We start from the raw sequence: 57,671 nt of genomic DNA, 5'->3' as shown, positions 1-57,671 counted from the left end.
TATGGTTTCAGGTGGGCTCTTACAGACAACAGATGCAAGTAAAGTCACGACTCCTGAAGTCTTTCAGTTAATTGCTGATTCGTCTCCTTTACAGAAGGTTACTGCTCCAGAAGATGTCGCAGAAGTGGTAGGATTCTTAGGAACCGAAGCAGCACGCGCGATTACTGGACAGAACATAACCGTTGATGGTGGACTGACGATGAATTGAGAGCGAAAACTTTATCGTCTGAATGGGTTCTTGGAGTTAAGATGAAATAATAAAGCTCACTTCTCGTTCAATATCGACTTAAAGATCTTTTTAAGATAAGTAGAAGAAACTCAGATTTCGTTAATCTGGGTTTTTTTCTTTACATTGATGTTTTGTTATATTCTAACTAGCAAAATATTCCAAATAATGTAAAATAATATTAGGTATTTATTATGAAACCATTTCCAAGAGTCTGAAAAGTCCGACAATGAATATCAAACTCTTTATTTTTAAAAAAAGAAATAGATGAGGAGAGTAACTATGGTGTCAAAGTATCAGATGATAAAAGAAGATATTATCAAAGAGATTAATGAGGGTGTTTTTTTACCAGGAGATAAAATTTATTCAGAAGCAGATTTAAAAAAGAAATACAATGTTAGTAATACCACTGTAGTCAAGGCGTTGAATAACTTAGTAAGCGAGGGTTATTTAATTCGTCGTCAAGGATATGGAACTTTTGTCCGTAGAAACTTAATAAACCGTAAAGTGCTATTTAGCGAAACTTCGCCTGTATCTTCCATGAAAGGGAAAGTGGTTGAACGTACCGAAACACATATCAGTGAATCATTTAAAGATAAGGAGATTGCAAAAAAACTCGGAGATTTACAAGGAGAAGAGAATATCATTAAAATCATTCAAGTTGCCTATGTCAACGACATACCATGGAAGATTCAAAATCGTTATTTATTAGAAAGGAAAATACCTGAAACAGGAATTGAAAATATTAAACATGGTGCGAGCGTGACGAAAGAAATATCTGGGAATTATAATATTCATGCCGAGATGTCGGTTAATATCGTGCGTTTCGAGCCGACATCCAAAGAACTGAAAATTGTAGAGAATTATTTGAAGGAGCAAACAAGAGAAGAGGAAGACCTTGTTTTTTTTGATATTCAAAAAATTACGACTAGTTTAAATGGAGAAATATTAGAATATACTAGGAGCTTCATTGATCCCCATTACTATTCCATTCAAATAACTACAGAGTAGAAAATACTATTTTTTTAACGAAACTTAACGTTATAACCCTTTAAGTAAATTCTTCCAAAAATGTAAGGAGTGATTTTATTGTGGATATTTTACAGATTATTCATTATAAAAAATGTTTTTTTAGTAAAGATTGGATAAGGAATTCTTATCGATCCAACTTAAAAGAGATTGAGAACATAAAGGAAAGAGTTGATTATTTAATGAATGATCAAATTATTTTTTCAGATGCTCTCGATATGGAAGCTTGTAATATTCCCTATTCAATCTCAAAATATAAATGGAATGATTATCCAGAAGATGATGTGGAATGGACTTATATGTTGAACCGCCAAGGGTTTATGGTAGATTTAGCCATTACGTATGCTTTAACTCAAAAATCAATATACTTTAAAAAATGGAAACAATTACTATCCTTATTTATCAAAGAAAATGGAGTTCCGAATGCATCAAATAATAATTCATGGAGACCGATTGATTCAGGTATTCGATTAATGAATTGGTTGAAAAGTCTCACGTATTTACCTATAGAAAAACTAACAAATGAAGAGTTGGAATTAATTGATGAATCAATGATGATTCATATTCAATTTTTAAAGAACTCCTATATTGATAAGTATCGTTTAAGCAACTGGGGTGTCTTGGCATTGAGCGGAATTGCAGTATACGACTTATTCTTCCCTGAGAAGATAAAAAGCAGTCTCATGGATTGGGTATGGGTGCAGTTAGAAAATCAAATTGATCTTCAATTTTATTCGGATGGCGTTCACTGGGAACAAAGTCCACTATATCATCATGAAGTGATTTCAAGCCTTGCTTATATTCTACAAGTTTCTGAATGTTTAAAGAGAACTTTACCAATTAATCTTCGAGCTAAATTGGAACAACCGATGAAATCTTCTTACTATATGGCTAGTTCGGATGATTATTTGAGCCCTTTACATGATAGTGATTATGTAGATTTTACCTATATATATAATATTTATCGGGAAATGGGATTTCTTCCGCAAAATGGCAGCAGTTCTTCTGCATTATTTTTGGGAGCTTTGTACACGGATCATAAGAGAAGCCAAATTGAACTGCCCGCTTTGTTTCGTGGGGAAAAAAGCGGCTTTAGTGCTCTTAAAAAAGAAAGTGTTTATTTCACACTATTTAATGGTTTGCATGGCAGTTCGCATGGCCATGCTTCTGCTGGGAGTTTTACACTGAATTACCAGAATGAAGAAATTATCTCTGATGGAGGAAGGTATACTTATACAGAAAGTTCTATACGAAAAGATTTAAAAGGAATAGCAGCTCATAATACGTTTTTTGATGAGGAAGATTTATCAACTGTGATTACAGAGTCGTGGGGGTACGATCATCTTCCTTTGCCTATCTTTCAAAATACTAGTGAAATAGAAGGTATATCGGGAGGGTATTTATTTTCCAATGCTTGGATATCCCATCCCTCCGAATCGCATCTTTTAAGTTATTATTCAAGAGATTTTCTTATTCTGGAAGAGCAGTCTTTGGTTATCATCTATGACTCTTATCGTGGCAACGGAACATCATTAACGACTACTTACAACTTCAATGAAATTTGTCAGGTGATTCCTAGAGATGAAAATAGGATTGAATTTAAGGCACAATTATCTACCGGAGAATTATTTGTTCGAAACGGACTCTTAAAAATTGAAAATCAAAAACGCTCAAGTATATATAACGAACTTATTCAACATCAACGAGTGATAAATAAAAACAAAGTGGAGAATGGACAAGTAAACGAAATTTCAGTTATTACATTGAATCAATCGATTCAGTGCCAACCATTATCGGTATATCAAAATGGGAAGACAGATAAGTATCCAGATGCTTCAGGAGTAAGAATCTTGTTGGATAATCATGAATTTTTGGATATTTATTTCCTTTTTAATGATGTAATCAAAGGAGATAAACTTTTTAAAACAGAAGCAAATCAATATTTTTACGGAAAAATAACGGCATTCAATAAAGATAATCAAATGATAAAAATAAAATAATGAGTAGAAAAGCCTTTTATTACAAGGGCTTTTTAGCTGTCTTCTTTTAAGAAAACAGCATTTTTTATTTTTTTTAAAAGAATACGTTTACAAATGAGAAAATCTTTTGTATTATAGATATAGGGTTAACACGTTAAGGGAGGAACTATAAAAATGAGTAAAGTAAATTTAGAACCGCTTGTTTCGAGTGATGCATATATAGCGAGTGGTTTGTTAACAGAAAAAAAGATTGATGAGGCAATCGCTCAGGCGATTAAAAAAATCGATTACAATATTGTAAAGCTCGGTAATCTTTTTCCAGGACCAGCTACTAAAAATAATGCCTATCAACCGATGAAGAATATTGAATGGACGAACGGTTTTTGGACCGGTATTCTTTGGTTAGCTTACGAAGCAACAGGTGATGATAAGTATAGAAAGTTAGCTGAAAAACATGTGGATGATTTTTATAACCGTGTTGTAAATGATGTCGAATTGGACCATCATGACCTAGGATTTCTTTACATTCCATCATGTGTAAGCGCATATAAACTAACTGGTAATGAAAAAGCAAAAGAAGCCGCAATGCTTGCAGCTGATAAATTAATGACACGTTATCAAGAAAAAGGGGAGTTTATTCAAGCTTGGGGAGAATTAGGAGCAAAAGATAATTACCGATTAATAGTAGATTGCTTGTTAAATATACCTTTACTATACTGGGCAACGGATGTGACAGAAGATGGTTCTTACCGAGAGGTAGCAGAAAAACACTATCGTTCTACTATTGAAAATGCGATACGTGAAGACGCATCTGCTTTTCACACCTACTACTTTGATCCAGAAACAGGGGAACCAATAGAAGGTAAAACGCGTCAAGGTTATTCTGATGATTCTAGCTGGGCTCGCGGTCAAAGCTGGTTAATTTATGGAATCGCTTTAAACCATTATTATAATGAAGATCCAGAGAATATTGAGTTGTTTGAGTCTGTAACAAATTATTATTTAAATCGTCTACCAGAAGATTTTATCAGTTATTGGGATTTGATTTTTTCAGATGGCTCTGACCAATCGCGTGATACCTCAGCAGCAGCGATTGCTGTATGTGGTTTGAACTTAATGGATAAATTTATACCTGAGACAAACAAATATAAACTCGTCTACAAATATTCACAACATGCCATGTTAGAAAGTTTAATCGATAACTACACCGATCAAAAAACGGAGGGAGTAACAGCACTGATAAATTCTGGTGTTTATTCATGGCATTCAGGAAAAGGAGTAGATGAAGGTAATATTTGGGGTGATTATTTCTACTTGGAATCATTAGTTAGATTTAAAAAGAATTGGAAAATGTATTGGTAAAACTTAGGAGGAAAAATTATGATACAACCAGATTTAAAATTAGTTAGAATTGATGAACGTCTCATACACGGGCAAGGCCAATTATGGATTCGATCACTTGGGGTGAATTTATGTGTTGTTGCCAATGATGATACTGCTAGTGATCCACTTCAACAAACGCTTATGAAATCTGTTGCCAAAAATGTTGGGATGCGATTTTTTACAATTGATAAGACAATAGAAATTATTCATCGTGCTGCACCAACGCAACATATCTTTTTAGTAGTTAAAAATCCGCAAGATGCTTTGTGGTTAGTCAAAGGCGGTGTTCCAATAACGAATATAAATGTTGGGAATATTCATAGTGCAGAAGGGAAACATAAAATATCAAATTATATTTATTTAGGGGAAGAAGATAAACAAGCTTTAAAAGAATTGCATGAAAAATATAATGTAACCTTTGATACACGAACTTCTCCTATGGCACCAGATGTAGATTCTTTAAACAAGTTAATGGATTATATTACAAAATAGAAATATGAGGTGAAAACAATGGAAATTACTTTACTCCAAGCATTATTATTAGCTTTGGTATCAGGATTGTGTTTTGCTGGTGTTTTATTAGGTCTTTTTACTAACCGTGTAATCGTGCTTTCATTTTTTGTTGGACTTATTTTAGGAGATGTAAAGACTGGGTTAATGATGGGAGCAATTGGTGAACTTGCGTTTATGGGATTTGGGGTTGGAGCAGGTGGGACTGTGCCTCCAAATCCATTGGGACCGGGGATTGTAGGTACGATTATGGCAATCACTTTGAAGAATCAAGGAATTACTCCTGAAAGTGCTTTAGCATTATCTTATCCCTTTGCTGTCTTATTCCAGTTAATGCAGACATTTATTTATACATTGTTTGCTGCTTCACCAGAAGCTGCCAGACGTGCGATTGACAAAGGAAATTATAAATTGTTTAAATTCCATGCAAATGTAACCGTTCTTGGTTTCTTTATAGCAGGATTTATTATCGCTTTGATATCAGCATTGGCTATGGAACCTTTACGTACATTCGTTGAACTTATTCCTCAGTCATTAATCGCTGGTTTGACAGTAGCGGGAGGGTTACTGCCTGCAATCGGATTTGCGATGATCTTATCTGTAATGATAAGTCGAGATGTTATTCCTTACATCCTTTTAGGTTATATCGCTATTGCATATTTAGAGCTTCCAGTAATGGCTATCGCACTGTTAGGAGCAGTATTTGCTTTAATTGATTATTTCCAACAAGAGAAAAATGAAGAGTTGGCTATGACGCAAACAAATAGCTTCAGTGAGGAGGATCAATATGGAATCTAATAAAGGAAATTTAACAAAAAAAGACTATGTTATTTCAACGTTTCGTTCTTATTTTTTACAAAATGGTTTTAACTATACAAACTATCAAGGAACCGGTTATGCGAATATTCTGTTTCCAGGATTGAAAAAAATTTATAAAGACGACCCAGAGGGGCTGAAGAAAGCTACTAAAGATAATATTGAATTTTATAATGTTAACCCACAAACGGTACCGTTTGTTTCTAGTTTACAGTTAGCTATGTTAGATTATGGAGAAGATGTAGATAAGATTCGAAGTATCAAAATGGCATTAATGGGTCCTTTAGCGGGGATTGGAGATGCGATTTCTCAGTTTGGTATAGCACCTTTGTTCTCTACTATTTTTGCAAGTATGGCTATGGCCGGAGTAACAGGCGCTCCAATAATGTTTTTAGTAACGATGATTGGTGTGAACTTGGCTATTAAACTAGGTTTGGGTTGGTTTGGATACAAGATGGGAACTAGCGCCATTGAAACTTTAAGCAAGAAAATCAATCAGGTGTCTCGAGCAGCAAACATTATAGGGGTTACTGTTATTTCTGGCCTGGCTGTAAACTTTGTTAAAGCGAATGTGGGTTTGCAATATGCAACAACAATTGACGGTCAGGAACAAATCGTTTCACTGCAAACGGTACTTGATCAAATTTTGCCAAAATTGCTTCCTGCTGTTATTACAATCTTAGTTTATTACTTGATTAAGAAACGTAATTGGAATGTTTATAAATTATTAGCATTGCTTATTGTGCTTGGAATTACTTTATCTTATGTAGGCGTTTTAATATAAATGATAGTACGGATAAAGGGTTCCCTGTAATCGATTGTGGGGAGCCTTTTCAATTTATATTAACTATTAATATTTACAGGAGGCTATAAAATGATTGGTATTTTGATAACAGGACATGGTGAGTTTTCCCTTGGAATCAATGATGCATTAGAAATGATTGCAGGGAAACAAGAGGGAGTTAAATTCGTTCCTTTTTTTAAAAATGAGTCGACTGATATGTTTGAATCTAAATTAAAAGATACAGTACTGGCAATGAAAAAAGAATATAAATCTGTTATTGTTCTCGCTGATTTAGTGGGAGGTACTCCTTTCAAAACAGCTGTTACTATTCTTGAAAAAGAAGTGGATTTTCGAGTGATAGGTGGAATAAACTTACCATTAGTGATTGAGTTGTCAATGCTGCGATCGACGACAAATGACATTGAAGAATTGCTGGAACAACTTTTGATAACAAGTCAAGAAGCAATTAGTGAATTCAAACAGGTAAATGAAAAAGAAGAATTTGAAACTGAACTGCTTGAAGGAATTTAACTTTATTAGAAGTCCTACAACAATAAAAAGCTGAAACTCTTGTTTTCCAAAGAGTCTCAGCTTTTTAATTTTTTTATTGGAATACGTATTCCAATACTTGCACAGCTTGTTCAATCGTATTCACGGTTACATTCGCTTTATTAGATAATTCCTTTAGCGGATGAATTAATGATTCAGGCCGCACTATAATGAGTGGTTTATTCAAATGAATGGCGGAAGTTGCATCCATTGCGGTATTCCACTGGCGATAATCTTCGCCAAATAGGGCAATCACAATATCTGCTTTTTGCATAAGCACTTGTGTTCTGAAATTATTGATATTACTTGCCGCATCATCTTTGAAAAACTTAGTCGGTTGTTCGCCTAAAATCTCCTCACCAATGGCATCGGATAAGCTGTGATTGGTTTGGGGTGCTACAAATTGATAAGGCAAATTCTTTTCCTTTACTGTTTGCTCTAATTTTTTGCGCCAGTTATCATGAATTTGACCTGCTAAATATACTGTTAGTTGCATATTATCGCTCCTCATGTTTTATTGTCTTGCCTTAATCATATAATACCTAGAGAAAAATTGCAGAGAACATGCTGTATCTTCAAGAAGTACTACTTTTTAGATATGAATGAGATGATATTTTTTAAATGTTTATTAGTGACAAAGTGTCATTTTTGGTGTATTCTAATCTCTAGTGACATTTTGTCACTAAGGAAAATCTGTTCAAATAAAGATGTAGGAGGGTTCATATATATGTTTTTAGCAATAAAGGAAATGCGCTATTCAAAGTTGCGTTATGGTTTAATTATTGGAATTATGTTATTAATCGCTTATGTTGTCTTTATGCTTTCAGGTTTAGCAAGAGGGCTTGCAGAAGAATTTAAAAAAGCGATTGATGACTGGGATGCACAAGAAATTATTCTATCAGAAGATGCTAATAAAACGTTTGCTGCTTCTCAGCTGACGAGAAATGACATCTTTCGTATAGATAATTCAGAAACCGCGCCGATTGGTTTATACAGTGGAGCCATTGACGATGAAGAAAATAAAATAAATATTTCTGTATTCGGTACAAATGAAGATGCGTTTATATTGCCGAAAGTAACAGAAGGAACGTCTTTTCGGAGAATGAATGATATTATTATTTCTCAAAATCTAGCAGAAAAAGGTTATAAGATTGGAGACGAAGTTAAAATAGGTAATTCAGATGAAGTACTAACAATTGTAGGTATTTTCCCTGAGACTTTTTATACCGTTACACCGGTCATTTATACTTCGTTGGATACGTGGAGCATTTTAAAATTCGGTGATCAACCCTTTACCTCAGAGGAAGAGCAACCGATTAATATTATCGCTGTAAAAACAAATCAAGGAACAATCAATAATGACGGAAAGACAAAATTAGAAAAGCTTTCCAAAGATGACTTTATTGAAAGCATACCTGGTTATTCTGCACAAAATCTTACATTAGATGCAATGGTTTATTTTCTGTTTTTTGTAGTTGCAGCGGTTGTCGGCATTTTTATGTATGTCATTACCTTACAAAAAACGAATATCTTTGGTGTGATGAAAGCTCAAGGAATTAGTAATACTTTTATAGCGAAATCAATTGTCGGTCAATCGCTCATGGTCGGATTAATAGGAGTAGCTGCTGCTTTTGTACTTGCTTATTTAACAAGTTTCATTTTGCCCGAAGCAATGCCTTTTGCTATCATGTTCGACCAATGGTTTATCTATAGTGGCATACTAATTTTAGTAGCAGTTTTGGGTGGTTTGTTCTCTGTACACACTGTAACAAAAGTTGATCCAATAACAGCGATAGGAGGGTAAGGTATGAAAGACGTATTAGTAATGAAAAATATTGTAAAAAAATTTGGTGAAGGTCGTACAGGAGTGACGGCTTTAAAAGGAATTGACTTTAAAGTAAGGCAAGGGGAATTTATTAGTATCATTGGCCCATCAGGATCAGGGAAGAGTACCTTTCTGACGATTTCTGGTGGACTACAAAATCCATCTTCCGGCCAGATTATTATTAACGATATTAATTTTTCTAATTTGTCAGAAAAGAAACGATCGAAGCTTCGTTTTAAGGAAATTGGTTTTATTCTTCAAAGTTCCAATTTAATTCCTTTTTTAAAAGTAAAGGAACAGTTTTATTTAGTTGATAAAGTAGAAAAAAAGAAAAATGAAGATGACCGTATCAATCACATTTTGAGCTCTTTAGATATTTTTGATTTGAAGGATAAGTATCCTCGTGATTTATCTGGTGGAGAACGTCAACGGGTAGCGATCGGAAGAGCCTTATTTAATGATCCTAGTTTAATCTTAGCAGATGAACCGACAGCTAGTTTAGATACAGATCATGCTTATGAAGTGGTAAAGTTATTAGTAAAAGAAGCTCATGAGAAACAAAAGGCAACGATCATGGTAACGCATGATTCTCGCATGATTGAATGGAGTGACCGTGTTTATCGGATGGAAGATGGACAATTAATTGAAGAAAAGGCAAAATAATATCTAAAAAGGAGAAAAGTATGCCTAACGAAACATTTTTAAACTTATCAGATGAAAAGAAAGTAAAATTAGAAATGATTCTGCTTGAAAAGTTTTATAATCGTCATGCCAGTCAAGTGAAGGTATCGGAAATTGTTGAAGCGATGCATATGTCGAGAGGCGCATTTTATAAATACTTCCGAGATTTAGAGGATGCTTATACATATATGACCAGAAAATATTCAACGATTATCCATGTCGATATTTTAAAGTTTATTGATGAGAACAAAAATGACTTTTTTGGGGGAATTGAAAAATATTTATTTTGGTGTAGCAATCTAGATCATAATAGTGATTATTGGAGAGGAATCCAGTTTCTTACACAAGAAACGGATTTAGTGACTTATCGCCGAAAGGACTTCCCCGCTGAATCGTTTATGATGAAACAATGGATGGACCTACTTGAATTGAACAAATTTAAGATGGAGAGTTATGAAGAGGCAGTTAGCTTTTTATATTTCGTAATGTCTGTTGTTATGGGATCATTAAAGGATTATATAGCGAATGATTGGAGCAAAGAAGAGCTGGTAAAAGATTTTCGTTTCAAAAGTCACTGGTTGACGAAAGGAATAAAGTAATACTTGATTATGAATGGAAATAATATTTTGGAGGAACTTTTAAATGAATAGATTAGTACGCACAAGTATGTTTTACATGATTTTTGGATTAGTTTCTGGTCTTTTTTATCGAGAATTCACTAAGTTTAATAACTTTACAGGAAAAACACAATTGAGTGTATTGCACACGCATACTTTAATTCTGGGTATGTTTTTCTTCTTATTTGTATTATTATTGGAAAAGAACTTTAAAATTAGTCAACAAAAAAACTATCGGAAATTTTATCTTTTTTATAATATCGGTTTAGGTATTACGATACTAATGATGCTCATTCGCGGTAGCTTGACCGTTTTAGATTATGGAGCGCTACCAGCGCTTGCTGGAATTGCTGGTGTAGGCCATATTATCATTACAATTGGATTGTTTTTCTTTTTCTTTACATTGCTTGGTGCAGTAAGTAGCGATAGTAAGTAGTATATAAAGCAATGACGACATCACTTATTTGTATGAACTGAATGTTCTGAGTAATTGATGTCGCTTAACGTATTCATTTGTTGTAATCGCTTTCTGTTTTTGTTACATTAGTGATAGAAAAACAAATCCAAAAAGAAGGAGTGATGGTATGGTGCAAACAGTTTATACCAATTATTGGCAAAGTCGGTTTGGAAGAGTTAGAAAAGAACACGGTAGCTATAAGAGCGAAGAAGAAGCAATCGAAGGGATTAAAGCTTGGTGGGAATTGCATAAGGAAAATCATTCGAACGTACAATATATTCGGACGAATACCGGTGCTTTAGAAATCATTTATGGTGATGAAAGGTATGTATATCGAATCGAAAAAAGAACCATTGATGGAACTCTACCAACTAGGAGCTATCGATTGAAAAAATCTGGGGAAATTAATTCCCTGCGCTCTAAATATCTTTTGGATGAAGACTCTTTCTTGTTTGATGAACTAGCTGAACCATTTCGCGATCGGTTAATATTAGCAATGGCAGATAGCAAAAAAGCTAGAAGCTTCATCTACGATCGTGATGGCCGACCAATTCATGAACTTGGTTTAACTGTAAAAATAAATTCTTCAAGAGCGTTAAGTTATTAGCAGCTGTGAGTTTAAGTAAAAAATATAAAGCATAATAAAGTCAGAGACTTCAAAGACGAATACGTTTTTGAAGTCTTTATTTTTGCCGTTTTTAAGAGTTGTTAATAATCCATTAAATATTTCGAAATGAAGATTATTTGACGATAAGCGAAATAATCATTAGTATGGATGTCGGAACGCTAATGACCATATTCTTATCTATTGTCAACTTTATAAATATTCAACTTACATTGACTCTGTCCGATGATTTAATATTTTCCGTATCGATACGGAAAATATATCTATTAACAATGCGAGCGTTTTACATTATGCTTACAATGTAATAAATCTTATAGAGATATAAAGCAAATTAATGGAGGGATTTAGTGTGAAAAAAGGTTTGATTATTTGTGCTGGAGGAATGAGTTCGTCTTTATTAGCGAAAAAAGTATCCGAGTATTTTGCTTCAAAAGGAGAAGAAATTATTGTAGAGGCAACTGGTATTGGAGAAGGGGCACAAGCAATAGAGGATGATAAGTATGATGTATATCTTGTTAGTCCACAAACAAAGATGCATTATGAAAGATTGGCGAAATCAGCAAAAAATCATGATAAATCTATTGTGAATATTCCGCCTCAAGCTTATGTACCCATTCCAACTGGCATTCAAAAATTAGCAACGGTTGTGGAGGAAAACATTTAATTAAGGTTGATGTCATTTGAACAAAAAACAAATTACAATTCTTAGACTGTTATATCAAAATAGAAATCATTTTATAACCGCTCAAGAAATTGCTTATGAAACAGATATTTCAGATCGAACAGCTCGAAAGTATGTCAAAAACGTTGACGAGATAATAAAAGAGAATGGAGCTGCTATTGAAGCAAAACGAGGTCAAGGTTATCGCCTTCTCGTTCATGATTCAAATACATTCAATATTTTTTATCAAAATGTCTATAACCCGCTGCAAGCGGAAAAGAGACCCATACCGATACAAGATGTTGGGGAACGCCAATATTATATTTTAAAACAGCTCTTATTGGAAGGAAATCAAGCTCTGGTTGAGAACTTAGCGGATGAACTATTTGTTTCACGCTCTACTGTATCGAACGAATTAGTTGAAATAAAAAAAATACTGAAGCCATATGATTTGTTCTTGGAAAGCAAGCCGAACCGAGGTTTATATATTTTTGGAAAAGAGCAGTCAAAGCGGCACTTTATTATGGAATATTTCTTTATGAATAAACTAAGTGACAATATGCATGCCTTTTCTTTGTATACAAGTTTGCTGGAAGAGGTTAATATTGCTGAGATTTTGATGATTGTTTTGGATGAGTGTCGTGAAGCACAATTACAGTTATCTGATTTTGTGATTTATAATATTGTCCTTCATATTGGACTTGCGATTAAACGAATCCATTCTGGCTTTGAAATGGATGCAATTGAAATATATGGAGACAAGAATTCGATTCAATATCAAACAGCGATTCGGATCATCAATCGTGTAACGAAAAGTTTAGGGATTGAATTTCCAGATGAAGAGGCAAATTATATTGCTCTACATTTAACAAATAAAGTAACGACTGAATCAGTCTATCAAAAGACAATATTCAATGAGCAAGAAATTAAACAGCAGCTCACTCAAGCGTTAATAAATATGGATAAAAAAACAGGTGTTGATATGGTGCATGACCACATACTAGTGGATGGCCTAATGACTCATTTTACGCCGATGTTTGTTCGTCTCCAAAATAATACAGAACATGTAAACCCATTGCTTTCAGAAGTGAAACAGAAGCATCATCAAGTTTTCAACTGGGTGTTGGAATTCATTGCTGAGATGCCTATCTTCAAACAATACAATGTATCTGAATCTGAGTGGGCTTATGTTGCGATTCACATATTGGCAGCGATTGAAAGATTTATGAACAAACAAAAAGTTCATGTTTTGGTTATTTGTGCAACAGGTTTAGGCAGTTCACAAATGTTGAAAATGAGACTGGAAAATGAGTTTGGTTCAAAACTCGCAATCGATGAAGTAATCAGTTATTACGAAATAACAGATGAGAAATTGGAAGGAATTGATTTAATTATCTCTTCAATAAACTTATCCAATGTTATCTTTAACATACCAGTCGTACAAGTAAGTGTATTTCTTGGAGAAGAAGATATTAAAAAAATCAATGGAAATATCTCCCAACACAAGGGACTTGAGACGCTTAAAAATACACCTCAACTTCAATCCTATCAAATGAAGGATGTCTTTCATACTTTCTTCAAACGGGAATTATTCCTACTTGTAGATCGTCCAACAGATAAAAAAGAGGTAATCAATCAGTTGATTTCACTTATCGAAAAAGTCGAGAAACGTCCGATATACAATGAACTGAGTACCCAGTTGAAATTAAGGGAATCATTTAGTTCCGTGGCCTTTTCAAAATATTTAGCAGTTCCTCATCCGATTGATGGGGTAACGAATTCCCAATACGTTGCTGTAGCCATTGTTCCATCAAAAGTGGAATGGGATGAAGCTAATAAAGATATTCAGTTAGTTTTTATGCTGGTTCCTGATCGCTTTCAGAGTGCAGGCCTCGAAGTTATTAGTCAATCATTGACTGCGGTAGTTGAGGATGATTCGCTTCGCAAGGAATTGGTGAAATGTACGACTTTTGAAGAGTTTACTAACGCATTTATTAAAGTTTTATCTTATGACAATTGAAAACACAAAGGGGAAGGAGAAATTATGGATAAAGAACAAATACAAGCAGTGGCTTTTGAGATTATTTTACATAGTGGAGATGCGAGAACAGTGGTTCACGAAGCATTTAAATTGATGCGTGAAGGAAATGAAAAAACTGCGATTGAAAAATTAGAGGATGCCAACAATAAACTAACTCAAGCTCATAAAGCACAAACACAGTTGCTGCAATCATATGCAGGCGGAGAAGAAGTAAATGTGGACATTATTATGGTTCACGCTCAAGATCACCTGATGACAACGATGACATTAAGAGAAGTTGCTTTAGAAATGTTAGAGTTGTATAAACGAATCAATTAAAAAGAGGAGAAGAATATGCCGAAAAAAATACAGACTGTTTATAAGAATAATCGAGACCAAGCAGTTCTGAAAAATATGCATTATAATCGATTTTTGTTGTTTCGATATTCACTGGCATTGTTTTTTTTCGCTAATCTGTATTGGTTGATTAGTTTTTTTGTTACTGCAAGTAATTTTTGGATTGTTCCATTAGCAGTCATGGTATTATCTGTACCAGCCATATATGAACAAGTAAAATTGAATGGCACCACACCTAAAGACATGATTCATTTAAAGAGTACCAATCGATACTTTTTTGTGCAATTAGGGGTCAATCTTGCTTTGATTCTGACCAGTTTAACTTCATGGGGGATGGAGAGGTTGTTTGAATTTATTGCAAATACGACTAAAGGATGGCTATTTCTGTTTGTTATTTTATTGGTGGGAGCCATTATTAGTCTCTTGGATGTAAGAAGAGTAGAACAAATAAAGAACAATTCAGATAAAACGTTGCAAGCAATAGTAGATTTTGAAAAAACATCTGGAAAGGAAAGAAAGAAAAATTATGGAACAAGAAAATAAATTCTTTTCATGGCTTGAAAACAATCTAATGGGTCCGTTAAGTAAAATGGCTCAATTCAAAATAGTAAGAGCAATTATGGGAGCAGGGGTTGCAGCGATTCCATTTACAATCGTTGGATCTATGTTCTTAGTATTAAATGTACTTCCAACTGCCATTCCAGCACTTCAAGGAATTTTTGACACATCATTAGGAAAAATAAGTCCGTTATATATGCTCGCTAATACAGCAACAATGGGAATTTTAGCTCTTTATTTCAACTTAGTATTAGGGTATGAATATACCAAAATATACGCAGAGGAAGACGACTTGGATTTAAACCCATTGAACGGTGCACTATTATCCATGTTCGCATTCTTCATGTCAATTCCTGTCTTAGTGTTTGCAGACAGTTCAATTGTTCGTGTGACAGAAATCACCGATGCATCAACAATTGTAAATGGTTGGATTATGGGTGGTGATGGGGTTGCGCGTTTAGGTACTGCAGGTATCTTTACGGGAATTATCATGGCAATCATCGCTGTTCAACTATATCGTTTGTGTGTAGCGAAACAATGGGTTATCAAAATGCCAGAAGGTGTTCCTGATGGCGTAACACGTTCGTTTACTGCTCTAGTTCCAGCATTTGTTATTGCTTTTGTAGTTATTATTATTAACGGAATCTTGGTAGCGCTTGGAACAGATATCTTTACAATGATTGAAGTACCATTTGGTTTCGTAACCAATATTGCGAATTCATGGCTTGGAGTAGTAGTTATTTTCTTCTTCATTCACTTATTGTGGCTTGTGGGAATCCATGGAACGAATACAATCATTCCAATGCTACAACCAATCTTATTGGGGAATTTGGCGTTGAATGCGCAAGAAGGGCAAATTGTTCCTTTTGCAGGGGCTTTTGCTAAAACATTTGTTGAAATTGGTGGTTCTGGAGCAACGTTGGGTGCGGTTATCATTATTACCTTCTTTGCTAAGTCTCAACAGTTGAAATCACTTGGAAAAGCTGCGATTATCCCATCTATCTTTAATATTAATGAGCCGGTAATTTTTGGTCTTCCAATTATTTATAACCCATACTTAGCAATACCGTTTATTGTAGCACCAATGATAAATGTTTCACTTAGCTATTGGGCAATCAAACTAGGCTTTATCAGTCCAATTATCGCTCAGGCACCATGGCCAACACCCGTAGGAATCAGTGCATTTATTGGTACAGGTGGAGACTGGCGTAGTGTTGTGCTGGCACTCCTATTATTGGGACTTTCAACAGTGATTTATTATCCCTTTATTCGAGCATACGATCAAAAACTACTGCAACAAGAAATGGAAATTTCAGAAGCATAAAAATTATAACAACTTCAAAAGAGGAGGAACTTTTCGTGCTAACAATTGAAAAAGGAAGCTTCCCGAAAGATTTCTTATGGGGAAGTGCCTCGGCTGCCTATCAAATCGAAGGGGCTTGGGATGAAGATGGAAAGAGTCCATCTGTTTGGGATAAATTCGTCAGAATTCCTGGTAAGACATTTAAAGGAACAACTGGAGATGTAGCAGTAGACCATTACCACCGGTACAAAGAAGACATTGCTCTAATGGCAGAAATGGGGATGAAAACATATCGTTTCTCCATTGCATGGACAAGGATTTATCCAAATTCGATGGATGAAGTTAATCAAAAAGGACTTGATTTTTATCAGGATATTATTGATGTATGTTTAGAAAACGGGATCCAACCAATGATTACTTTATACCACTGGGATTTACCGCAATATCTACAAGACGCATACCGAGGATGGGAAAGCCGTCAAATCATAGAAGACTTTGAAAAATATGCTGTGACATTATTTAAAGAATACGGTAATAAAGTGAAATATTGGATTACGATGAACGAACAGAATATTTTTACTCGATTGGGTTGGCAATCAGCTCAACACCCACCAGGCTTATCAGATGAAGACAAATTACATTACCAGGTAAATCATCATGCCTTTTTAGCTCATGCGAAAGCAGTTGAAAAGTTTCATGAGATAGTAGCTGATGGAATGGTGGGAGCAAGTTTTGCTTTTCATCCTAGTTATGCACTGGATACTAAACCAAAAAATGTTTTAGCGAAGCATGACTTCGATGACTTAAAAAATTATTGGTGGATGGACGTATATGCATACGGTCGTTATCCCAGAGCAGCGATGAAGTATCTCGAATCTAAAAACATTGCTCCAAAAATTCAAGAAGGAGATTTTGAGTTGCTAAAATCTGCTTCTGAAAAAGTAGATTTCATGGGTGTTAACTATTATCGTAGTGACGTGGTTGAGCACAATCCTGAAGATGGTGTTGATAATTCAGGTATTGTGAATGTATCTGGAAAAAAGGGAACATCCACAGAAACAGGTATGGCTGGAATCTACAAGAGTCCTTTAAATCCTCATTTACCTACTACTGACTGGGATTGGACGATTGATCCGATGGGACTGCGTATTGGCTGTCGAGAAATTACAAGCAGATACGATTTACCAATCATCATTTCCGAAAATGGCTTAGGCGCTTTTGATAAGTTGGAAGAGGATAAATCTGTGCATGATCCTTATCGTATCAAGTATATTCAAGAACATTTAAAACAAATTAAAATGGCCATCGATGAAGGTAGTGACATCATCGCATATTGTACCTGGTCGTTTACCGACTTATTAAGTTGGCTAAATGGCTATCAAAAACGCTACGGTTTTGTCTATGTTGATCAATCAGAATACGAGAGCAATCCAAGCTTGAATCGCTATAAAAAAGATAGCTACTATTGGTACAAAAACATAATTGAAACAGATGGCGAAGCTATTTGGGAATAATCAAAACAGAAGAATAGAATCAAAAAGAGCTGAGGTACTTGAACTCAGCTCTCTTTTTCGAAGAAAATTATTCAACTCTCAAAAAAATCAGAAAAAATGTCTAACTACGTAAATAAGGTGTCACTTAGTATTTACCAAAATCTTATGACGAATAGATGTCTAAATGGCAATAGAGTATTGTGATAAAATAAAAAGTGGGGTGATTACAAATGCGCGTTAGGAAAGCAGTTTTGACAGACGCAAAAGGGATGGCAAAGGTGAACGTTGATTCATGGAGAACAACATACCAAGGTATTGTTTCATCTTCTTTTCTTGAGGATATGAGCTATGAAGTGAGAGAAGAAGCATTTAAAAGAACACTCGAGAATAGTCAAAACATTGTTTTTGTTGCGGAAAATGACAGTATTATCGGATATATTGTAGGTGGTGAAAATCGCTATCAAGAACGATTTCCAAATTACCAAGGTGAATTATTTGCGATTTATCTCTTGGAAGATTACCATAAAAAAGGAATAGGTAAGTTATTGGTAAGGGAATTCAGACGGGATTTAAGGAAAAATGGAATTGAGAATATGATGGTTCAAGTATTAAAAGATAATCCGTCAAGGAGTTTTTATGAAAAATTAGGAGCAACTTATATCGGCGAAGCAATAATAGAGATTGATAATCAAGAATTAATAGAAGTAGTACTAGCTTGGAGTAATTTGTCTTTTGTTATGTGATTAGATAAATCTTAGGTAGGAAAAACAGGAAGAGGGTGTTAACTTGGCAATTAGTTATAGATTAATAATTATATTACTTGCCATTCTTATTTTCCCGTTCATTTTATCATTTTTGTATAGGAATAAAGAAAAGAGAGATAAGGGATTTGGATTTGTTTATTACGGATTGAGTTATCGGCGCAGAATGATACGTACCTTATGGCTTACGCCATTAATAGTTTTTTTCATTATAATAATTTACTTCGGTTTAGTTCGAAGTTCGGAATTAAAATTGCTTGCTTCAATTTTTATTTTGTCCGTCTTTGCTATCCAACTCTATTACAATTATTGGAAATGGAATAAGTATGAAAGAAATAATGAAAATCCCAAATAAAAAAGTTGAAGCCTGTGATAAACAGTCGCTTCAACTTTTTTTATGTCTATATGATCTAGTTGGATTGTACAGCCAGTTTAGTGACAAATTAAGGGAGTAAAATTATCATATTAAAATAAATAGGAAGGGGGTATTCGATTACGCCAGAAAATTTGATCAGTGAGTTATTCCATTGAAATAATGCTATCCATTGCTTCGATTGGTGTCGAAACCGTACTTACTTCGTAAACACGATTATCTACGTTCCATAGAACATGGACTTCAGGATCTCTGTCCTTTTCAGGGTAGTCAATATACATCGTTCCCCTTTGTGATGGGGCAGGTAAATAATTTTCTTCTAAATACTCAACCATCCTTGTAGCGATTCCATGAACATCCCAATCATCTTGCAAATGAGAATGAATCGTAAAGGTCCAGTTTCCTTCTTCCCACCCGAAATAAAAGTTTCCAGCTCCAGCTTCTCCGTAGCCAGTAATTCCGTAGCCTAAGTCATAAGCGCTTTCTTCATTTTCGGGAACTGCAACGGAACCATTAATTACTTCTTCAATATTTTGAAGTGCTCCATCTTGTGAATCGTAAATTCTACTCAAAACTTCTATTTGTTGATTACCATCCTCGTTCCGATACACGACATCATAAATGTCAGGATTATTACTGATTATATCAACCCCAGTGGGTGTTGTAAAACCAGGGAAATAGCGTGGTAATAACACATATTCATCCTCCATCTCAAATTGAGATCGGATGTCATCGGTTGAATTTTGGCTCTCGCTTTCTATTTCTTCAGATTCCAGTTCTTCCGAAACACTGCTTTCTTCTGAACCAATACTCTCTTCATTGCTAGTTTCTTGGCTCTGTATTTCTTCGGATATTGAATCTGATTCTGCAGAATTCTCAGGAACTTCAGTTGAACAGCTTGCCAACAATAGACCAGAAAATCCTAATGCAATAAGCTGCTTATATGATGCAAGCGTCATAATCGTTTCCTCCTTTTTCTACTTTAACGATAAAACGAACCAAGTAGAATGTAAAGCAAAACGAATAGCGATACATCCGCCCTATATCTCCTTCATGTTCTACCAAACTCATAGTAATCGCCTTGACTTTATTCTACTAGAAAAAATAGTTTACTTTTAGTAAATTTTTTGTTTACTAATAAGAGGCGAATTCGTATAATAGTTTTCGTACTGAAAATAGATATCAAAATGAAAGATATGTGAGGAATGCAAAGTGAAGAAATTAAATATATTTTTTGGAGGAATAATTGCGGCGATTATTGTAATCTTTGGCCTACGTGCATTTATTTCTTCGCAATCCAATGACTCTAGCAGTGGCAATACAGTAACTATATTTAATTGGGGAGACTATATCGATCGAGATTTAATAACGAAGTTTGAAGAAGAAACAGGTTATCATGTTGTTTACGATACCTTTGATTCAAATGAAGCAATGGAAACGAAAATTTCGCAAGGCGGAACAAATTATGATTTGGTGTTCCCCAGTGGATCTATTATTCCTAAAATGATTGAAAAAGATTTACTTGTACCACTAGACCATAATAAAATCGTTGGTATGGAATATAATTCTGAGTTTTTGATGGATCAGCCCTATGATCCGAACAACCAGTACACGATTCCCTATTTTTGGGGAACAGTAGGAATCATGGTTAATACAAAAGAACTGCCTGATCATAATATTCGGACATGGGCAGATTTATGGAATCCTGTTTTTAAAAACGAAGTATTACTACTTGATGGTGCTAGAGAATCCATGGGAATTGCATTGCAGGCAATGGAATTATCTTTGAATGAAATTAATTACGATAGTTTACAGGAAGCAGCTAAATATTTGGCTGAATTAACACCTAATATTCATGCGATTTTGAATAATGAAATTCGTTCTTTAATGATTAACGGTGATGCTTTTATTGGAATAGGCTATTCAGGAGATGCTGCTTGGGTCGCTTCTCAAAATCCTGACGTTGAATATATTTTGCCAGAGAATGGCGGGGTCGTTTGGACGGATAATTTTGCTATCCCAAAAACTGTAAAGAATAAAGAAGGAGCCTATGCCTTCATCAACTTTATGCTTCGGCCAGAAAATGCGAAACAAAATACGGAGTATGTGGAATATGCAACGCCAAATGAAGCAGCAAAGGAACTTTTACCTGGTGAAGTGACAGCCAACAAACTTCTTTATCCAGATCCAGAAGATATCCAAGACTTGGAACACTACGAGTATTTAGGACAAGAAGTGATGAATTACTACAATGAATTATTCTTAAATATGAAAATGGGGTTATAACAGTGCTGATTACATCAAATTATATTTTCGATACAAGGACAAAGTCCACATTCGCTGGCTTTGTTCAAATTGAGGGAAAAAGAATTACGCGTGTCGGTTTGATGGAAGAAATTCCAGAAGACAAGAAGAGGATTGACTATGGAGACAACATGATTATACCGGGCTTTATTGACGCTCATGTCCACCTTTATCTCTCTGTTTTATTGTTTAACAAAAATCTAAGCTATGTTAGCGGTTTGTCAGAAAAGGAAGTTGCGGACCAAGTACCCCGACTAGATGTGGTAAACGGATGGAAAATTGGGATTGGCTGGTACAGTAGTGAATTTGGACAAAATGTTTATCCTACCAGAAAATCAATTGATCATATTTGTCCAGATATTCCAGTTTTACTGATTTCTGGTGATGCACATACGATTTGGATGAACTCGAAAGCTTTGGAAGTCATGAATATAAAAATGGAAACTGTCCCAAAAGATGTGAGTGGAGAAGCTTTAGCAGATACCGAAGGATTGACAGGCGTTTTTTTGGAAGCTGTCGCGATTCATTATTTAGCCCAAATTTTAGAGCCTTTTCAAGAAAATTTTACGAAAGAATTTCACTCTTACTGTCAGCATCTCAATAAAATGGGAATTACTGCAGTTGGCGACGTAGCCTTAACGGGAGAAGCAAAGGATGATTTAGTATATCCAGCTTTGTATGAAACTGCTCAAGAAGATACAAGCTTACGAATTAATTTCTTTCCAGCCATGCGCGAAGAGACTTTACAAATTGAACAAACTGCGAAGAAATATCATTCTGAACTACTAAATTTTGGTGGAGTGAAGCAATTTTTTGACGGTGTAACGAGCACACATACAGCCTTTATGAAAGAAGAATATGCGCATCCATACTTTAGTGGAGATGCCGGAGCTCCTTTAATTGCAGTCGAAAAAATGCGCTGTTTGATTTTAAAAGCAAATAAAAAAGGGTGGCCGATTCGTATCCATACTATTGGAGATCAAGCGATTCGTTTAGGTTTGGAGTATTACCAGGAAAGTCAGATGCTTTATCCGCTTCCGGAAGGAAAATACAATACGCTAGAACACTTGGAAGTAATGGATTGGAATGATATGCACTTGGTACAACAAGATCAGCTTGTAATTTCTGTTCAGCCCAGTCATTTATTGGTAGGTTGGGAAGCGTTGGATGCGGAAGTAGGGGCGGTACGAGCGAAGCAGATGTTTCCTTTTCATGGATTTTTAAAGGAAGGAGCGACATTGGGGTTCGGTACCGATTCACCGGTTGTAGTAGATGTAACGCCTCTTGACTCCATTTACTATGCTGTGGCGAGGAAAGATATCGGAGGCAACCCTTCACATGGTTTGATGAAAGACCAACGTATCCCAATTTTGGAAGCATTATATGCCCACACAAAGGGAGCAGCGATGGCCGTAAGTAGAAACGATATTGGATCGTTGGAAGCGGGTATGTTGGCAGATATTTGTGTATTGGATCATAATATTTTAGAGGATACCATTGATCAACTGCTGCAAACGAAAGTAATAGCAACCTATTTCAATGGTATTCTTTTAGATTTTAAATAATAGACATCCTCTTCGTATCTGTCGGTCGAAGAGGTTTTTTGCTATGTTTTTTTAGAAAAAAACCTTTTTTATATTTAAAAATACGTAAAAAACGAATATTAGAATCTATATTAGACTTTTTTGTTCATATTTATTAGAAGATTCCAATAATTTTCCGCTGGTATATAAATTGTTTATTTGCTATTCTTAAATTATTGAAAAATTATTTTTAATTTAAGACATCATAAAATATTGGAGGCTGTCCTATGATAGAAGTTATCGATTTAAAGAAAGTATTCGATAATGGATTTGAAGCTTTAAAATCAGTGGATTTTACAATAGAAAAAGGTGATTTGGTCTGTTTGCTTGGGCCGAGTGGTTGTGGGAAATCAACCATCCTTAACCTGATCGCAGGTTTATTAAGTCCTTCTGCCGGAGATATCCGCTTTGCTGGTAGCTCGGTGGTAAAGACCGAACCAAAAGACCGCAATATCGGATTCGTTTTTCAGAATTATGCATTATACCCGCATATGACGGTATTAGAAAATATCATGTTTCCTCTGACAGTCGGTCAGAAAAAGATTCCGAAAGAAGAAGCAAAGATAACGGCTGAAAAATTTATGAAATTGACCAATATTGAAGAACTCTATGATAAAAAACCCGGTACATTGTCTGGTGGACAACAGCAGCGGGTGGCTATTACACGGGCATTGGTTCAAAATCCAGAAGTATTACTACTGGATGAACCGTTGAGTAACTTGGATGCACGTCTTCGCTTAAGAATTCGAGAAGAAATCCGTCGTTTAGTCAAAGAAGTAGGGATTACGACTATTTTTGTTACACATGATCAAGAAGAAGCTCTATCGATCAGTGATAAAATTATCTTACTAAATGAAGGGGTTATTCAACAAAATGATGATCCACAAAACTTATATTTGGAACCTGCCAACCTTTTTGTGGCGAAATTCATAGGAAATCCAATTATTAATACATTATCGGTAACCGTTCAAGATGGGCTGATGAAAAATGATGTTTTCCAAATTCCAGTGTCACGATTTACTTCAGCTCGTTTCAAAGATTCTATGCCTGATGGGGAGTATGTATTGGGGATTCGCCCAGAAGATTTTTCGCCAACAGGAAATGAAGGAATCTTCAGTGCTGAATTGACGAACGTAGAATTAATAGGTCGCGAAAGAATTTTGAATTTCCAGATTGGTTTGGATCGAATGAAATCCATTGTCAGTATTGAAGATGAAATAGAAGAGGGAACTTCAGTGACTTTTGATTTAAATTATTCGAAAGCATTTATCTTTAAGAAAACGGGAGAGCGAATCTACTAATGTTTAAAAGAAGTTACAATCCCGAAAATCAACTAAAGGCTTGGTTCTTCCTTCTTCCAGCTTTAGTGATCATTATTTTATTCAGCATTTATCCTTTATATCGTTCCTTTTTTATGAGTTTTCAAAAAGGTACGCTGATTAATCCTCAATACGCAGGAATAGAAAACTATCAACGGGTGCTTACTGATCCTGTTTTTTACAAAGCAATGGGGAATACCGGACTTTTCGCCTTTACAGTCGTTCCGATTGGATTAATTATATCGCTTGCCATAGCATGGATTATTTTTGAAAAAGTGAAGCATAAGACATTTTTTGAAACGATTTTTTTCCTGCCTTATGTAACGAGTACCATTGCGATTGGTATTGTGTTCCGTTATTTCTTTAACGGCTCCTACGGAATTGTAAATTATGTTCTAGGTTTCTTTGGTATTCCAGGGTTGAATTGGCTGGATGATGTAGATTTAAGTATGCCGACTCTGATTATTTTCGGGATATGGACGAGTTTGGCTTTCAATATTATTATCCTTTTGGCAGGACTGCGAAACATTGATGAAGAACATTATAAAATTGCCAAAATGTTTGGTGCAGACAGTTGGGAAATATTCCGCCGAATTACATTCCCGCAATTGATACCAACCATTACGTTTTTGCTTACTGTGAATCTGATTTCTGCCTTTAAAGTATATACGCAAGTCTATGCTTTGTTTAATGGACAACCGGGAATTGCAAAAAGCGCAACGACTGCAGTGTTTTATATTTATGATAAATTCCATGTTGCCGGAAGACCGGGGATTGCCATGGCAGCGACGGTAATCTTATTCATTGTTATTTTATTGATTACCTTCATCCAAAATAAAATCTTGAAGAGAGTGGGGAGATAGATATGAAACACTTTGTAACAGTTATTTCTTTGACTTTCTTGGGGATAATGGCAATCGTGACCCTCTTTCCTTTTATTTATATGATGCTCGCTGGTTTAATGACTTATAGTGAAGCAACCAGTATTCCGCCAACACTTATTCCGGAAACTTTTCAATGGTCGAATTATACGGAAGTATTTGAAAAGGCTCCTTTTTTACGTTATTTCCTTAACACAGTTTTTGTATCTTCCGTTACAACCATTGCAACAGTTTTTACAGCAATTCTGGCTGCTTTTGCATTGACTAGCTTAGAGTTCAAATTCAAAAAAGTAGTAATGGGTATCATGGTCTCTTTATTAATGGTTCCTTATGAGTCAATTATTTTCACGAACTACAACACGATTTCACGTATGGGGTTATTGAATTCCTATTCTGCGTTGATTATTCCATTTTTAACAAGTATTTTCTATATTTACTATTTATATGGATACTTACAAAGTATCTCTAGTACGTTTTATAAAGCGGCAAAAATTGATGGAGCTTCCGATATAGAATATATACGTAAAATATTGGTGCCGATGTCGAAGCCAGCGCTTGTAACAGTAGGCATTTTAACGTTCATTTCCAGCTGGAATTCGTTTTTATGGCCGCTTTTAGTTACCAATGAAAAAAAATATCGATTATTGAATAATGGTTTGTCTGCATTCACAACAGAAAGTGGCAGTGCTGTACATTTGCAAATGGCAGCAGCAACATTAACGGTCATTCCAATTTTAATTATTTATTTAATCTTTAGAAAAGAAATTATGCAGGGAGTGGCAAAAAATGGAATCAAAGGCTAAAACAACCGTGTCGTTTCATAGTGGGATTCTAACAATCGGTGGAACGATTATCGAGGTTGCTTATAAAGATGCACACATCTTTTTCGATTTTGGTACGGAATACCGCCCAGAATTGAATTTGACCGATGAAAAGTTAACTACTTTATTAACCAATCGTTTAATACCTGAATTAAAAGGATTATATGATGAAAGATTGGGATACAGCTACCAAGGAAATGATGGTGAAGAATACCAACATACAGCTGTTTTTTTATCTCATGCACATTTAGATCATTCTAAAATGATTAACTATTTGGATCCTGAAATTCCGCTGTATACGATGAAAGAGACGAAAACAATTCTTCGTTCCTTAAATCGAAATGGCGATTTCCTCATACCTTCACCTTTTGAAGAGAAAAACTTTACCCGAGACTTGATTGGACTTGAAGCGCATGATGTCATCCAAATAGGTGAAATTAGTGTGGAAATTGTTCCAGTCGATCACGATGCATACGGGGCAGCAGCGTTACTTATCCGCACGCCGGATCAATTCCTTGTTTATACGGGCGATTTACGTTTGCATGGTTACGACCGTGAGAAAACAGAAGCTTTTTGTAAACAAGCGAGACATACTGATTTGTTGATGATGGAAGGCGTGAGTATTAGTTTTCCAGAAAGAGAAGCCGATGCTGATCAGATTAGTGTTTTGTCTGAGGAGGAATTGGTACAGGAGTTTGTTCGTTTGATGGAAGAGAATCCAGAACGACAAATTACTTTTAATGGTTATCCAGCAAATGTCCTTCGTTTCATAAAATTAATTGAATTTTCACCGCGTACAGTTGTATTGGAAGCGAATATGGCTGCCTTACTTCAGGAAGTACGTAATCTAAAAGTCCGTTACTATTATGCGGAAGAAAATAGCAGGATTCAAGCATTAGATCCAGAGCTTGAAGTGCCATACGAAGTTTTAATCAACGATCAAACCACATATTTATGGCAGGTCGTTAATAAATTTGAAAACTTACAAGGAGGAGGCCTATACGTTCATAGTGATGCACAGCCATTGGGTGATTTCGATCCTCAATATGCAATTTTCTTGAATTTATTGGAAGAATTACAAGTAAGCTTTGTAAGACTTTCCCTTTCAGGACATGCATTTGAAGAGGATTTGAATGAAATTATTCGAATGATTGAACCGAAACTCTTGGTTCCCATCCATACATTAAAACCAGAAAAGCTGGAAAATCCGTATGGAAAAAGAATACTGCCGAATCGCGGCGATAAAATTATTTTATAATAGATAAGGGGAGAGTAACAAAATGAAGATCAATAAATTGGCAACAAAAATGTTTGTGGCAACAGCAGCACTTGTACTAGGAGCTTGTGGAAGTGGAAATGAAGAAGGAACTGCAAACAATGATGAAATTCTAACTGAGTTGCCAGAGGAGACAACCATTACATTTTGGCATGCAATGAACAGTGCCCAAGAAGAAGCGTTGGTAAAATTAACCGATGATTTTATGGCTGAAAATGAAAACATTAAAGTAGAACTACAAAATCAATCGTCTTATCCAGACCTACAAGCAAAAATTAATTCTACTTTGCCATCTCCTAACGATCTACCAACAATTACTCAAGCATACCCAGGTTGGCTTTGGAATGCAGCACAAGACGAAATGCTTGTTGATTTGCAACCATACATCGATGACGAAACAATTGGCTGGGGAGATCAAGAAGAAATTATCAATTCACTTTTAGCGGGTGCAAAAATCAATGATACGCAATACGGCGTTCCATTTAACAAGTCTACAGAAATGTTGTTTTATAATGCAGATATGTTGGCGGAATATAATGTTGAAGTTCCAACAACATTGGAAGAATTAAAAGAAGCATCTCAATCGATTTATGAACAATCAAATGGAGAAGTAGTAGGAGTAGGATTTGACTCATTAAACAACTATTATGCAATTGGAATGGAAAACAAAGGGATTTCCATTAACAAAGATTTAGATCTTACTAGTGAAGAATCAAAAGAAGTAATCAATTATTATGCAGATGGTGTACGTGACGGCTACTTCCGTATTGCTGGCTCAGACGGTTACTTATCTGGTCCATTTGCAAATGAACAAGTTGCAATGTTTGTAGGCTCCATTGCTGGTGAAGGATATGTAAAACAAGATACTGAAGGAAAATTTGAGTATGGCGTAGCAGCTCGTCCAGAACCAATCAACTTGCAACAAGGTACCGATATCTACATGTTTAACAGTGCAGCAGCTGAAGAACGTACTGCAGCATTCTTATTCATGAAATTCTTGTCAGAACCTGAAAACCAATTATATTGGGCTACTGCGACTGGTTATATGCCGATCGTTGAATCAGTTGTGAACAGTGACGAGTATAAAAACTCTACGGAAACAAAAGTTCCCGCACACTTGAATGAAGCAACAAAAGAATTGTTCTCCATTCCAGTTGAAGAAAATGCTGATCCTGCATATAACGAGATTCGTTCAATCATGGAAAACATTTTAGTTAATACGGACAAAGATATTGACGAATTAATTGAGAACTCAGTTCCACAGCTAGAGGATGTTTGGAATCAATAATTTTAAAAGCTGAATAAAACGAACACCCCTCGACATTAAGTCGAGGGGTGTTTCCCTACCAAAATCAGATCAGCACATGGTCATTAATTAGTAAAAAATAATTGATACTGTTGTAATTCATTAGCAGTCATTGAATCATTATGATTTTCTGCCAAACCTCTATGTGTGTACATGTAAGCCAGTACTCGCTTCGTGCTCGCCTCTGATTACCCACCCATTTTTTTATAATTCAACAAGCCAATTGGTTTGTTGAATTTGTCCATCTAATTCTCGTAGTTTCTTTGATACATCATTCATTTTTTTGCTTAATTCTTTTGTATCAATTGTTCGAATCATTCGAATTTCATTGCGTCCAAGCCTTCTATAATCGTTCGTTGATTCAATTGTATTTGAAAGCAGACTATGGATCCTTCTTAAAGATTCTCTTTCCTCCAAAGCTTCGATAATCAACTTTTGGCCATTTTGTAGATAGCTAGAAGCGTTTCGCTTATTAATTTTCACTACAAGTTCTGAGAACTCCTTGTTTATTTTTTCATAGTCTTGAATCAATTCTTCAATCTCTGTATCCAATGAATCACCTTCTTGAATCAAAGAATTAGCTTGTATTTCTTGTTTTAAAGCAGATAATTTAGATTCAAAATCTCGTCTAAGTAATAATGCTTCTGCAAGTTTCATAAAAAACTTCCTTTCATGATGTAATATTATATAAAACAAAAGACGAACTTATAAAAATCGCTTAAGTAAATTGTATCAGTATTGCCTATAGAAAAGGTAGTAAAATGATTTTGAAAAATTCTAAGTCGTTCTAAATTGATATTGTTACCGGTTCTTACTAATTATTGGTAAAGTTAGAATAGAAATTACTGATTGGCTAAAATAGAAATAAAGGAGTTAATAAACATGAATTATAAAAGGATACTTCTATTATCTAGTACTTTTATTTTACTTGGAGCTTGTAATTCAGCGCAACTTACAGATCCTTCCAGTTCATCAGAAAGTGCAATTTCTGTATTGGAGTCAGAGGAATCAATTGTGGAGCAGACGAGTAGTAGTCAGGAATCGGAATCGAGTGTAGTGACCGAAACTCCAGAAAATACAGATACGACCGATCATCTGTTTGACGGTTTAATTACTGATACAACTTTTTCTAACACGACCGGTTATCAAGCTTGGCTAGATTATGTACGTGTAACAGGAGAATACACGTTAGGAGATATTGAAGCGGTAGAGAGCAGCAAGGGTTCTTCGAGTGCGGAAATTGATGCCCTCTTTGATGAAACGATTGAAAGAGCAGAAACAGAAATTACTGAAAATGAAAAAATGGTCTTTTATCGTTATCCTGATGAAGAAGGAGGAGTATTCAGTGAAATCTCTTCCTTTCTCGCAGAAATAACATTTTATTTTGTTGATGACCATCTTGTCTTTTCTTCGGTCACACCAGGTTTTTATAATGTCGAACTTAATAATGCAGAAGAATTCGAAGTTTTAGGAAATTTGTTTACTGTAGAGGAGATTGAAGAGCTTCAACCACAAGTTTTTACGGTGTCAGAAGTAATTTATAATGGCAAACTTTTGAATCAAATCATGGTACCCGCTCAACCAGTGGAAAACCAAGAAAATGTGGTGCTGAATGCATTTTATTTCTTTGTAACAGGAGAAGAAATCATTCAATTTGCCTATCTTCCTTTTGAAGAAGTCGCCCAAGACTTCCCGACTAGTTCTGTATTGATTTACAATAGCTATTTTAACCAGCAAGCGAATCAATAGAAGAGAATAGAATGATCGAAATAAGTATTGTAAAAGACTCAGTAGGATAAAATAAACCATAAGAATTATGTCATCGTGGATGACAAATATCGAAAATATTAAGATTTACTTAGCTGTTCCAAAAGTATTCAATAGCTATTTTTGGTATACTGGAAAAGAAGTTTTTTGAATTTTGACAGAAAAGGGGATGAATAAATGAAAAGCTTGACAAAAATTGGCTTTATATTTGGTTTAGCGCTTTTATTAAACTTGACCTTTAGTGAATCAGCTTTTGCGGAAAACCGTTTAACGGACATGAAGATTGAAGTAGAGCTGCAAGAAGACGGCTCCGGGATTATAACGGAACACCGTAGAATGAACATGGATGAGGGAACAGAGCTTTTTATCGTAATGGATGAATTGCAAGATTCTGAATTACTTGATTTTTCTGTTACTGGCTTTGAAGAAGTTGAAGATTGGGATTCTGGTGAATCTCTAGAAGAAAAGGCTGGAAAATATGGAATTTTAGAGACAAGTGATGGGCTTGAACTTGTTTGGGGAATTGGCACATACGGAGAAAACACCTATGAAGTGACGTACACACTTTCAAATTTAGTTCGAGAACTGGAAGATGGACAGGCTTTACTTTGGAATTTTGATACATTCTCAGATATTCCGGCAGAGAATTTAATTGTCGAAATATCAGGAGCGCAAGCCTTCACAGAGGAAAATACAAAACTTTGGGGATTTGGCTTTGATGGCGATATCCAACTAGTTAACGGTCAGGTTGTTTGGGAAGCCTTTGAAGAGGTTGACAATCGAAACGATGTCACTGTTCTGCTTCAGTTTCCAGCAGGTTTTTTCAATACACAAGTGAGTGTGGATATGAACTTGGAAGAACAACGCGAGATGGCGATGGAGGGTTCTTCCTATAATAATGAAGCTGGCTCAGATAGCATTCCAATTATTATAGTTTCTTCCTTCGTTCTTCTTGGTGCGGGGGGAGCTGCTCTAGGCATTAATTACGCTTCTAAAATAAAAAAAGCGAAAGAAGAAGCTGGTCAAATGCGGACAGGTTCAAAAAGAATTGTTGATAATAGAGGAATTGTTTATGATAAGATTCCATTCCAAGGTGATGATTATGCAGGAATCGCTTATTTACTGCATCAAATGACGTATGGTTATTTTGAAGATTATTTCTCCGCATATTTATTAAAATGGATTATGGAAGAACGAATTCAAATGAACACATCTGAAAAAAACACTATGTTTAGCGAAACGTATGAAACAGAAATAGAAATATTTAACTATGAGGAAGAGTGCAAACTTCATAATCGTCCCTTTGCGCAATATGTAGAAGATTTGCAACGAGATGAAAACGAATTGTATGAGACAGGATTATGGATTATGTTATTGGACGCTGCAGATAATCGAGGTTTTGTTAATGACGATCGTATCAAAAGATGGGCAAAAGAGCACGCGAAAGAAGTGGAAGAATATTCAGAGTTTTTAGTTGATTACTCCAAAGATTATTTACAAAGAAATGATTTGATTCGCTTTGAAGAAATAACGGTATGGGGATCTAACAAAGAGGTGGCGGTTGCTAGTACAGAAGGGGACGAACTCTTTGACCGATTAGTCCAATTTGATAATTATTTAAAAGAAATGGAATTAAAAGGTCTGGATGATTCATCAATCCAGCTCTCTTTGGAAGAATATCTTTTATGGAAAGTACTATACTTTAAGGGAGCAGAGTTAACAAAAGAATTCAAAGAATTTATACCGAATCCAGATGATTATTATGAAGATAATAATTATGTTTATTATTACTGGTATTGGCATGGTACAACAGGATTTAACCAAAATTGGTCTACTGGATTAGCAAGCGGTGGTTTCAGTTCTAGCCTTACTTCCAGTGCATCTGCTGGTGGAGGCGGGACAACCTCTATTGGCGGCGGAGGCGGTGCTGGTGGAGGCGGCGGTGGAGGAGCTCGTTAGATCGGGTTCTTCTATTAATCGATTGAAAGAGGAAGCATCTATGTATTCAAAATTATTAGCAGAACATGGGTTGGTTAGTTTTATTGCGGGTTCAGATTATAATTTTCGTTACCAAAACGTTGGTGAAAAAATAATTGATGAAGTTGAGAGGGCCTTCAATGAAATGAAAATCTCTCCTAAAGTTATCTATTCAGGCAAACAAACTCATGGAAAAAAAACAGTATATTGTGATGGACAGAATGGAGATGCATTTGTTGTTGGTCGTGTATTTTCCGATACAGATGGACTCATAACAGATAAAAATGAAATAGCTTTGTTAATTAAATTTGCTGACTGTACTCCAATTGTGTTATTTGACCCTGTTAAAGGTGTCCATGCCAGCGTCCATTCCGGATGGAGAGGTACCCTTCAACGGATATCTATTGAAACCATTGAAAAAATGGAGCGAGAATTCAGTTCAAAAAGAGAGCAGATGCTAGTTTTTATCGGACCTTCCATTGATCAAGATAATTATGAGGTAGGGGCAGAAGTGTATGAAGCATTTGAGCATTTCGAAAATCGAAATCAATTTTTCAAACCTCATGGGGAGAAATTTTTACTGAGTATGATTGATGCTAATTTATTAATTTTAAGAGAATCAGGAATAAAAGCATCCCAAATTGATGTGTGCAGAGAATCTACCTATAATAGTGAACGACTACATTCTGCAAGAAAAGAAGGAAAGAATTACCAGCTAAATGGTATTATTACAATGATGATGTGAGGAAGAAAAGGAAAAGACACAAGACTCGGTTATATGATGGCTGAATCTTATGTCTTTCTACTTTCTGTATATCTTAATTCTAATAGATGTTATCCCATTACTTTTTTGTGTTTTTTGGATAGGAGAAGTAAACTAAAAGAGACTTACAATCTATATGAATAAAGCGGTAAAGGGGCGGAAAAAATGGAAAGAGCGGGAAAAGTACTGTCTTTTTTGAGTAAAATTGGTGAAAATAAGTATTTGATTTCAATACGTGATGGTTTATCATTTACTGTCCCTTTTACGATTATCGGCAGTATCTTTTTAATTATTGGAAACTTTCCGATACAGGCATGGATAGATTTTATTGAGCCATACTCTGGAATGCTGGGTTCCATGGTCAATGTTACCTTTGGTATGTTGGGATTGATAGCAGCAATAGGCGTTGGATATAGCATGGGGAAAAATTTTGGATTAGAGCCTTTATCGAACGTAATCATTACTGTTGTTGCATTTTTACTTGCAACAGTTGGGGAAGACTATTCAATCAATCCAGCAGACTTAGACGCAACAGGGATGTTTACTGCGATTTTAGCAGCAATTCTCACAACTTTCGTTACAAGATTTGTATTAAAAAGAAATTTAGTGATAAAAATGCCGGAGGGAGTTCCTCCAGCGGTGACGCAATCATTCACAAGTCTGGTGCCTGCTCTAATGATACTTAGTCTCGTTTGGGTTATTAAAGTTCTCTTAGGTGTCGATATAAATGCATTTTTACAATTGTTATTTAAGCCGTTTATATTTGGTTTAGATACGATTCCAGGACTTCTCCTCTATACTTTCTTGGCATTAGGACTATGGACATTCGGAATTCATGGCCCAAATCTATTATCAGGAATCGCAACGCCAATATTCTTAGCAAACTTCGGTACAAATGTGGAAGCTTTTCGAAATGGCAATCCAATACCGCATGAAGTTGCTGAAGGATTCTGGACCTTATTTATGAATATTGGCGGATCTGGCGCTACTTTAGGACTGGTAATTGCTATGGTCTTTGCAAAAAGCAAAACCTATCGGGAGTTAGGAAAATTATCTTTTCCATCGGCAATTTTTTGCATTAATGAACCGATAATTTTTGGTTTTCCAATTGTCATGAATCCGATCATGGCAATTCCATTTATTTTAACGCCGATGGTTTTAGGAACAGCCACTGTGGTTCTCATGAGATTGAACTTGATTGGCAGAATTGTATTACAACTGCCCTGGACGACGCCCCCCATTATTGGTCCTTATTTAGCAACTAATGGAGATGTTGGCGCTGCGGTGTGGTCATTATGTACAATCATTATTTCCTATTTAATTTATCTACCATTTTTTAGGGCAGTTGATAAAAAACAAATGGTATTGGAACGCGAAGAAAGAGCGTAAAGATTCCGAGTAAAGAAAATTGATAAAACTCTAATATTTCATAAGTGTAAAAAATGAGCTGGATAAATAATCCAAGCTCATTTTTCTTTTGATTGTTCCATGATAGTAGCCTCCATAAATAAATCTATATCATTTAGAAAAGAAAAGGCTGGATGGCAGCTTGCCATTCATTTTGTCTTTCGACCATTTTTCTATTATTGGCTCCGCTCGTAGACAGGCATTTTATTACCCTATACTCATTAAATATATTGGAAGCAACGATTTGCTGATGGGCTGTATTTCCATTTGCGATAATTAATTTAATGGAAGTTTCGGATAGAATTTTGTCAAAATGATTTAGTTTAACTGTTACAAAGTTACTATCCAAACTTCCTTTTCTGTCGAAACGACCAAAGATATCCCACAAGCCAATCTTATTTTCCTTAAGCAATTTTAAACGCTCCTGATAATCGATAGGATCATTTGTATTTAGACACGAAAAAATAATTCTCCAAAAAAAGTTTCCTTTGTTACCATAGTACTGTTGAAGCTCTAATGATTTTTCACTAGGAGCACTTCCAAGTATTAGTATTTCTGTATTTTCATTATAAATGGGTTCTAAACCCTGTTTCATAATATCACTCCTAAAAAAATAGCTGAGATCATATTGTGTAATGTTTATATTACATCGATCTTTATTTTTCATTGAAACGCATCAGAATATTGAACAACTCCATGAACATTCTGTAACCCTTCATCAATAACTTCTTTTGCCATGAAAGCTTCCTCTGGAACATCGAAAGGCGCATGTATTTGATAGCTGCTTGCAAGTTGGTAACCGAGTTTTCGATAATATTCTGGGTGACCTAAAATAATGATAAATGCATAACCTAATTCGACCGCTCGTTTTTCCAGTTCTTTTATAAGAGCTTTCCCATAGCCTCTTCGTTGTGATTGAGGCGATACTTCAATCGGGGCAAGGGCAAGCCCAATCCATTTTCTATCTTCATCTGCAACTTTTATTTCACTTAACAATCCATGTCCTATGATTTGATTATCACTAATAGCAACAACTTCTAACATTTGATTGTAATGAGATTCTTGCCGAAGCCTCTCAACTAGCTCTGCTTCATTCTCGTATCCGTATTCCGTATTAGAAAAAGATTCTCGAATCAACTTCTCAACATCTTTAAAATCTTCCGATTGTAGGGATCTAATCAACATAACTTGAGCTCCTTTTTTAAATGATAAATTTTACAACCGACTTGTTCTATCAGTATAACATTTTCTAATCGTGGTCAATTAATTTCTCATAAAAAATGAGAATCGCAATCTGTCATTGATGGTGAGTTTTATACCGTTTTTAGAATAGAACCTGGGGTGGCGAATGATAGTAATGCCTATTACGATACGAAAAATATTGGAGCTACCATTACTTTTCAAACCTGTGATAGGGTTAATCAGAGCTAATTATTTTTAGAACTGGGATTTTTTAAGGAGAATGATTCATTTCATTTCTCTTTAACCGACTTAATAAGAAGATAAAAAATACTTTATCTGCTTTATTAAAATGAAAAAATGTAAACGGTTTAGTAAACTTATTGATGGATGTGATAAAAGGGGGAAGGTAAGTGTATTCTGTAATATTAGTAGATGATGAGCAAATGATTCGTGAATCAATTATAGAGTTAGTCGACTGGAATAAGGCCGGATTTGAAATGATTGGTCAAGCAAGCAACGGTGATGAAGCGTTAGAATTTATTGAAAAGAACACACCGGATATTTTAATTACTGATATAAAAATGCCAATTATGGATGGAATTCAATTGGCGAAAGAAGTCAGAGAAAAACATCCATCGGTAAAGATAATCTTTTTAAGCGGATATGATGAATTTGAGTATGCAATTAGTGGTATCAAACTGAATATTATTGAATACTTACTAAAACCTATATCAAGAGTTGAATTAGAAGAAACACTGAAAAAAGTAAAGAAGAACTTGGACAAAGAACAAAGAGAGGCAAGGGATTTAAAGCTAGCTGAAGCAAATTATCAAAAAGATATTGATGTCGTCAGAATGTCTTACCTATTGTCCTTAATAATGGAAAATTATGAGAGCACTTCAATGGCTGAAACAAATCATCTCTTGCAGTTCAGTTATATCAATTGAATTTAAGTGGAAGCTGGAAAGTTCTCATCAATGTAAATATCGATCGGTCTTCGATAATTGAAGATGAAAGTGCCATCAATCAATTTGAATTAATGAAGTATTCTCTTTCAAATGTTGTTCGAAAAATCATGAATAAATATGTAAATGGTGAAGTGTTTGCGTTTACATCTAATGTTGTAATCATTCTAGCCGATACCAAAGAAAATATCGAATTGTACCGAGATATTATCGTAAAAGAAATTGAAGAAAGTGTTAAAAAACTATTATCATTTGATGTTTTTATAGGAGTGGTGAGTGGGAGCGTCAATAATTTTGTGTAAATGGTTCTTCCCTACTGTAGATTGTTTCTAATTCTCCATCGGTTGACTCAGCATTTGTTCGAGCTCGCCTTCGGCCTGTTGGAAACCTTTATGACTGCGACCTAGGAATTTTTGGTTGTAAGTATCAAAAGACGAGACTAAGAAACGTTCCATCGACTCTTCATTTTGGAACTGTTCCTTGCGGTGGCTGTATTTCTTGATTTGCTTATTAAAGGATTCAATCACGTTCGTAGAGTAAATAGTCTTGCGTATGACTAATGGGAAATCATAGAAAGTGAGCAGGTAATCGTTCGAAAGGATCGATTCCACCATTTTTGGATAGCTGGTTTTCCATTTTTCCGCAAAAGCACCACGTGCTTCCAATGCCGCCTTTTTAGATGACGCTTGATACACCATTTTAAAATCATCACAGACTTCCTTACGATCATCGACACGCACTTTGTGACTGATATTACGGGAAACGTGCACACAGCAATGTTGAAAACGGGCTTTGGGGTAGAACCGCTGCACGGCCCCTGCCATCCCCTTTAAGCCATCCGTGATGAAAAGGAGGACGTTTTTCACGCCACGTTCCTGGAGGTCTATTAAAATCTCTTCCCAAATCGTGATAGATTCAGTTGGTGCAATCGCATAGCTCAACACTTCCTTTGAACCGTCCGGGCGAATGCCTACTGCGATATGAATGGCTTCCTTGGCAACGGTTTTCCGCTTTAAAGGGATATAGGTTGCGTCCATATAAATAGCGGAATAACGGTCATGAAGCTCACGTTCCTTAAATGAAGTGACTTCTTCCGTAAATGATTTAGTCATATTGGACATGGTTTGGGGCGTGTAGTGATGCCCATACATTTTCTCAATCAAGTCTGCGATTTCCGACATGGTAATACCTTTTCGGAAGAGGTGAATGACGGTCTCCTCTAAGGTATCATTCGTCCGTCTATAAGCAGGAACAGTCTGTTGCTTGAACTCGCCGTTGCGGTCGCGCGGAATCTGGAGATGAAGTTCCCCGTACTCGGTCTTGACCGTACGGTCATAGGAGCCGTTACGAGAATTCCTCGTGTTAAAACCAATGCGATCATACTTTTCGTAATCGAGGAAAGCTGTTAACTCCGTTTTGAGAAGCGTATTGACTGCTTTCTCCAAATGGACACGGAATAATTCATTCAAATCGCCTTTGTTTGCTAGAGTCTTTAGAATTTCTGTAGTAAAATCGTTCATAGGGAAGTCCTCTCTTCTGTGAATGTGTTGTGGTAACTCTATTCTACAGAAGGGACTTCCTTTTTTCTATTTACACAAAATATTTTACACTCTCGGACAGAATACATAAACCGGATTCTTTTATAAATAAATTCTTTTACTTTATACTAAAGAAAATAAATGAAAAGGACAGATAGATAATGAAATCAACTAAAAAAGGGAACATACTATTTTGTCGCTTGGAAATTGGTGAAGACATTAATGCGTCACTTTTGAAATTAGCTGACGAATGGAACGTGAAAGCCGGTATTGTGCAGGGAATTGGCGCTTGTGACAAGGTTGGCTTGATGGTTTATGATGTTGAAAAAAAAGATTACGACCTAAGAGATTATACAGAGTTTATGGAAATGGTTTCGTTAAATGGGAATATCACACGCATGGACAATAAAGCTCATGTTCATTTGCATGCTGCTTTTGGTCGAGAGAATCTAAAAGCCATTGCAGGACACTTAGACTACGGAGTGATTAGTGCTACGGCTGAAATAATTATAACGATAGTAGATACAGAACTGACTCGCTTCCATGAAAAAGAAACTGGATTAGATTTATGGGAGATTTAGCTTGAAATTTTTTTATTAATTGTTTTGACTTGAGGTTGAAAAGGTGGTATTATTATCTCGAAATCGAAATAGTTTGGGTGAATGGAGGGGACAGGATGTCTAGCCGTACGAACGATTCTTTGAAAGCATTAACAGTTTTAATGCGGTCTTCTCAACATGTGCAAGAAAGCATTAAAAAAAGTATCTCTAATTTTGGCTTAAATCCATCTGAGTTTGGAGTATTGGAGCTATTATACCATAAAGGTGAACAGCCAATTCAAAATATTGGGAAAAAAATCTTATTAGCAAGTAGTAGCCTTACATATGTCATTGATAAGTTAGAGTCAAAAGGTCTTGTTTCTCGCAAACCGTGTGAGACAGATCGACGTGTCATCTTTACTGCAATTACAGAGGAAGGCCGTAAAGTAATGGATGAAATCTTTCCACTAAATGAAAAAGATATTGAAGAAATTTTTTCGGTTCTAGAGCCAGATGAGTTAAAACAATACGTTGAATTAGTAAAAAAAGTGGGGCTTCATGTAGAGGAATTAAACAAAACAAAATAAAGTTTAAAAACCTCAGGTTGCTTCCTGAGGTTTTTAAATTGTATGGTAAAATAGTGTATGACGAATTGTTGTCGCATTTTTCTAATTGCAAAAAATGGGGGATATTTTTGAAAGTCAAACATCCATCGAAGCAACTTCATCTTTATCACATAAATGATTTACATTCACATTTCGAAAACTGGCCGAAAATACGCAGATATTTAAATCAAAAAAAGCAAGAACATGAAGAGAATAATGAAGACGTATTAATTTTTGATATAGGTGATTTTTTAGATCGGGTTCACCCATTGACAGAAGCAACCAATGGCAAAGCAAATGTTCAGTTAATGAATCGCGTAGCATTTGATGCCGTAACAATTGGAAATAATGAAGGAATTGGTAATACAAAAACTGTATTAAATCAACTCTTTCAAGAAGCTAAATTCCCAGTTGTCTTAGGAAATCTTTTTGATATAGAAGATAAAAACTTGCCAGATTGGGCTCAACCCTATATTATTTTGGTATTGGAAAATGGGATACGAGTTGGCGTCACAGGATTAACTGCCCCCCTGTATTTAAGTTATTTACCGAATGGCTGGCAGCCAAAAGAATCCTATGAAGTTCTTCCAGGTCTTCTTCAAGAAATGAAACCGAAAACGGATATAATTATTCTATTATCCCACATGGGGATTATTGAGGATGAACACATGGCAGAAATGTATCAAGATCTTGATGTAATTATGGGCGCACATACCCATCATGTTTTACCACAAGGTAAACTCATCGATGGAACCATACTCACTGGCGGAGGCAAGTGGGGAGAATATATCGGTCATACAATAGTAGGTTATTCTGAGGAGAAGGTGATCACTTCTATTAAAACAGAATTGATTACCTGTGCAGATTTACCGGAGCTTCAACTTGATGAAATTGAGATAAATCGTTTATGGGATAAAGGAGTCGAAATGCTGCGTGAAGAAGAAATAGCAGATATTCCTTTTACCTTAGAGACAGAGTGGTACAATCATACTGATTTAGTCGATTTAGGACTTGAAGCGATCACGGAATTTGCTAATATTGATATTGGTATACTAAATTCTGGTCTATTTTTAGATGATTTGCCGGCAGGAATTATTTCAAAAGAAACGTTGCACCATATTCTTCCGCATCCTATGCGCTTAATCAGCTGTAAAATGTCAGGACAAAACTTTTGTGATTTGATTTTTGGAATGGAAAAAATGCGAGAAGAATTACGAGTAAGACAGGTCACTGGCATGGGATTTCGTGGGAAAATATTTGGTGAAATATGTTATAAAGGGATCAAAGTAGATACTGATAACAAAATAATTTATTATAATGGAACTATTATCCAAAAGGGTGATACAATAAAATTTGTAACTGTCGACCATTATCGATACGTTTCATTCTTTCCGTTAATAGAAAATAAAGGTGAAAGTGAATTACTCTTTCCTTACTTTTTGAGGGATGTCGTGAGTAAATATTTAGAGGATCACTTTCCTATTTTATACAGCAAATGAGGCGATAACGTGAATGCAAATAAAAAAAATAAAGAATCTGTAAAAGAACAAGTTGCATCTAAAATTGATTCTATTACAGTAACAGTAGAAGAACCGGAAAAAAAAGAAGAAAAACCTGTTCATTTAAGTAAGGTAGAATTACTGAATGAAAAGCAAATTAAAGTTGAAAATGCCACCTATAAAATAGTGGTAAATTACCGAGAAGCCGTTCAGCCAGAAGCACTTGCCGAACGTTATAATAGTATTTTGAGTAAGTATGATTATATTGTTGGAGACTGGGGATATGACCAGTTGCGTTTAAAAGGTTTTTATCAAGAAGATAATCATCGAGCGCCTTTCGACAAAAAAATTAATTTTCTGGAAGATTACTTATATGAATTTTGTAATTTTGGTTGTGCTTATTTTGTTTTAGAAAAAGAACAGAGTGAAAAAACAAATAAGAATAAAAGTAAACGCAGAAAAAAACGCCAAAACAAAGACCGTAAAGACGAAGTGCAAACAGATAAAAATCACAATAAGAATTTTTCCATAAAAACGGATGGCAAAAAAAGACCAACCCCACAAAAAAAGAATGAGAAGCAGCGAAAAGAAACAAACTCAAGACAATCGAAAACAAATCAACCAAAGACCAGTTTTCAAATTCACGAAAAAAATGACTAGAGATAGGGAGAGTTGAGAAATCAAACACTATAAAGGATATTTAATCGATTTAGATGGAACAATGTATAGTGGGACATTGCCGATTCCGACTGCAAAAGTATTTGTAGAGGAGTTAGTTGCAAAAGGAATACCCCATTTATTTTTAACAAATAATGCTACACGAACACCAGAAGAAGTCGCAAATTACTTGAAAGAGATTTGTCAAATTGATACGAGTCCTGACTTTGTATATACAAGCGGAATTGCAGCAGTAGAATATGTTTCTCACCATCATCCTTCTGCACGTACTTTTATTGTCGGGGAGCCGGCATTGATACGACAGGCAGAAGAAAATGAGCTTATTCTTGCTAATAAAGAAATCGATGTTGTTATTCAATCTTTGGATCGAACGATGACCTATGAAAAACTTGTGATCGCAAACAACGCCATCCGAAATGGAGCAGAGTTTATTGCGACAAACCCTGATACTAGTATTCCGACAGAAAATGGATTCATACCAGGAGCAGGTTCCTTAACTGCCTTTTTAAAAACAAGTACTCAAAAAGATCCAATTATTATTGGGAAGCCTTATTCGCATATTATGGATGGGGCACTAGAAAAGTTGCGCTTGTCGAAAGATGAGGTTGCCATGGTAGGGGACAACTACAATACAGATATCCTAGCTGGAATAAATTATGGAATCGATACTATCTTGACGCTAACTGGTTTTACTAGAAGAGAAGATTTGGAATATATCGAAACTAAGCCGACACATATTGTAAATAATCTGACTGAATGGATTGTGTGATTATGAAGCGTCTTTCTAATTTTTTTGGTTATTTAGCCATATTCTTATTTATTTTATCTTTTGCAATAGCTTTTACAATTAATTTTACGCCGTTGTATTCTTTTGATATTGGTTATTTAAATATAGAGGAATTAACTGGTTTTTCGAAAGAAGTAATTATGGAAAACTATCGTATATTATTAAAATATTTAAATTATCCGTGGATTACGGAATTAAACATGCCTGATTTCCCTTCTTCTGAAAGTGGACTGTTTCATTTTTATGAAGTAAAGAGGCTGTTTATGCTCGACTATGCAATCCTGTTCTTTAGTGGGGTTTACAGCTTTTTCTTTATCCGGAAAAAAGTAAAAGAAGGGGATAAATGGGAAATGATTCAGCCGACAAGAATCATGATGGTCATACCAATTGTCGTCCTGATTTTTATTTTTTTGAATTTTAATTCGTTATTCATTACCTTTCACGAACTGTTTTTTAATAATGATGCTTGGTTATTCGATTGGCGGACTGACCCAATTATCCTAGCCTTGCCCCAATCATTTTTTATGCATTGTTTTATCTCTGTTTTCCTTATCCTGGAAGGTGGAATAGCAGGGTTGCATTTTTGGTCTAAACAAAAATAAAAGACATCGATTCGAATTTCCGAATCGATGTCTTTTTGTGAGATTTTATAAGTTTTTCATTTCATAATTTCACTTTTATTAGGATCATCATGGGCAATACGACTTGCAGCAGCTGCCGCAATTGCTCCAACAATGTCATCTAAAAATGTGTGACAATGTTCATCTGTTTTGTCATTTAATCGTTTTAAAATTCCTGGTTTGACTTTATCGATATATCCATAATTTGTAAAACCAATCGAACCATATACATTAACAATAGAGAGGGCTAAAATTTCATCGATGCCATACAAACCTTCATCATTTACTAAAATATCTTGTAATGGTTGAGAGAGAATCCCTTTTTCTGCTAGAACATCTAACTCGATGCCTGTAATAACAGCATTTTGGACTTCTCTTTTAGTCAAGACAGATTGAACATTTTCTCTACACAAATCCATTGAGATATCTTCCACATATTCTTTCTGTAGAAACAATACCAATTCAGCGATATCATCAATTTCTACCCCTCGATCTTGTAAAAGGGCTAGAGCTCTTTGGTGTAATTCACTACTACTTTTTACCATATTTATTTTTCCTCCTTCAAGGATTGTTTAAAATAAACTTGTACTATGCATTGGCTGTACTCGGGTATTTGGATTGATAAATACCATGGCGTTATTCACAGCGGTTGGAGCCTCGCCAAATCCAGTAGCAATTAATTTTACTTTTCCTTCATAGGTACAAATATCTCCCACTGCATAAATGCCTGGAATCGATGTTTCCATTTTCGTATTTACGAGAATCGAATTACCTTTCACTTCGTAACCCCATTTTTTAAGACCACCAATTGAAGAGGAGAAGCCATAATTAATAAGAAAATCATCAATTTCAAGTTCTTGTTTATTTTCTTTACGAGCCTCTTGTAAAATGACACTGGAAAGTCTTCCACCATCGCCGTTAATACCTACAGGTACAAAGGGAGTTATGATTTCAACGCTTGATTTTGTTAAAAGATGGATACTATGTTCTTGCGCACGAAACTGCGGACGACGATGAATCAAAAATACTTTTTTTGCAATCGGTTCCAAGGTGAGTGCCCAATCTACTGCAGAGTCTCCGCCACCACAAATAGCAACTCTCTTATCTCTGAAACCTTCTATATTGTTGACAAAATAATGAAGGTTCTCGTCTTCATATTTATCTGCATTTTGAATTTCTAATTTACGCGGACGGAATGCGCCATTTCCAGCAGTGATGATAACTGCTTTTGAATAGTGCAATTGTTTGGACGTTTGAATCTCAAAAATACCATCTTTATTTTTAGTTAAATCAAAAGCTTCTTCGTTACAGTGAATCGTCGTGTCAAACCGATTCATTTGCTCACGTAAATTCTTTACTAAATCTTCTCCAGTAATCTCTGGCAATGCTGCTATATCGTAAATCTTTTTTTCAGCATACAACATACCCGGCTGTCCGCCAATTTGAGGTAAGGCTTCAATTATTTTTACTTTTGCTTGCCTAAGACCGGCGTAAAATGCGGTAAACATTCCAACAGGACCGCCACCAATAATCGTAATATCAAATATTTCTTTCTCTTTATCCAAATTAAAACCTCCAAAACTTATAAAATGCCTAATCTTACATAAATAAGATTCACAACAAAGGCTACCACAATTCCAGTTAATAATCCTACAAAAACTTCAAGAGGTTTATGTCCCAAATATTTTTTTAGAATCATTTTTTTATCTTGGATGGGTTCATTCGCATAAGCGTCTGGTTGATGTTGAGAGAGATTACGCAACTCTCGTATCATTTGAACAAGTACGATGCCTTGTTCGCCGCTTTGTCTCCGAACTCCCATGGAATCAAACATAACAATTACGCCAAAAGTTGTCGCGATTGCTACGTAACCTGAAGAATAACCATACTCTAATATAAGAGCAGTAATCAATGCGGTTACACCAGCCGAATGTGAGCTGGGCATTCCTCCTGTAGTTGTGATAATGGATACTGATGTTTTTTTATCTTTCATCAGTAAAGCAATCGGAAATTTTAATGCTTGGGTAAAAAATATAGCTGTTAATGAACAAATTAAGGGGAAATTATTAAATAATATCATGTCTAAGCATCCTTCATCAGAAATTAAAATATAGTTATATGATAACATGAAAGCTTTTGAGTAACCTAATAAAAAATGACGGAAGATGTGGAATGATTTAAATGGTATATGTTAGAATGGTTATAAAAGGAGGAGAAATAATGAATTTATATCCACAATTGAATGAAACAGTTGAAAATGAAGAAAATGTAATTATGAAAACAAATAAAGGTGATATCCATTTACGTTTATTCCCGGAGTTTGCACCGAAGGCAGTTGAGAACTTTTTAGGTCTTGCAAGAAAAGGTTATTACGATGGAATTATCTTTCACCGTGTTATTAATGATTTTATGGTTCAAGGCGGGGATCCTACTGGAACAGGTATGGGTGGAGAAAGCATTTGGGGAGAATCGTTTGAAGATGAGTTCAATATGAATCTCTTTAACATCCACGGCGCTCTTTCTATGGCGAATGCTGGTCCAAACACAAATGGCAGTCAATTTTTTATTGTTACAAATAAGCAAGTTCAAGATAGCATGCTTTCACAATTAGAAAATGGCGGATGGCCAACAGAAGTGATTGAGGAATATAGAACAAATGGCGGCACACCATGGTTGGATCATCGCCACACTGTTTTTGGACAAGTGAAATCTGGCATGGATGTCGTATACGCGATTGAAGACGTTGAAAAAGGAGCGAACGACAAGCCAGTTGAAGACATTGTCATTTTAGGATTCGAATTTTAATTTATCCTCTTATCACAATGATAAAGGGTGATATCTGTCTGTCATTTTCTCCTCAAATCATGCTATAATGATTTTATATAAAGAAGGGGAGTAACATCGCTATGGATTACAAAATAGGAGATATTATAACAGGGACAGTAACAGGAATACAATCATATGGTATTTTTGTTGCACTTGATATGAATATCCAAGGGCTCATTCATATTTCAGAATGTAAACATGGTTATGTAACTGATCTAGATGAAATGATTCAAGTTAATGATGAAGTAGTAGCGAAAATTATCGATATTGATGAATATACAAAAAAAATCAGTCTTTCTTTACGTGCAATGGAAAAGCTGCCAATACCACCTTACCCACAACGAAAAAAGCATAGACGAAGAAGGTATACGCCTCAAATCGGATTTGAAACACTACGAGAAAAAATGCCTACTTGGATTGAAGAAGCTAAATTGGATGAAAAAAAGCGCATTTCTAATATGAATGATATATAAAAGACTTTTAATGATGGAAGAGAGATGAATGGTCATGGCAGAAAACAAGAAAGTTGCAGGAACGATCATGGTCACAAACCAACAAGGAGAAACCTTCTTTCTCGTTCGAAAAACAGAAGATGATCTATCTTTTCTTTTTGAGAAAATCGAAGAAGGAACAAAATTTCCGATGGGTATTATAATGGATTCGTTACTTAGCCATGTGACGGTTGATTCAGAATCTCTGCGTTTGATGGATTTAACGAATATAAAAGGAGAAGAACGTACTATCCCATTATTTGTATTTGATTTAGTTGAACGTCCAGATAATGAAATACTTTTATTAAATGGAAGCGAAAGTATCATTTGGCGACGAGCAAAAGATATGGCGGACCTTCTAAATGAATGTGATTCAAATGTTGTTCCAATTTATAGAAGTTAATTTATTATTTTATAAATATAAAGGCAAATGGAGGAAATTAAATAATGACACATATTCAATTTGATTACTCAAAAGCAACAAAGTTTTTTGGCCAGTATGAGGTAGACTATTTACAAGACCAAGTTACAATAGCAGATAAGGCTTTACGCGAGGGAACCGGTCCTGGTAACGATTTTACTGGATGGATTGAGTGGCCAGAGAAATATGATAAAGAAGAATTTGATCGGATTAAAGCTGCAGCGAAAAAAATCCAAAATGATTCTGAAGTATTAGTGGTTATTGGTATTGGTGGATCATACTTAGGCGCGAGAGCTGCAATTGATTTTTTAAATCATACATTCTATAACGTACAGACTAATGAAGACCGGAAGACACCGCAAATATTTTTTGCTGGTAATAGCATCAGTTCAACGTACCTTGCTGATTTGATCGAAGTAATTGGAGACCGTGATTTTTCAATCAATATGATTTCTAAATCAGGAACAACAACTGAGCCTGCTATCGCTTTCCGTGTATTTAAAGAACTATTAATTAAAAAATATGGAAAAGAAGAAGCTGTGAAGCGTATTTATTCTACTACGGATAAAGAAAAAGGTGCTGCTAAAAATGAAGCAGATGTAGAGGGATACGAAACATTTGTTATTCCAGATGATATTGGTGGACGTTTTACTGTTTTAACAGCTGTTGGTTTATTGCCAATTGCAGTAAGTGGAGCAGATGTCGATACAATTATGCAAGGAGCAAAAGATGCTCAAAAAGAATATTCAAATCCTGATTTAAATAAAAATGGTGCATATCAATATGCTGCCATTCGAAATTTATTATACCGTAAAGGTAAAGTAACAGAATTATTAATTAATTATGAACCAGGTATGCAATATTTTTCTGAATGGTGGAAACAGTTATTTGGTGAGTCAGAAGGGAAAGACCAAAAAGGAATCTATCCTTCTAGTGCGAACTTCTCAACTGATCTTCATTCGCTGGGACAATATATTCAAGATGGACGTCGCAATATCTTCGAGACAGTTATCAAAGTAGACAACGCTCGTAAAAATATTACTATACCTACATTAGAAGAAGATTTAGATGGATTAAAGTATCTTGAAGACAAAGAAATAGATTTCGTAAATACGAAAGCTTTCCAAGGTACGCTCCTTGCTCATACTGATGGGGATGTTCCGAATCTATTACTTACTATCCCTAAAATGGATGAATATACTTTAGGATACATGATTTATTTCTTTGAGATTGCGGTTGGCATCTCCGGTTATTTGAATGGCGTTAACCCGTTTGACCAACCAGGAGTAGAAGCGTATAAGAAAAATATGTTTGCGTTATTAGGGAAACCAGGATTTGAAGAATTAGCTGAAGAGTTAAACGAACGCTTATAATTTGGCGGATACTGCAGCACACCTTCTGTAACGGAAGGTGTGTTTGTTTTTTTGTTTAAATTGACAGGGCTTTCAAAGGTATGCTATACTTATTCTTGCAGATATGAGTTTTTTATTTCTTTATTGTTGACAAAAGATTCTGATGCATGTTATTATGTTTGAGTCGCTTCGAGAGATAGACAAAAAAACTTTTTAAAAAAGTTGTTGACATCTATATCTAGTCGTGTTAATATTTAGAAGTTGTCACGAAGAGAGTTACACCTAATACGTGATAGCGGATTTGACCTTTGAAAACTGAACAAAGAATGAACGAACCAAACGTGCAGGGCATCTTTTCGAAGATGCACACAATAAAGCCGGTACTTTGTACCGCAAACATTAAGTCAGCAAAAAAAAGAGCTATTCAGCTTATCATGTCGGATTTCTGTACAAGAGTCCACATTTAACATGAGAGTTTGATCCTGGCTCAGGACGAACGCTGGCGGCGTGCCTAATACATGCAAGTCGTACGAACCGATTAAGGAGCTTGCTCCTTATGACGTTAGTGGCGAACGGGTGAGTAACACGTGGGTAACCTGCCCTTAAGCGGGGGATAACATCCGGAAACGGGTGCTAATACCGCATAGTTTCCCTCTCCACATGGAGGGGGAAGGAAAGACGGCCTTTGTGCTGTCGCTTAGGGATGGACCCGCGGCGTATTAGTTAGTTGGTAGGGTAACGGCCTACCAAGGCGATGATACGTAGCCGACCTGAGAGGGTGATCGGCCACATTGGGACTGAGACACGGCCCAAACTCCTACGGGAGGCAGCAGTAGGGAATCTTCCGCAATGGACGAAAGTCTGACGGAGCAACGCCGCGTGAGTGAAGAAGGTTTTCGGATCGTAAAACTCTGTTGTCGGAGAAGAACAAGCAGGAAAGGAACTGTTCCTGCCTTGACGGTACCCGACCAGAAAGCCACGGCTAACTACGTGCCAGCAGCCGCGGTAATACGTAGGTGGCAAGCGTTGTCCGGATTTATTGGGCGTAAAGCGAGCGCAGGCGGTTCCTTAAGTCTGATGTGAAAGCCCACGGCTCAACCGTGGAAGGTCATTGGAAACTGGGGAACTTGAATGCAGAAGAGGAGAGTGGAATTCCATGTGTAGCGGTGAAATGCGTAGATATATGGAGGAACACCAGTGGCGAAGGCGACTCTCTGGTCTGTAATTGACGCTGAGGCTCGAAAGCGTGGGGAGCAAACAGGATTAGATACCCTGGTAGTCCACGCCGTAAACGATGAGTGCTAAGTGTTGGAGGGTTTCCACCCTTCAGTGCTGCAGTTAACGCATTAAGCACTCCGCCTGGGGAGTACGGCCGCAAGGCTGAAACTCAAAGGAATTGACGGGGACCCGCACAAGCGGTGGAGCATGTGGTTTAATTCGAAGCAACGCGAAGAACCTTACCAGGTCTTGACATCCCTTGCCATTCCCAGAGATGGGAGGTTCCCTTCGGGGACAAGGTGACAGGTGGTGCATGGTTGTCGTCAGCTCGTGTCGTGAGATGTTGGGTTAAGTCCCGCAACGAGCGCAACCCTTATTGCTAGTTGCCAGCATTCAGTTGGGCACTCTAGTGAGACTGCCGGTGACAAACCGGAGGAAGGTGGGGATGACGTCAAATCATCATGCCCCTTATGACCTGGGCTACACACGTGCTACAATGGATGGTACAACGAGCAGCGAACCCGCGAGGGCAAGCGAATCTCTGAAAGCCATTCTCAGTTCGGATTGCAGGCTGCAACTCGCCTGCATGAAGCCGGAATCGCTAGTAATCGCGGATCAGCACGCCGCGGTGAATACGTTCCCGGGTCTTGTACACACCGCCCGTCACACCACGAGAGTTTGTAACACCCGAAGTCGGTGGGGTAACCCTTACGGGAGCCAGCCGCCTAAGGTGGGATAGATGATTGGGGTGAAGTCGTAACAAGGTAGCCGTATCGGAAGGTGCGGCTGGATCACCTCCTTTCTAAGGAATTTAACGGAACCTGCCGAAGTTCATCATTCTTGTTCAGTTTTGAGAGGTCAACTCTCAATGAATCTTTGTTCCTTGAAAACTGAATAGCATAACATGAAATACAAAGTAAGAAACCAAAACATTTTACCGCGTTACACGTTGGACGATTTTTTAACGAAAACGTTCGATAGTAAAGGCCAGCAATGGCCGAAGCTTGACCACAGGTTAAGTGAATAAGGGCGCACGGTGGATGCCTTGGCACTAGGAGCCGATGAAGGACGGGACGAACGCCGATATGCTCCGGGGAGCTGTAAGTAAGCATTGATCCGGAGATTTCCGAATGGGGCAACCCAATATCTTTGATAGGATATTACAAACACGTGAATACATAGCGTGTTTGAGGTAGACGCAGGGAACTGAAACATCTCATTACCTGCAGGAAGAGAAAGAAAAATCGATTCCCTGAGTAGCGGCGAGCGAAACGGGAAAAGCCCAAACCAGAGAGCTTGCTCTCTGGGGTTGTAGGACTGGGACGTGAGACTGCAATGGATAGCAGAAGCCGGCTGGAAAGCCGCGCAAGACAGGGTAACAGCCCCGTATGCGAAATCCAACGCAGCTCTACCAGGATCCTGAGTACGGCGGAACACGAGAAATTCCGTCGGAATCCGGGAGGACCATCTCCCAAGGCTAAATACTCCCTAGTGACCGATAGTGAACCAGTACCGTGAGGGAAAGGTGAAAAGCACCCCGGAAGGGGAGTGAAATAGTACCTGAAACCGTGTGCTTACAAGTAGTCAGAGCCCGTTAAGGGGTGATGGCGTACCTTTTGTAGAATGGACCGGCGAGTTACGATCCCATGCGAGGTTAAGCCGAAAAGGCGGAGCCGCAGCGAAAGCGAGTCTGAACAGGGCGAATGAGTATGTGGTCGTAGACCCGAAACCAGGTGACCTACCCATGTCCAGGTTGAAGGTGCGGTAATACGCACTGGAGGACCGAACCCACGTACGTTGAAAAGTGCGGGGATGAGGTGTGGGTAGCGGAGAAATTCCAATCGAACCTGGAGATAGCTGGTTCTCTCCGAAATAGCTTTAGGGCTAGCCTCGGATCAACGAATCGTGGAGGTAGAGCACTGTTTGGACTAGGGGCCCTTCTCGGGTTACCGAATTCAGATAAACTCCGAATGCCATGGATTCAAGTCCGGGAGTCAGACTGCGAGTGATAAGATCCGTAGTCGAAAGGGAAACAACCCAGCCCACCAGCTAAGGTCCCCAAGTATCTGTTAAGTGGAAAAGGATGTGGGGTTGCACAGACAACTAGGATGTTGGCTCAGAAGCAGCCATCATTTAAAGAGTGCGTAATAGCTCACTAGTCGAGTGACCCTGCGCCGAAAATTTACCGGGGCTAAACAGATCACCGAAGCTGTGGATGGAACCCATTGGGGTTCCGTGGTAGGAGAGCGTTCTAAGGGCAGAGAAGCCGGACCGTGAGGACCGGTGGAGCGCTTAGAAGTGAGAATGCCGGTATGAGTAGCGAAAGACGGGTGAGAATCCCGTCCACCGAATGACTAAGGTTTCCTGGGGAAGGCTCGTCCTCCCAGGGTTAGTCGGGACCTAAGCCGAGGCCGACAGGCGTAGGCGATGGACAACAGGTTGATATTCCTGTACCAGTTGTTTTTGTTTGAACGATGGAGGGACGCAGGAGGCTAAGGAAAGCGTGCGATTGGAAGAGCACGCCCAAGCAGTGAGTCCGGGGGAGAGTCAAATGCTTTCCCCCGCACGGATGAGCTGTGACGGGGAGGGAAATTGAGTACCGAAGTTCCCGATGCCACACTGCCAAGAAAAGCTTCTAGTAAGAAACCAACTGCCCGTACCGCAAACCGACACAGGTAGTCGAGGAGAGTATCCTAAGGTGAGCGAGCGAACTCTCGTTAAGGAACTCGGCAAAATGACCCCGTAACTTCGGGAGAAGGGGTGCTGACCGCAAGGTCAGCCGCAGTGAATAGGCCCAAGCGACTGTTTATCAAAAACACAGGTCTCTGCAAAATCGAAAGATGACGTATAGGGGCTGACGCCTGCCCGGTGCTGGAAGGTTAAGAGGAGAGGTTAGCCGCAAGGCGAAGCTTCGAATTGAAGCCCCAGTAAACGGCGGCCGTAACTATAACGGTCCTAAGGTAGCGAAATTCCTTGTCGGGTAAGTTCCGACCCGCACGAAAGGCGTAACGATTTGGGCACTGTCTCAACGAGAGACTCGGTGAAATTATAGTACCAGTGAAGATGCTGGTTACCCGCGACAGGACGGAAAGACCCCATGGAGCTTTACTGCAGGTTGATATTGATTGTTTCTGCCACATGTACAGGATAGGTAGGAGCCGTAGAAGTCGGGACGCTAGTCTCGATGGAGGCGCCATTGGGATACTACCCTTGTGGCAGGAACACTCTAACCCGCTGCCCTTATCGGGCAGGGAGACAGTGTCAGTCGGGCAGTTTGACTGGGGCGGTCGCCTCCTAAAATGTAACGGAGGCGCCCAAAGGTTCCCTCAGAATGGTTGGAAATCATTCGCAGAGTGCAAAGGCAGAAGGGAGCTTGACTGCGAGACAGACAAGTCGAGCAGGGACGAAAGTCGGGCTTAGTGATCCGGTGGTACCGCATGGAAGGGCCATCGCTCAACGGATAAAAGCTACCCTGGGGATAACAGGCTTATCTCCCCCAAGAGTTCACATCGACGGGGAGGTTTGGCACCTCGATGTCGGCTCGTCGCATCCTGGGGCTGTAGTCGGTCCCAAGGGTTGGGCTGTTCGCCCATTAAAGCGGCACGCGAGCTGGGTTCAGAACGTCGTGAGACAGTTCGGTCCCTATCCGTCGCGGGCGTTGGAAATTTGAGAGGAGCTGTCCTTAGTACGAGAGGACCGGGATGGACACACCGCTGGTGTACCAGTTGTTCTGCCAAGAGCATCGCTGGGTAGCTATGTGTGGAAGGGATAAACGCTGAAAGCATCTAAGCGTGAAGCCCCCCTCAAGATGAGATTTCCCATCATTTTAAATGAGTAAGACCCCTGAGAGACGATCAGGTAGATAGGCTGGAAGTGGACGCGCAGCGATGTGTGGAGCGGACCAGTACTAATCGGTCGAGGACTTAACCAAGAAACAGACGGTAAGGCGGAAGAATGGTTTCTTTCCGGTAGATCATGTTGGCTATTCAGTTTTGAGGGAACGAAGTTCCTGAAATAAAGAGGGATCACTGTGGGCGAAGCCCAAGTGTATCATGTCTGTAAGCAGCTGAAGCAGCAACAGCCATGACAATGTGCGGTGGCGATGGCAAGAAGGTCACACCTGTTCCCATCCCGAACACAGAAGTTAAGCTTCTTAGCGCCGATTGTAGTGAAGGGTTTCCCTTTGTGAGAGTAGGACGCTGCCGCGCATTTTTTTATTTTTTAAATATTGGAGGTTTAGCTCAGCTGGGAGAGCGTCTGCCTTACAAGCAGGATGTCAGCGGTTCGATCCCGTTAACCTCCATTATCATGCCTATTGTTGCATTAGCAGCTTACGGACATGATGGACGTGAGCAAGTGCTCGCGGTAAACTTCATATAATGAGTCATTAGCTCAGTTGGTAGAGCATCTGACTTTTAATCAGAGGGTCGCAGGTTCGAGCCCTGCATGACTCATTTACTTTTACAAATAAAAAAACAAAACATGCGGGTGTGGCGGAATTGGCAGACGCACTAGATTTAGGATCTAGCGCCGCGAGGCGTGGGGGTTCAAGTCCCTTCACCCGCATCCAATCATTTAGCCGGCTTAGCTCAGTTGGTAGAGCATCTGATTTGTAATCAGAGGGTCGAGGGTTCAAGTCCTTTAGCCGGCATCTATCTAACTGCGGAAGTAGTTCAGTGGTAGAACATCACCTTGCCAAGGTGGGGGTCGCGGGTTCGAACCCCGTCTTCCGCTCTTTTATTTTGTTTTGAAGCACCCATAGCTCAATTGGATAGAGTACCTGACTACGAATCAGGCGGTTGCAGGTTCGACTCCTGCTGGGTGCATTTTTATTAGTACGGGAAGTAGCTCAGCTTGGTAGAGCACTTGGTTTGGGACCAAGGGGTCGCAGGTTCGAATCCTGTCTTCCCGATTAAAAGGATTTTATTACCTCTTTGGGGGCTTAGCTCAGCTGGGAGAGCGCCTGCCTTGCACGCAGGAGGTCAGCGGTTCGATCCCGCTAGTCTCCATTTTTTATAGTAGAATGTTAGATTTTCAGCGGTGTAGCTCAGCTGGCTAGAGCGTCCGGTTCATACCCGGGAGGTCGTGGGTTCAATCCCCTCCGCCGCTATTGCATAACTTTTATGCAATAATATAGAATATATTATTATCGCGGGGTAGAGCAGTTGGCAGCTCGTCGGGCTCATAACCCGGAGGTCGCAGGTTCAAGTCCTGCCCCCGCAATTAGCATGATTGTTAGTTTGATAACTTACAATCATGGCATACTTGGATGTTAGTCCAAGGAATATTCTTAATAAATATTTTTACGCAAAGTGGTTCCGTGGTGTAGGGGTTAACATGCCTGCCTGTCACGCAGGAGATCGCGGGTTCAAATCCCGTCGGAACCGCCACGCGGGTGTAGTTTAGTGGTAAAACTACAGCCTTCCAAGCTGTTGTCGGGAGTTCGATTCTCCTCACCCGCTTTTAAATAGTAAGGGCCTATAGCTCAGCTGGTTAGAGCGCACGCCTGATAAGCGTGAGGTCGATGGTTCGAGTCCATTTAGGCCCATATAAGTGTTAGATAATGGGGAAGTACTCAAGAGGCTGAAGAGGCGCCCCTGCTAAGGGTGTAGGTCGTTTCATAGCGGCGCGAGGGTTCGAATCCCTCCTTCTCCGTAATGTGAAGCAAGCGAAACACCTAACCTAAATTGGCCCGTTGGTCAAGCGGTTAAGACACCGCCCTTTCACGGCGGTAACACGGGTTCGAATCCCGTACGGGTCATTATCATGATTGTTTATAACTATGATAAAGTATGCTATTTTAATTATTTACTTCGGAGGATTACCCAAGTCCGGCTTAAGGGAACGGTCTTGAAAACCGTCAGGCGTGTAAAAGCGTGCAAGGGTTCGAATCCCTTATCCTCCTTTGCCTTAATCGGCTTATCATTTTTATTATCGCGGGGTAGAGCAGTTGGCAGCTCGTCGGGCTCATAACCCGGAGGTCGCAGGTTCAAGTCCTGCCCCCGCAATTGTATGTTTGAAGAGGCTTGGTAGCTCAGTTGGTAGAGCACTTGATTGAAGCTCAAGGTGTCGGCGGTTCGATTCCGTCCCAAGCCATTTATTTTTATTTTGTAGTTATGCGGGTGTAGTTTAGTGGTAAAACTACAGCCTTCCAAGCTGTTGTCGGGAGTTCGATTCTCCTCACCCGCTTATAAGTTTAATGATGAGGCCCGTTGGTCAAGCGGTTAAGACACCGCCCTTTCACGGCGGTAACACGGGTTCGAATCCCGTACGGGTCATAAAAAAAGGCAGTCTACTTTCTTTTAAGAAAGCAGACTGCCTTTTTTTCTAATTCATTGGATGTTGAAGCATGAGAGCATAGGCTGTTAAAGAAACAAATACGATTAATGATAAATAATTATCTTGTTTTATCTTACTACGGAAAGACTTAATTGTTACAGGCAGGATGAAAATCAATAAAAGAATAGAGAATAAAATTTGTTTTATAATCGGAGTATTATTAATATGGAAAATTATAAAAACTATAACAATACTGATAAAGAAGAAAATAAAAATAAGGGGTTTAAATTTTGTGTAAATTGTTTTTGGATAAAGATCGCTTAATGACACGCTAGTAAATAATTTCTTTTGTTGTAAAAAAATCACCGTGCTAATCAAAAAAAGGTTTGGTAATAAATATGATAGAAGCGTGATAGAAATGAAGTTTGTTTGAAAGTAATAGGCCACTAGATTTAAAATGATAGCTTTAAAAAATAATTGTAAAATATAGAAGAACTCTGTTTGTTCTAAACTTATTTGCGGATGATATGCTATAAAAATAAACAAACCATATAGTAAAAGTAAGAATACAGCCAACCAATTTATAGCTACAAATAAGAGAATAAGAAGAAAAGCCAGTACTACTAGGAAGACACGTCGAAAAAAGAGAGAAGATTGTATCGTACCCTGTTGCTTTTTCATTAGATATCTTTCTAAGAGACCCATTGTTAAAAGGAAAAGATATAATAAAAAGAAAGGATAAAAATGAAAGGCATCGGTTTTTGAGCCAAGAACGGTTCCTACAATAATCATTGAAAAGGGAAGTAGCAGCCAGCTAAGAAATGAGTTATTTAATCTGTTTGTTATTTTTGTGACGAAAGATTCCACATTTTTCCTCCTCTTTTGTGGTAGTGAGTCAAATACATACCCTTTCATCATAGAAAAAGGAAAACTTTCTGTCAAGCAAGAGTTTCCTTTCTTAATAAGATGTGGTTGATTTTTTGATGAGAAAATCGTATAGTATAGCTGTTGCTCTTTTAAGGCTGAAAGCAATATCCCGATAGGATCCACCATGTGGATATGCCTTGTAACCAAAAGATATGGGGGAAATAAGAAATGGTAGAAAAAAAATTATTTACATCAGAATCTGTTACGGAGGGTCATCCAGATAAAATTGCTGATCAAATTAGTGATGCAATTTTAGATGAATTATTAAGACAAGACCCAGATGCCCGTGTTGCTTGTGAAACAGTTGTGACAACCGGATTAGTAATGGTTTTTGGAGAAGTTACAACTTCTGCATATGTTAATATTCAACAAGTTGTGCGCGACACAGTTACCGAAATTGGATATACTCGTGGGAAATTTGGCTTTGATGCTGAAAATTTAGCTGTCATGGTGTCTCTAGATGAACAATCATCCGATATTGCGGTTGGTGTCGATCGTTCCTTAGAGGTAAGAGAAGAACATTCTGATAAGGAGACGAGCTTAATCGGTGCGGGAGATCAAGGGTTAATGTTTGGCTTTGCTATTAATGAAACAGAAGAACTGATGCCTCTTCCTATTAGTTTGAGTCATCGATTAACTCGACAGTTATCTAAGGTACGTAAAGATGGGACAATGGACTATCTTCGTCCAGATGGAAAAGCACAAGTTACAGTAGAATATGATGAGAATGGGAACCCTCTTCGTGTAGATACAATTGTGTTGAGTACACAACATGATGAATTCGTGACCTATGACACACTGAAAGATGACATAATGAAAAATGTTATTCAAAAAGTGGTAAGCGGTGAGCTACTAGATGAATATACAAAATATTATATTAATCCAACTGGACGTTTTGTTACTGGCGGACCAAAGGGAGATTCAGGCTTGACTGGACGTAAGATAATCGTTGATACATATGGTGGTTATGCCCGTCATGGTGGAGGGGCTTTTTCTGGTAAAGATGCTACAAAAGTAGACCGTTCTGCCAGTTATGCTGCTCGCTACATTGCAAAAAATATTGTGGCAGCAAAAATTGCTGAAAAATGTGAAATTCAACTTGCTTATGCAATTGGAGTTGCTGAACCTGTCTCCATAGCAATCGACACCTTTGGAACAAGTACCGTTTCAGAAGAGCGATTAATAGAAGTGATCAGAGAACTATTTTCATTAACACCTTCTGGTATCATTGAAATGCTGGACTTAAAACGCCCAATCTTTAGAAAGACAGCTAGTTATGGTCACTTTGGACGTGAAGAAAGTACATTTACATGGGAGCAAACGGATAAAGTTG

At 37.3% G+C, this 57,671-nt stretch carries 54 protein-coding genes, 20 tRNA genes, 3 rRNA genes and 1 riboswitch (2 of these 78 only partly in view); of the genes, 67 read left to right on the top strand and 10 right to left on the bottom strand.

The annotated features are described in order from the left end of the window. The 8 genes from EJN90_RS13660 to EJN90_RS13625 all read left to right on the top strand — a co-directional run. On the top strand, nucleotides 1–208 hold the 3' portion of the coding sequence (locus EJN90_RS13660; RefSeq protein WP_126108292.1) for a 3-oxoacyl-ACP reductase. It extends 551 nt beyond the left edge of the window; the window shows 208 of its 759 coding nt (coding positions 552–759); the start codon falls outside the window, past its left edge; the stop codon is at nucleotides 206–208. A gap of 300 nt (nucleotides 209–508) precedes the next feature. Then, nucleotides 509–1,237 (top strand): GntR family transcriptional regulator, encoded by a 729-nt coding sequence (locus tag EJN90_RS13655; protein WP_164543947.1) that lies wholly within the window; start codon nucleotides 509–511, stop codon nucleotides 1,235–1,237. A gap of 80 nt (nucleotides 1,238–1,317) precedes the next feature. Further along, the gene (locus EJN90_RS13650) at nucleotides 1,318–3,255 is read left to right on the top strand and encodes a heparinase II/III family protein (RefSeq protein WP_126112149.1); all 1,938 of its coding nucleotides are present in this window, start codon (nucleotides 1,318–1,320) and stop codon (nucleotides 3,253–3,255) included. A 153-nt stretch (nucleotides 3,256–3,408) separates the two neighbouring features. Continuing rightward, on the top strand, nucleotides 3,409–4,596 hold the full coding sequence (locus tag EJN90_RS13645; RefSeq protein ID WP_126112147.1) for a glycoside hydrolase family 88 protein: 1,188 nt from the start codon (nucleotides 3,409–3,411) through the stop codon (nucleotides 4,594–4,596). 18 nt (nucleotides 4,597–4,614) lie between these two features. After that, a complete protein-coding gene (locus EJN90_RS13640; protein WP_126112145.1) occupies nucleotides 4,615–5,109 on the top strand; it encodes a PTS sugar transporter subunit IIB in 495 nt (164 codons plus the stop codon). A gap of 18 nt (nucleotides 5,110–5,127) precedes the next feature. After that, complete coding sequence (locus tag EJN90_RS13635; RefSeq protein ID WP_126112143.1) at nucleotides 5,128–5,925, top strand: PTS mannose/fructose/sorbose/N-acetylgalactosamine transporter subunit IIC; 798 nt, start codon at nucleotides 5,128–5,130, stop codon at nucleotides 5,923–5,925. Further along, a complete protein-coding gene (locus tag EJN90_RS13630; RefSeq protein WP_126112141.1) occupies nucleotides 5,915–6,727 on the top strand; it encodes a PTS system mannose/fructose/sorbose family transporter subunit IID in 813 nt (270 codons plus the stop codon). The genes EJN90_RS13635 and EJN90_RS13630 overlap by 11 nt, the downstream gene beginning before the upstream one ends. Before the next feature lie 90 nt (nucleotides 6,728–6,817). Next, nucleotides 6,818–7,258, top strand: a complete 441-nt coding sequence (locus EJN90_RS13625) for a PTS sugar transporter subunit IIA (RefSeq protein ID WP_126112139.1) — start codon at nucleotides 6,818–6,820, stop codon at nucleotides 7,256–7,258. Between the two features lie 73 nt (nucleotides 7,259–7,331). Here the strand turns inward: EJN90_RS13625 and EJN90_RS13620 are convergent, their stop codons facing one another. Continuing rightward, complete coding sequence (locus tag EJN90_RS13620) at nucleotides 7,332–7,772, bottom strand: YtoQ family protein (protein WP_126112137.1); 441 nt, start codon at nucleotides 7,770–7,772, stop codon at nucleotides 7,332–7,334. Nucleotides 7,773–8,003: 231 nt separating this feature from the next. On the opposite strand from EJN90_RS13620, the gene EJN90_RS13615 reads away from it, so the two are divergent. From EJN90_RS13615 to EJN90_RS13560, 12 genes are all read left to right on the top strand, one after another. Beyond that, nucleotides 8,004–9,080, top strand: a complete 1,077-nt coding sequence (locus tag EJN90_RS13615; RefSeq protein WP_126112135.1) for an ABC transporter permease — start codon at nucleotides 8,004–8,006, stop codon at nucleotides 9,078–9,080. A gap of 3 nt (nucleotides 9,081–9,083) precedes the next feature. Continuing rightward, nucleotides 9,084–9,764: an ABC transporter ATP-binding protein gene (locus tag EJN90_RS13610; RefSeq protein WP_126112133.1), complete on the top strand. Its 681-nt coding sequence runs from the start codon at nucleotides 9,084–9,086 to the stop codon at nucleotides 9,762–9,764. Nucleotides 9,765–9,784: 20 nt separating this feature from the next. Continuing rightward, on the top strand, nucleotides 9,785–10,381 hold the full coding sequence (locus EJN90_RS13605; protein ID WP_126112131.1) for a TetR/AcrR family transcriptional regulator: 597 nt from the start codon (nucleotides 9,785–9,787) through the stop codon (nucleotides 10,379–10,381). 43 nt (nucleotides 10,382–10,424) lie between these two features. Then, nucleotides 10,425–10,835: a DUF2871 domain-containing protein gene (locus EJN90_RS13600; RefSeq protein ID WP_126112128.1), complete on the top strand. Its 411-nt coding sequence runs from the start codon at nucleotides 10,425–10,427 to the stop codon at nucleotides 10,833–10,835. 148 nt (nucleotides 10,836–10,983) lie between these two features. Beyond that, a complete protein-coding gene (locus EJN90_RS13595) occupies nucleotides 10,984–11,463 on the top strand; it encodes a hypothetical protein (RefSeq protein ID WP_126112126.1) in 480 nt (159 codons plus the stop codon). Nucleotides 11,464–11,830: 367 nt separating this feature from the next. Beyond that, nucleotides 11,831–12,145, top strand: coding sequence for a PTS cellobiose transporter subunit IIB (locus tag EJN90_RS13590; protein ID WP_126112124.1), 315 nt, complete (start codon nucleotides 11,831–11,833; stop codon nucleotides 12,143–12,145). A 16-nt stretch (nucleotides 12,146–12,161) separates the two neighbouring features. Next, on the top strand, nucleotides 12,162–14,162 hold the full coding sequence (locus tag EJN90_RS13585; RefSeq protein ID WP_126112122.1) for a BglG family transcription antiterminator: 2,001 nt from the start codon (nucleotides 12,162–12,164) through the stop codon (nucleotides 14,160–14,162). A gap of 24 nt (nucleotides 14,163–14,186) precedes the next feature. Further along, the gene (locus EJN90_RS13580) at nucleotides 14,187–14,501 is read left to right on the top strand and encodes a PTS cellobiose transporter subunit IIA (RefSeq protein ID WP_126112120.1); all 315 of its coding nucleotides are present in this window, start codon (nucleotides 14,187–14,189) and stop codon (nucleotides 14,499–14,501) included. Between the two features lie 15 nt (nucleotides 14,502–14,516). Beyond that, nucleotides 14,517–15,062 carry a hypothetical protein gene (locus EJN90_RS13575; RefSeq protein WP_126112118.1) on the top strand — a complete coding sequence of 182 codons (546 nt, stop codon included), beginning with the start codon at nucleotides 14,517–14,519 and terminating at the stop codon, nucleotides 15,060–15,062. Continuing rightward, on the top strand, nucleotides 15,046–16,401 hold the full coding sequence (celB, locus tag EJN90_RS13570; RefSeq protein ID WP_126112116.1) for a PTS cellobiose transporter subunit IIC: 1,356 nt from the start codon (nucleotides 15,046–15,048) through the stop codon (nucleotides 16,399–16,401). Before EJN90_RS13575 ends, celB begins: the two co-directional genes overlap by 17 nt. 44 nt (nucleotides 16,402–16,445) lie before the next feature. Beyond that, nucleotides 16,446–17,894, top strand: coding sequence for a glycoside hydrolase family 1 protein (locus EJN90_RS13565; protein WP_227872631.1), 1,449 nt, complete (start codon nucleotides 16,446–16,448; stop codon nucleotides 17,892–17,894). A gap of 209 nt (nucleotides 17,895–18,103) precedes the next feature. Further along, on the top strand, nucleotides 18,104–18,616 hold the full coding sequence (locus tag EJN90_RS13560) for a GNAT family N-acetyltransferase (RefSeq protein WP_126112112.1): 513 nt from the start codon (nucleotides 18,104–18,106) through the stop codon (nucleotides 18,614–18,616). 537 nt (nucleotides 18,617–19,153) lie between these two features. Here the strand turns inward: EJN90_RS13560 and EJN90_RS13555 are convergent. After that, entirely contained in the window at nucleotides 19,154–19,966 is an 813-nt protein-coding gene (locus EJN90_RS13555) for a hypothetical protein (protein WP_126112110.1), read from the bottom strand. A gap of 253 nt (nucleotides 19,967–20,219) precedes the next feature. On the opposite strand from EJN90_RS13555, the gene EJN90_RS13550 reads away from it, so the two are divergent. From EJN90_RS13550 to EJN90_RS13520, 7 genes are all read left to right on the top strand, one after another. After that, complete coding sequence (locus tag EJN90_RS13550) at nucleotides 20,220–21,293, top strand: ABC transporter substrate-binding protein (protein WP_126112107.1); 1,074 nt, start codon at nucleotides 20,220–20,222, stop codon at nucleotides 21,291–21,293. Beyond that, on the top strand, nucleotides 21,290–22,876 hold the full coding sequence (locus EJN90_RS13545) for an amidohydrolase (RefSeq protein ID WP_126112105.1): 1,587 nt from the start codon (nucleotides 21,290–21,292) through the stop codon (nucleotides 22,874–22,876). Before EJN90_RS13550 ends, EJN90_RS13545 begins: the two co-directional genes overlap by 4 nt. A 245-nt stretch (nucleotides 22,877–23,121) precedes the next feature. After that, nucleotides 23,122–24,195, top strand: a complete 1,074-nt coding sequence (locus EJN90_RS13540) for an ABC transporter ATP-binding protein (protein ID WP_126112103.1) — start codon at nucleotides 23,122–23,124, stop codon at nucleotides 24,193–24,195. Beyond that, the gene (locus tag EJN90_RS13535; RefSeq protein ID WP_126112101.1) at nucleotides 24,195–25,076 is read left to right on the top strand and encodes a carbohydrate ABC transporter permease; all 882 of its coding nucleotides are present in this window, start codon (nucleotides 24,195–24,197) and stop codon (nucleotides 25,074–25,076) included. The genes EJN90_RS13540 and EJN90_RS13535 overlap by 1 nt, the downstream gene beginning before the upstream one ends. 2 nt (nucleotides 25,077–25,078) lie before the next feature. Next, the gene (locus tag EJN90_RS13530) at nucleotides 25,079–25,897 is read left to right on the top strand and encodes a carbohydrate ABC transporter permease (RefSeq protein ID WP_126112099.1); all 819 of its coding nucleotides are present in this window, start codon (nucleotides 25,079–25,081) and stop codon (nucleotides 25,895–25,897) included. Beyond that, nucleotides 25,881–27,173, top strand: a complete 1,293-nt coding sequence (locus EJN90_RS13525) for an MBL fold metallo-hydrolase (RefSeq protein ID WP_126112097.1) — start codon at nucleotides 25,881–25,883, stop codon at nucleotides 27,171–27,173. Before EJN90_RS13530 ends, EJN90_RS13525 begins: the two co-directional genes overlap by 17 nt. A 22-nt stretch (nucleotides 27,174–27,195) precedes the next feature. Then, the gene (locus EJN90_RS13520; protein ID WP_126112095.1) at nucleotides 27,196–28,479 is read left to right on the top strand and encodes an extracellular solute-binding protein; all 1,284 of its coding nucleotides are present in this window, start codon (nucleotides 27,196–27,198) and stop codon (nucleotides 28,477–28,479) included. A 222-nt stretch (nucleotides 28,480–28,701) separates the two neighbouring features. Here the strand turns inward: EJN90_RS13520 and EJN90_RS13515 are convergent, their stop codons facing one another. Next, the gene (locus EJN90_RS13515; protein ID WP_126112093.1) at nucleotides 28,702–29,154 is read right to left on the bottom strand and encodes a DIP1984 family protein; all 453 of its coding nucleotides are present in this window, start codon (nucleotides 29,152–29,154) and stop codon (nucleotides 28,702–28,704) included. Nucleotides 29,155–29,379: 225 nt separating this feature from the next. Here EJN90_RS13515 and EJN90_RS13510 point away from each other — a divergent pair, with 225 nt between their 5' ends. The 4 genes from EJN90_RS13510 to EJN90_RS13495 all read left to right on the top strand — a co-directional run bounded on the left by EJN90_RS13510 (nucleotide 29,380) and on the right by EJN90_RS13495 (nucleotide 34,393). Next, on the top strand, nucleotides 29,380–30,246 hold the full coding sequence (locus EJN90_RS13510; RefSeq protein WP_126112091.1) for a hypothetical protein: 867 nt from the start codon (nucleotides 29,380–29,382) through the stop codon (nucleotides 30,244–30,246). A 195-nt stretch (nucleotides 30,247–30,441) separates the two neighbouring features. Continuing rightward, on the top strand, nucleotides 30,442–32,223 hold the full coding sequence (locus EJN90_RS13505; protein WP_227872523.1) for a DUF2207 domain-containing protein: 1,782 nt from the start codon (nucleotides 30,442–30,444) through the stop codon (nucleotides 32,221–32,223). Continuing rightward, a complete protein-coding gene (pgeF, locus tag EJN90_RS13500) occupies nucleotides 32,207–32,986 on the top strand; it encodes a peptidoglycan editing factor PgeF (protein WP_227872522.1) in 780 nt (259 codons plus the stop codon). The genes EJN90_RS13505 and pgeF overlap by 17 nt, the downstream gene beginning before the upstream one ends. 183 nt (nucleotides 32,987–33,169) lie before the next feature. Continuing rightward, complete coding sequence (locus EJN90_RS13495; RefSeq protein WP_126112089.1) at nucleotides 33,170–34,393, top strand: PTS sugar transporter subunit IIC; 1,224 nt, start codon at nucleotides 33,170–33,172, stop codon at nucleotides 34,391–34,393. Nucleotides 34,394–34,526: 133 nt separating this feature from the next. Here the strand turns inward: EJN90_RS13495 and EJN90_RS13490 are convergent, their stop codons facing one another. Continuing rightward, nucleotides 34,527–35,006 (bottom strand): DNA-deoxyinosine glycosylase, encoded by a 480-nt coding sequence (locus tag EJN90_RS13490; RefSeq protein ID WP_126112087.1) that lies wholly within the window; start codon nucleotides 35,004–35,006, stop codon nucleotides 34,527–34,529. A gap of 68 nt (nucleotides 35,007–35,074) precedes the next feature. Beyond that, entirely contained in the window at nucleotides 35,075–35,596 is a 522-nt protein-coding gene (locus EJN90_RS13485) for a GNAT family N-acetyltransferase (RefSeq protein WP_126112085.1), read from the bottom strand. Between the two features lie 407 nt (nucleotides 35,597–36,003). On the opposite strand from EJN90_RS13485, the gene EJN90_RS13480 reads away from it, so the two are divergent. Beyond that, complete coding sequence (locus tag EJN90_RS13480; protein ID WP_126112083.1) at nucleotides 36,004–36,540, top strand: response regulator; 537 nt, start codon at nucleotides 36,004–36,006, stop codon at nucleotides 36,538–36,540. Further along, complete coding sequence (locus tag EJN90_RS13475; protein ID WP_126112081.1) at nucleotides 36,537–36,860, top strand: hypothetical protein; 324 nt, start codon at nucleotides 36,537–36,539, stop codon at nucleotides 36,858–36,860. Before EJN90_RS13480 ends, EJN90_RS13475 begins: the two co-directional genes overlap by 4 nt. 27 nt (nucleotides 36,861–36,887) lie before the next feature. On the opposite strand, the gene EJN90_RS13470 is transcribed toward EJN90_RS13475, so the two are convergent. Continuing rightward, complete coding sequence (locus tag EJN90_RS13470; RefSeq protein ID WP_126112079.1) at nucleotides 36,888–38,078, bottom strand: IS256 family transposase; 1,191 nt, start codon at nucleotides 38,076–38,078, stop codon at nucleotides 36,888–36,890. 179 nt (nucleotides 38,079–38,257) lie between these two features. On the opposite strand from EJN90_RS13470, the gene EJN90_RS13465 reads away from it, so the two are divergent. The 6 genes from EJN90_RS13465 to EJN90_RS13440 all read left to right on the top strand — a co-directional run bounded on the left by EJN90_RS13465 (nucleotide 38,258) and on the right by EJN90_RS13440 (nucleotide 42,806). Next, nucleotides 38,258–38,677 (top strand): PPC domain-containing DNA-binding protein, encoded by a 420-nt coding sequence (locus EJN90_RS13465; protein ID WP_126112077.1) that lies wholly within the window; start codon nucleotides 38,258–38,260, stop codon nucleotides 38,675–38,677. Nucleotides 38,678–38,772: 95 nt separating this feature from the next. Next, entirely contained in the window at nucleotides 38,773–39,222 is a 450-nt protein-coding gene (locus EJN90_RS13460; protein WP_126112075.1) for a MarR family winged helix-turn-helix transcriptional regulator, read from the top strand. 107 nt (nucleotides 39,223–39,329) lie between these two features. Further along, nucleotides 39,330–40,739 carry a bifunctional metallophosphatase/5'-nucleotidase gene (locus EJN90_RS13455; RefSeq protein ID WP_126112073.1) on the top strand — a complete coding sequence of 470 codons (1,410 nt, stop codon included), beginning with the start codon at nucleotides 39,330–39,332 and terminating at the stop codon, nucleotides 40,737–40,739. A 9-nt stretch (nucleotides 40,740–40,748) separates the two neighbouring features. Further along, complete coding sequence (locus EJN90_RS13450; protein ID WP_126112071.1) at nucleotides 40,749–41,399, top strand: YutD family protein; 651 nt, start codon at nucleotides 40,749–40,751, stop codon at nucleotides 41,397–41,399. A gap of 19 nt (nucleotides 41,400–41,418) precedes the next feature. Next, complete coding sequence (locus EJN90_RS13445; protein WP_227872630.1) at nucleotides 41,419–42,186, top strand: TIGR01457 family HAD-type hydrolase; 768 nt, start codon at nucleotides 41,419–41,421, stop codon at nucleotides 42,184–42,186. Nucleotides 42,187–42,188: 2 nt separating this feature from the next. Then, nucleotides 42,189–42,806, top strand: coding sequence for a TIGR01906 family membrane protein (locus tag EJN90_RS13440; protein WP_407657545.1), 618 nt, complete (start codon nucleotides 42,189–42,191; stop codon nucleotides 42,804–42,806). A 56-nt stretch (nucleotides 42,807–42,862) separates the two neighbouring features. On the opposite strand, the gene EJN90_RS13435 is transcribed toward EJN90_RS13440, so the two are convergent. The 3 genes from EJN90_RS13435 to EJN90_RS13425 are packed head-to-tail and all read right to left on the bottom strand — an operon-like array spanning nucleotide 42,863 to nucleotide 44,904. Further along, nucleotides 42,863–43,369 (bottom strand): phosphatidylglycerophosphatase A family protein, encoded by a 507-nt coding sequence (locus EJN90_RS13435; RefSeq protein ID WP_126112065.1) that lies wholly within the window; start codon nucleotides 43,367–43,369, stop codon nucleotides 42,863–42,865. 27 nt (nucleotides 43,370–43,396) lie between these two features. Further along, the gene (locus EJN90_RS13430; protein ID WP_126112063.1) at nucleotides 43,397–44,389 is read right to left on the bottom strand and encodes an NAD(P)/FAD-dependent oxidoreductase; all 993 of its coding nucleotides are present in this window, start codon (nucleotides 44,387–44,389) and stop codon (nucleotides 43,397–43,399) included. 17 nt (nucleotides 44,390–44,406) lie between these two features. Next, on the bottom strand, nucleotides 44,407–44,904 hold the full coding sequence (locus EJN90_RS13425) for a divergent PAP2 family protein (protein WP_126112061.1): 498 nt from the start codon (nucleotides 44,902–44,904) through the stop codon (nucleotides 44,407–44,409). Between the two features lie 140 nt (nucleotides 44,905–45,044). Here EJN90_RS13425 and EJN90_RS13420 point away from each other — a divergent pair, with 140 nt between their 5' ends. From EJN90_RS13420 to EJN90_RS13290, 27 genes are all read left to right on the top strand, one after another. Then, a complete protein-coding gene (locus tag EJN90_RS13420) occupies nucleotides 45,045–45,629 on the top strand; it encodes a peptidylprolyl isomerase (protein ID WP_126112059.1) in 585 nt (194 codons plus the stop codon). 101 nt (nucleotides 45,630–45,730) lie between these two features. After that, nucleotides 45,731–46,123, top strand: coding sequence for a CvfD/Ygs/GSP13 family RNA-binding post-transcriptional regulator (locus tag EJN90_RS13415; RefSeq protein ID WP_126112057.1), 393 nt, complete (start codon nucleotides 45,731–45,733; stop codon nucleotides 46,121–46,123). Nucleotides 46,124–46,151: 28 nt separating this feature from the next. After that, entirely contained in the window at nucleotides 46,152–46,544 is a 393-nt protein-coding gene (locus EJN90_RS13410; RefSeq protein WP_126112055.1) for a hypothetical protein, read from the top strand. Nucleotides 46,545–46,588: 44 nt separating this feature from the next. Then, entirely contained in the window at nucleotides 46,589–47,935 is a 1,347-nt protein-coding gene (locus EJN90_RS13405; RefSeq protein WP_126112053.1) for a glucose-6-phosphate isomerase, read from the top strand. A 443-nt stretch (nucleotides 47,936–48,378) separates the two neighbouring features. After that, nucleotides 48,379–49,934 (top strand): 16S ribosomal RNA (locus tag EJN90_RS13400). 211 nt (nucleotides 49,935–50,145) lie between these two features. Beyond that, nucleotides 50,146–53,063, top strand: a 23S ribosomal RNA gene (locus EJN90_RS13395). Nucleotides 53,064–53,224: 161 nt separating this feature from the next. Further along, nucleotides 53,225–53,340 (top strand): 5S ribosomal RNA (gene rrf, locus EJN90_RS13390). Together the 16S, 23S and 5S rRNA genes with 20 tRNA genes alongside form the textbook arrangement of a ribosomal RNA operon. Nucleotides 53,341–53,362: 22 nt before the next feature. After that, a tRNA-Val gene (locus tag EJN90_RS13385) sits at nucleotides 53,363–53,435 on the top strand. Between the two features lie 78 nt (nucleotides 53,436–53,513). Next, a tRNA-Lys gene (locus EJN90_RS13380) sits at nucleotides 53,514–53,586 on the top strand. A 30-nt stretch (nucleotides 53,587–53,616) separates the two neighbouring features. Then, nucleotides 53,617–53,698 (top strand) — tRNA-Leu (locus EJN90_RS13375). Between the two features lie 12 nt (nucleotides 53,699–53,710). Then, nucleotides 53,711–53,783, top strand: a tRNA-Thr gene (locus EJN90_RS13370). Between the two features lie 11 nt (nucleotides 53,784–53,794). After that, nucleotides 53,795–53,866 (top strand) — tRNA-Gly (locus EJN90_RS13365). A gap of 18 nt (nucleotides 53,867–53,884) precedes the next feature. Further along, nucleotides 53,885–53,958 (top strand) — tRNA-Arg (locus EJN90_RS13360). 12 nt (nucleotides 53,959–53,970) lie between these two features. Then, a tRNA-Pro gene (locus EJN90_RS13355) sits at nucleotides 53,971–54,044 on the top strand. A gap of 24 nt (nucleotides 54,045–54,068) precedes the next feature. Next, a tRNA-Ala gene (locus EJN90_RS13350) sits at nucleotides 54,069–54,141 on the top strand. 27 nt (nucleotides 54,142–54,168) lie between these two features. Further along, nucleotides 54,169–54,242 (top strand) — tRNA-Met (locus tag EJN90_RS13345). Between the two features lie 40 nt (nucleotides 54,243–54,282). Continuing rightward, nucleotides 54,283–54,355 (top strand) — tRNA-Met (locus tag EJN90_RS13340). A gap of 91 nt (nucleotides 54,356–54,446) precedes the next feature. Then, nucleotides 54,447–54,522 (top strand) — tRNA-Asp (locus EJN90_RS13335). 1 nt (nucleotide 54,523) lies between these two features. Next, nucleotides 54,524–54,594: transfer RNA gene (locus tag EJN90_RS13330), tRNA-Gly, on the top strand. Between the two features lie 12 nt (nucleotides 54,595–54,606). Next, a tRNA-Ile gene (locus EJN90_RS13325) sits at nucleotides 54,607–54,680 on the top strand. 17 nt (nucleotides 54,681–54,697) lie between these two features. Next, nucleotides 54,698–54,787 (top strand) — tRNA-Ser (locus EJN90_RS13320). Between the two features lie 34 nt (nucleotides 54,788–54,821). Then, nucleotides 54,822–54,893 (top strand) — tRNA-Glu (locus EJN90_RS13315). A gap of 54 nt (nucleotides 54,894–54,947) precedes the next feature. Further along, nucleotides 54,948–55,037 (top strand) — tRNA-Ser (locus tag EJN90_RS13310). A gap of 30 nt (nucleotides 55,038–55,067) precedes the next feature. Then, nucleotides 55,068–55,140, top strand: a tRNA-Met gene (locus tag EJN90_RS13305). 15 nt (nucleotides 55,141–55,155) lie between these two features. Beyond that, nucleotides 55,156–55,228: transfer RNA gene (locus EJN90_RS13300), tRNA-Phe, on the top strand. Nucleotides 55,229–55,250: 22 nt separating this feature from the next. Further along, nucleotides 55,251–55,321 (top strand) — tRNA-Gly (locus EJN90_RS13295). A 17-nt stretch (nucleotides 55,322–55,338) separates the two neighbouring features. Then, a tRNA-Glu gene (locus tag EJN90_RS13290) sits at nucleotides 55,339–55,410 on the top strand. 49 nt (nucleotides 55,411–55,459) lie between these two features. On the opposite strand, the gene EJN90_RS13285 is transcribed toward EJN90_RS13290, so the two are convergent. Continuing rightward, nucleotides 55,460–56,464, bottom strand: coding sequence for a hypothetical protein (locus EJN90_RS13285; protein ID WP_126112051.1), 1,005 nt, complete (start codon nucleotides 56,462–56,464; stop codon nucleotides 55,460–55,462). Next, nucleotides 56,429–56,509, top strand: a riboswitch (SMK box riboswitch). It overlaps the preceding gene by 36 nt. Between EJN90_RS13285 and metK the strand changes: the two genes are divergently transcribed. Beyond that, nucleotides 56,507–57,671, top strand: the 5' portion of a protein-coding gene (gene metK, locus EJN90_RS13280) for a methionine adenosyltransferase (protein ID WP_126112049.1). 38 nt of this gene lie beyond the right edge of the window; only the first 1,165 of its 1,203 coding nucleotides appear in the window; its start codon is at nucleotides 56,507–56,509; its stop codon lies beyond the right edge, outside the window. It overlaps the preceding riboswitch by 3 nt.

The organism is Jeotgalibaca ciconiae, assembly GCF_003955755.1.
Lineage (GTDB): Bacteria > Bacillota > Bacilli > Lactobacillales > Aerococcaceae > Jeotgalibaca > Jeotgalibaca ciconiae.
The sequence above is the reverse complement of the archived record's forward strand: the minus strand, read 5'-3'. Positions and strand labels throughout refer to the sequence as shown.

What these genes read in the sequence shown, in the direction of transcription:
- EJN90_RS13655 (WP_164543947.1), top strand. Translation starts at nt 509, where the DNA reads ATGGTGTCAAAGTATCAGATGATAAAAGAAGATATTATCAAAGAGATT.
- EJN90_RS13645 (WP_126112147.1), top strand. Translation starts at nt 3,409, where the DNA reads ATGAGTAAAGTAAATTTAGAACCGCTTGTTTCGAGTGATGCATATATA.
- EJN90_RS13640 (WP_126112145.1), top strand. Translation starts at nt 4,615, where the DNA reads ATGATACAACCAGATTTAAAATTAGTTAGAATTGATGAACGTCTCATA.
- EJN90_RS13635 (WP_126112143.1), top strand. Translation starts at nt 5,128, where the DNA reads ATGGAAATTACTTTACTCCAAGCATTATTATTAGCTTTGGTATCAGGA.
- EJN90_RS13630 (WP_126112141.1), top strand. Translation starts at nt 5,915, where the DNA reads ATGGAATCTAATAAAGGAAATTTAACAAAAAAAGACTATGTTATTTCA.
- EJN90_RS13625 (WP_126112139.1), top strand. Translation starts at nt 6,818, where the DNA reads ATGATTGGTATTTTGATAACAGGACATGGTGAGTTTTCCCTTGGAATC.
- EJN90_RS13620 (WP_126112137.1), bottom strand. Translation starts at nt 7,772, where the DNA reads ATGCAACTAACAGTATATTTAGCAGGTCAAATTCATGATAACTGGCGC.
- EJN90_RS13615 (WP_126112135.1), top strand. Translation starts at nt 8,004, where the DNA reads ATGTTTTTAGCAATAAAGGAAATGCGCTATTCAAAGTTGCGTTATGGT.
- EJN90_RS13610 (WP_126112133.1), top strand. Translation starts at nt 9,084, where the DNA reads ATGAAAGACGTATTAGTAATGAAAAATATTGTAAAAAAATTTGGTGAA.
- EJN90_RS13605 (WP_126112131.1), top strand. Translation starts at nt 9,785, where the DNA reads ATGCCTAACGAAACATTTTTAAACTTATCAGATGAAAAGAAAGTAAAA.
- EJN90_RS13600 (WP_126112128.1), top strand. Translation starts at nt 10,425, where the DNA reads ATGAATAGATTAGTACGCACAAGTATGTTTTACATGATTTTTGGATTA.
- EJN90_RS13595 (WP_126112126.1), top strand. Translation starts at nt 10,984, where the DNA reads ATGGTGCAAACAGTTTATACCAATTATTGGCAAAGTCGGTTTGGAAGA.
- EJN90_RS13580 (WP_126112120.1), top strand. Translation starts at nt 14,187, where the DNA reads ATGGATAAAGAACAAATACAAGCAGTGGCTTTTGAGATTATTTTACAT.
- EJN90_RS13575 (WP_126112118.1), top strand. Translation starts at nt 14,517, where the DNA reads ATGCCGAAAAAAATACAGACTGTTTATAAGAATAATCGAGACCAAGCA.
- celB (WP_126112116.1), top strand. Translation starts at nt 15,046, where the DNA reads ATGGAACAAGAAAATAAATTCTTTTCATGGCTTGAAAACAATCTAATG.
- EJN90_RS13560 (WP_126112112.1), top strand. Translation starts at nt 18,104, where the DNA reads ATGCGCGTTAGGAAAGCAGTTTTGACAGACGCAAAAGGGATGGCAAAG.
- EJN90_RS13555 (WP_126112110.1), bottom strand. Translation starts at nt 19,966, where the DNA reads ATGACGCTTGCATCATATAAGCAGCTTATTGCATTAGGATTTTCTGGT.
- EJN90_RS13540 (WP_126112103.1), top strand. Translation starts at nt 23,122, where the DNA reads ATGATAGAAGTTATCGATTTAAAGAAAGTATTCGATAATGGATTTGAA.
- EJN90_RS13535 (WP_126112101.1), top strand. Translation starts at nt 24,195, where the DNA reads ATGTTTAAAAGAAGTTACAATCCCGAAAATCAACTAAAGGCTTGGTTC.
- EJN90_RS13530 (WP_126112099.1), top strand. Translation starts at nt 25,079, where the DNA reads ATGAAACACTTTGTAACAGTTATTTCTTTGACTTTCTTGGGGATAATG.
- EJN90_RS13525 (WP_126112097.1), top strand. Translation starts at nt 25,881, where the DNA reads ATGGAATCAAAGGCTAAAACAACCGTGTCGTTTCATAGTGGGATTCTA.
- EJN90_RS13520 (WP_126112095.1), top strand. Translation starts at nt 27,196, where the DNA reads ATGAAGATCAATAAATTGGCAACAAAAATGTTTGTGGCAACAGCAGCA.
- EJN90_RS13515 (WP_126112093.1), bottom strand. Translation starts at nt 29,154, where the DNA reads ATGAAACTTGCAGAAGCATTATTACTTAGACGAGATTTTGAATCTAAA.
- EJN90_RS13510 (WP_126112091.1), top strand. Translation starts at nt 29,380, where the DNA reads ATGAATTATAAAAGGATACTTCTATTATCTAGTACTTTTATTTTACTT.
- EJN90_RS13505 (WP_227872523.1), top strand. Translation starts at nt 30,442, where the DNA reads ATGAAAAGCTTGACAAAAATTGGCTTTATATTTGGTTTAGCGCTTTTA.
- EJN90_RS13495 (WP_126112089.1), top strand. Translation starts at nt 33,170, where the DNA reads ATGGAAAGAGCGGGAAAAGTACTGTCTTTTTTGAGTAAAATTGGTGAA.
- EJN90_RS13490 (WP_126112087.1), bottom strand. Translation starts at nt 35,006, where the DNA reads ATGAAACAGGGTTTAGAACCCATTTATAATGAAAATACAGAAATACTA.
- EJN90_RS13485 (WP_126112085.1), bottom strand. Translation starts at nt 35,596, where the DNA reads ATGTTGATTAGATCCCTACAATCGGAAGATTTTAAAGATGTTGAGAAG.
- EJN90_RS13470 (WP_126112079.1), bottom strand. Translation starts at nt 38,078, where the DNA reads ATGAACGATTTTACTACAGAAATTCTAAAGACTCTAGCAAACAAAGGC.
- EJN90_RS13465 (WP_126112077.1), top strand. Translation starts at nt 38,258, where the DNA reads ATGAAATCAACTAAAAAAGGGAACATACTATTTTGTCGCTTGGAAATT.
- EJN90_RS13460 (WP_126112075.1), top strand. Translation starts at nt 38,773, where the DNA reads ATGTCTAGCCGTACGAACGATTCTTTGAAAGCATTAACAGTTTTAATG.
- EJN90_RS13440 (WP_407657545.1), top strand. Translation starts at nt 42,189, where the DNA reads ATGAAGCGTCTTTCTAATTTTTTTGGTTATTTAGCCATATTCTTATTT.
- EJN90_RS13435 (WP_126112065.1), bottom strand. Translation starts at nt 43,369, where the DNA reads ATGGTAAAAAGTAGTAGTGAATTACACCAAAGAGCTCTAGCCCTTTTA.
- EJN90_RS13425 (WP_126112061.1), bottom strand. Translation starts at nt 44,904, where the DNA reads ATGATATTATTTAATAATTTCCCCTTAATTTGTTCATTAACAGCTATA.
- EJN90_RS13420 (WP_126112059.1), top strand. Translation starts at nt 45,045, where the DNA reads ATGAATTTATATCCACAATTGAATGAAACAGTTGAAAATGAAGAAAAT.
- EJN90_RS13415 (WP_126112057.1), top strand. Translation starts at nt 45,731, where the DNA reads ATGGATTACAAAATAGGAGATATTATAACAGGGACAGTAACAGGAATA.
- EJN90_RS13410 (WP_126112055.1), top strand. Translation starts at nt 46,152, where the DNA reads ATGGTCATGGCAGAAAACAAGAAAGTTGCAGGAACGATCATGGTCACA.
- EJN90_RS13405 (WP_126112053.1), top strand. Translation starts at nt 46,589, where the DNA reads ATGACACATATTCAATTTGATTACTCAAAAGCAACAAAGTTTTTTGGC.
- EJN90_RS13285 (WP_126112051.1), bottom strand. Translation starts at nt 56,464, where the DNA reads ATGGTGGATCCTATCGGGATATTGCTTTCAGCCTTAAAAGAGCAACAG.